Source organism: Mesorhizobium sp. LNHC232B00 (assembly GCF_000502435.1).
GTDB lineage: Bacteria > Pseudomonadota > Alphaproteobacteria > Rhizobiales > Rhizobiaceae > Mesorhizobium > Mesorhizobium opportunistum.
Map to the genome: position 1 here is coordinate 55,597 of NZ_AYWP01000011.1, position 55,280 is coordinate 110,876.

Annotated in this window: 60 protein-coding genes and 1 pseudogene (2 of these 61 only partly in view); 26 read left to right on the plus strand and 35 right to left on the minus strand. The window is 62.3% G+C overall.

Annotation, left to right across the window (positions count from 1 at the left end):
- From X743_RS153070 to X743_RS153050, 5 genes are all read right to left on the minus strand, one after another.
- A protein-coding gene (locus X743_RS153070) for an ABC transporter ATP-binding protein (RefSeq protein ID WP_031257793.1) crosses the window boundary here: on the minus strand, positions 1-346 show its 5' portion. The gene continues 392 nt to the left of window position 1, outside the view; 346 of the gene's 738 nt are visible here — the first part of the coding sequence; it begins with the start codon at positions 344-346; the stop codon falls past the left edge of the window.
- 78 nt (positions 347-424) lie between these two features.
- Positions 425-1,561, minus strand: coding sequence for an amino acid ABC transporter substrate-binding protein (locus X743_RS153065; RefSeq protein WP_198028443.1), 1,137 nt, complete (start codon positions 1,559-1,561; stop codon positions 425-427).
- A 221-nt stretch (positions 1,562-1,782) separates the two neighbouring features.
- On the minus strand, positions 1,783-2,172 hold the full coding sequence (locus X743_RS153060) for a nuclear transport factor 2 family protein (protein WP_023766213.1): 390 nt from the start codon (positions 2,170-2,172) through the stop codon (positions 1,783-1,785).
- A gap of 17 nt (positions 2,173-2,189) precedes the next feature.
- Positions 2,190-2,984 carry a MoaF C-terminal domain-containing protein gene (locus X743_RS153055; RefSeq protein WP_023766214.1) on the minus strand — a complete coding sequence of 265 codons (795 nt, stop codon included), beginning with the start codon at positions 2,982-2,984 and terminating at the stop codon, positions 2,190-2,192.
- A 13-nt stretch (positions 2,985-2,997) separates the two neighbouring features.
- Complete coding sequence (locus X743_RS153050) at positions 2,998-3,786, minus strand: SDR family oxidoreductase (RefSeq protein WP_023766215.1); 789 nt, start codon at positions 3,784-3,786, stop codon at positions 2,998-3,000.
- Positions 3,787-3,984: 198 nt separating this feature from the next.
- On the opposite strand from X743_RS153050, the gene X743_RS153045 reads away from it, so the two are divergent.
- The 4 genes from X743_RS153045 to X743_RS153035 all read left to right on the plus strand — a co-directional run bounded on the left by X743_RS153045 (position 3,985) and on the right by X743_RS153035 (position 8,665).
- Positions 3,985-5,487 (plus strand): aldehyde dehydrogenase family protein, encoded by a 1,503-nt coding sequence (locus tag X743_RS153045; protein WP_023766216.1) that lies wholly within the window; start codon positions 3,985-3,987, stop codon positions 5,485-5,487.
- Position 5,488: 1 nt separating this feature from the next.
- Positions 5,489-7,075: a GMC family oxidoreductase N-terminal domain-containing protein gene (locus X743_RS153040; protein WP_023766217.1), complete on the plus strand. Its 1,587-nt coding sequence runs from the start codon at positions 5,489-5,491 to the stop codon at positions 7,073-7,075.
- A 247-nt stretch (positions 7,076-7,322) separates the two neighbouring features.
- Complete coding sequence (locus tag X743_RS1000000172070) at positions 7,323-7,463, plus strand: hypothetical protein (protein ID WP_156934433.1); 141 nt, start codon at positions 7,323-7,325, stop codon at positions 7,461-7,463.
- Complete coding sequence (locus X743_RS153035) at positions 7,454-8,665, plus strand: alpha-D-ribose 1-methylphosphonate 5-triphosphate diphosphatase (protein WP_031257799.1); 1,212 nt, start codon at positions 7,454-7,456, stop codon at positions 8,663-8,665. The genes X743_RS1000000172070 and X743_RS153035 overlap by 10 nt, the downstream gene beginning before the upstream one ends.
- A gap of 290 nt (positions 8,666-8,955) precedes the next feature.
- Here X743_RS153035 and X743_RS153030 read toward each other — a convergent pair whose 3' ends face one another.
- The gene (locus tag X743_RS153030; RefSeq protein ID WP_023766220.1) at positions 8,956-9,156 is read right to left on the minus strand and encodes a hypothetical protein; all 201 of its coding nucleotides are present in this window, start codon (positions 9,154-9,156) and stop codon (positions 8,956-8,958) included.
- A 77-nt stretch (positions 9,157-9,233) separates the two neighbouring features.
- Complete coding sequence (locus tag X743_RS153025) at positions 9,234-9,413, minus strand: hypothetical protein (RefSeq protein WP_023766221.1); 180 nt, start codon at positions 9,411-9,413, stop codon at positions 9,234-9,236.
- Between the two features lie 33 nt (positions 9,414-9,446).
- On the opposite strand from X743_RS153025, the gene X743_RS153020 reads away from it, so the two are divergent.
- Positions 9,447-11,471, plus strand: coding sequence for an amidase (locus tag X743_RS153020; RefSeq protein ID WP_023766222.1), 2,025 nt, complete (start codon positions 9,447-9,449; stop codon positions 11,469-11,471).
- A 149-nt stretch (positions 11,472-11,620) separates the two neighbouring features.
- Here X743_RS153020 and X743_RS153015 read toward each other — a convergent pair whose 3' ends face one another.
- The 3 genes from X743_RS153015 to X743_RS153005 form a co-directional block, all read right to left on the minus strand.
- Positions 11,621-11,965 (minus strand): hypothetical protein, encoded by a 345-nt coding sequence (locus X743_RS153015; RefSeq protein ID WP_023766223.1) that lies wholly within the window; start codon positions 11,963-11,965, stop codon positions 11,621-11,623.
- A gap of 61 nt (positions 11,966-12,026) precedes the next feature.
- Positions 12,027-12,674: a ThuA domain-containing protein gene (locus X743_RS153010; RefSeq protein ID WP_031257800.1), complete on the minus strand. Its 648-nt coding sequence runs from the start codon at positions 12,672-12,674 to the stop codon at positions 12,027-12,029.
- Positions 12,675-12,717: 43 nt separating this feature from the next.
- A complete protein-coding gene (locus X743_RS153005; RefSeq protein WP_023766225.1) occupies positions 12,718-13,740 on the minus strand; it encodes an LLM class flavin-dependent oxidoreductase in 1,023 nt (340 codons plus the stop codon).
- 166 nt (positions 13,741-13,906) lie between these two features.
- Here X743_RS153005 and X743_RS153000 point away from each other — a divergent pair, with 166 nt between their 5' ends.
- Together X743_RS153000 and X743_RS152995 are read left to right on the plus strand one after the other, a co-directional pair.
- Positions 13,907-14,992, plus strand: a complete 1,086-nt coding sequence (locus X743_RS153000; RefSeq protein WP_023766226.1) for a CaiB/BaiF CoA-transferase family protein — start codon at positions 13,907-13,909, stop codon at positions 14,990-14,992.
- A gap of 14 nt (positions 14,993-15,006) precedes the next feature.
- Positions 15,007-15,519, plus strand: coding sequence for a peptide deformylase (locus tag X743_RS152995; protein ID WP_023766227.1), 513 nt, complete (start codon positions 15,007-15,009; stop codon positions 15,517-15,519).
- A gap of 355 nt (positions 15,520-15,874) precedes the next feature.
- On the opposite strand, the gene X743_RS152990 is transcribed toward X743_RS152995, so the two are convergent.
- Positions 15,875-16,150 carry a hypothetical protein gene (locus tag X743_RS152990; protein WP_023766229.1) on the minus strand — a complete coding sequence of 92 codons (276 nt, stop codon included), beginning with the start codon at positions 16,148-16,150 and terminating at the stop codon, positions 15,875-15,877.
- A gap of 201 nt (positions 16,151-16,351) precedes the next feature.
- A pseudogene (locus tag X743_RS01000000169000) lies at positions 16,352-16,788 on the minus strand (Lrp/AsnC family transcriptional regulator).
- A 130-nt stretch (positions 16,789-16,918) separates the two neighbouring features.
- On the opposite strand from X743_RS01000000169000, the gene rocF reads away from it, so the two are divergent.
- The 4 genes from rocF (at position 16,919) to X743_RS1000000170715 (ending at position 20,191) form a co-directional block, all read left to right on the plus strand.
- Positions 16,919-17,851 (plus strand): arginase, encoded by a 933-nt coding sequence (gene rocF, locus X743_RS152985; RefSeq protein WP_023766231.1) that lies wholly within the window; start codon positions 16,919-16,921, stop codon positions 17,849-17,851.
- A gap of 2 nt (positions 17,852-17,853) precedes the next feature.
- Positions 17,854-18,909 carry an ornithine cyclodeaminase gene (locus X743_RS152980; RefSeq protein WP_023766232.1) on the plus strand — a complete coding sequence of 352 codons (1,056 nt, stop codon included), beginning with the start codon at positions 17,854-17,856 and terminating at the stop codon, positions 18,907-18,909.
- A gap of 123 nt (positions 18,910-19,032) precedes the next feature.
- Positions 19,033-20,004: an SDR family oxidoreductase gene (locus X743_RS152975; protein ID WP_031257801.1), complete on the plus strand. Its 972-nt coding sequence runs from the start codon at positions 19,033-19,035 to the stop codon at positions 20,002-20,004.
- Between the two features lie 40 nt (positions 20,005-20,044).
- Positions 20,045-20,191, plus strand: coding sequence for a hypothetical protein (locus X743_RS1000000170715; protein WP_013894168.1), 147 nt, complete (start codon positions 20,045-20,047; stop codon positions 20,189-20,191).
- Between the two features lie 56 nt (positions 20,192-20,247).
- Here the strand turns inward: X743_RS1000000170715 and X743_RS152970 are convergent, their stop codons facing one another.
- The 4 genes from X743_RS152970 to X743_RS0136080 form a co-directional block, all read right to left on the minus strand.
- On the minus strand, positions 20,248-20,754 hold the full coding sequence (locus tag X743_RS152970) for a ferritin-like domain-containing protein (RefSeq protein WP_013531567.1): 507 nt from the start codon (positions 20,752-20,754) through the stop codon (positions 20,248-20,250).
- Between the two features lie 324 nt (positions 20,755-21,078).
- Positions 21,079-23,358: a xanthine dehydrogenase family protein molybdopterin-binding subunit gene (locus tag X743_RS152965; protein ID WP_023766235.1), complete on the minus strand. Its 2,280-nt coding sequence runs from the start codon at positions 23,356-23,358 to the stop codon at positions 21,079-21,081.
- Positions 23,359-23,361: 3 nt separating this feature from the next.
- Positions 23,362-24,384: a xanthine dehydrogenase family protein subunit M gene (locus tag X743_RS152960; RefSeq protein WP_023766236.1), complete on the minus strand. Its 1,023-nt coding sequence runs from the start codon at positions 24,382-24,384 to the stop codon at positions 23,362-23,364.
- Position 24,385: 1 nt separating this feature from the next.
- Positions 24,386-25,003 carry a (2Fe-2S)-binding protein gene (locus X743_RS0136080; RefSeq protein WP_031257802.1) on the minus strand — a complete coding sequence of 206 codons (618 nt, stop codon included), beginning with the start codon at positions 25,001-25,003 and terminating at the stop codon, positions 24,386-24,388.
- 195 nt (positions 25,004-25,198) lie between these two features.
- Between X743_RS0136080 and X743_RS152955 the strand changes: the two genes are divergently transcribed.
- On the plus strand, positions 25,199-25,516 hold the full coding sequence (locus X743_RS152955) for a hypothetical protein (RefSeq protein ID WP_013894164.1): 318 nt from the start codon (positions 25,199-25,201) through the stop codon (positions 25,514-25,516).
- Between the two features lie 31 nt (positions 25,517-25,547).
- Positions 25,548-25,991, plus strand: a complete 444-nt coding sequence (locus X743_RS152950) for a PPC domain-containing DNA-binding protein (RefSeq protein WP_023766239.1) — start codon at positions 25,548-25,550, stop codon at positions 25,989-25,991.
- Positions 25,992-26,006: 15 nt separating this feature from the next.
- On the opposite strand, the gene X743_RS152945 is transcribed toward X743_RS152950, so the two are convergent.
- Positions 26,007-26,615, minus strand: a complete 609-nt coding sequence (locus X743_RS152945) for a cysteine hydrolase (protein WP_023766240.1) — start codon at positions 26,613-26,615, stop codon at positions 26,007-26,009.
- A 729-nt stretch (positions 26,616-27,344) separates the two neighbouring features.
- On the opposite strand from X743_RS152945, the gene X743_RS152940 reads away from it, so the two are divergent.
- Positions 27,345-27,764 carry an HD domain-containing protein gene (locus X743_RS152940; protein WP_023766241.1) on the plus strand — a complete coding sequence of 140 codons (420 nt, stop codon included), beginning with the start codon at positions 27,345-27,347 and terminating at the stop codon, positions 27,762-27,764.
- Between the two features lie 47 nt (positions 27,765-27,811).
- Here the strand turns inward: X743_RS152940 and X743_RS0136085 are convergent, their stop codons facing one another.
- The 5 genes from X743_RS0136085 to X743_RS152920 all read right to left on the minus strand — a co-directional run bounded on the left by X743_RS0136085 (position 27,812) and on the right by X743_RS152920 (position 30,197).
- Entirely contained in the window at positions 27,812-28,240 is a 429-nt protein-coding gene (locus X743_RS0136085; protein WP_031257803.1) for a DUF427 domain-containing protein, read from the minus strand.
- 139 nt (positions 28,241-28,379) lie between these two features.
- Positions 28,380-29,276, minus strand: coding sequence for an alpha/beta hydrolase (locus X743_RS152935; protein ID WP_023766243.1), 897 nt, complete (start codon positions 29,274-29,276; stop codon positions 28,380-28,382).
- On the minus strand, positions 29,273-29,455 hold the full coding sequence (locus X743_RS152930; protein ID WP_031257804.1) for a hypothetical protein: 183 nt from the start codon (positions 29,453-29,455) through the stop codon (positions 29,273-29,275). Before X743_RS152930 ends, X743_RS152935 begins: the two co-directional genes overlap by 4 nt.
- Positions 29,456-29,551: 96 nt before the next feature.
- Positions 29,552-29,746: a DUF2934 domain-containing protein gene (locus X743_RS152925; RefSeq protein ID WP_023766245.1), complete on the minus strand. Its 195-nt coding sequence runs from the start codon at positions 29,744-29,746 to the stop codon at positions 29,552-29,554.
- Between the two features lie 211 nt (positions 29,747-29,957).
- On the minus strand, positions 29,958-30,197 hold the full coding sequence (locus X743_RS152920; RefSeq protein WP_023766246.1) for a hypothetical protein: 240 nt from the start codon (positions 30,195-30,197) through the stop codon (positions 29,958-29,960).
- Between the two features lie 186 nt (positions 30,198-30,383).
- On the opposite strand from X743_RS152920, the gene X743_RS152915 reads away from it, so the two are divergent.
- Complete coding sequence (locus tag X743_RS152915; protein ID WP_023766247.1) at positions 30,384-31,103, plus strand: Crp/Fnr family transcriptional regulator; 720 nt, start codon at positions 30,384-30,386, stop codon at positions 31,101-31,103.
- 115 nt (positions 31,104-31,218) lie between these two features.
- On the opposite strand, the gene X743_RS15375 is transcribed toward X743_RS152915, so the two are convergent.
- The gene (locus tag X743_RS15375) at positions 31,219-31,437 is read right to left on the minus strand and encodes a hypothetical protein (protein WP_023766248.1); all 219 of its coding nucleotides are present in this window, start codon (positions 31,435-31,437) and stop codon (positions 31,219-31,221) included.
- 755 nt (positions 31,438-32,192) lie between these two features.
- Between X743_RS15375 and X743_RS152910 the strand changes: the two genes are divergently transcribed.
- Positions 32,193-32,696 (plus strand): DUF1236 domain-containing protein, encoded by a 504-nt coding sequence (locus X743_RS152910; RefSeq protein WP_023766251.1) that lies wholly within the window; start codon positions 32,193-32,195, stop codon positions 32,694-32,696.
- 158 nt (positions 32,697-32,854) lie between these two features.
- Here the strand turns inward: X743_RS152910 and X743_RS152905 are convergent, their stop codons facing one another.
- The 4 genes from X743_RS152905 to X743_RS152890 all read right to left on the minus strand — a co-directional run bounded on the left by X743_RS152905 (position 32,855) and on the right by X743_RS152890 (position 36,067).
- On the minus strand, positions 32,855-33,472 hold the full coding sequence (locus X743_RS152905; RefSeq protein ID WP_023766252.1) for an NAD(P)H-dependent oxidoreductase: 618 nt from the start codon (positions 33,470-33,472) through the stop codon (positions 32,855-32,857).
- A 59-nt stretch (positions 33,473-33,531) separates the two neighbouring features.
- Positions 33,532-34,881 carry a sorbosone dehydrogenase family protein gene (locus X743_RS152900; RefSeq protein ID WP_023766253.1) on the minus strand — a complete coding sequence of 450 codons (1,350 nt, stop codon included), beginning with the start codon at positions 34,879-34,881 and terminating at the stop codon, positions 33,532-33,534.
- Entirely contained in the window at positions 34,878-35,324 is a 447-nt protein-coding gene (locus X743_RS152895) for a DUF2231 domain-containing protein (RefSeq protein ID WP_031257806.1), read from the minus strand. Before X743_RS152895 ends, X743_RS152900 begins: the two co-directional genes overlap by 4 nt.
- 131 nt (positions 35,325-35,455) lie before the next feature.
- Positions 35,456-36,067, minus strand: a complete 612-nt coding sequence (locus X743_RS152890; protein WP_051508548.1) for an alpha-ketoglutarate-dependent dioxygenase AlkB — start codon at positions 36,065-36,067, stop codon at positions 35,456-35,458.
- A gap of 288 nt (positions 36,068-36,355) precedes the next feature.
- On the opposite strand from X743_RS152890, the gene X743_RS152880 reads away from it, so the two are divergent.
- Positions 36,356-36,958: a hypothetical protein gene (locus tag X743_RS152880; RefSeq protein WP_031257808.1), complete on the plus strand. Its 603-nt coding sequence runs from the start codon at positions 36,356-36,358 to the stop codon at positions 36,956-36,958.
- 151 nt (positions 36,959-37,109) lie between these two features.
- Here the strand turns inward: X743_RS152880 and X743_RS152875 are convergent, their stop codons facing one another.
- The 6 genes from X743_RS152875 to X743_RS152850 all read right to left on the minus strand — a co-directional run bounded on the left by X743_RS152875 (position 37,110) and on the right by X743_RS152850 (position 45,130).
- Positions 37,110-38,351, minus strand: coding sequence for an NAD(P)/FAD-dependent oxidoreductase (locus X743_RS152875; RefSeq protein WP_023766258.1), 1,242 nt, complete (start codon positions 38,349-38,351; stop codon positions 37,110-37,112).
- Positions 38,348-39,073: a methyltransferase domain-containing protein gene (locus X743_RS152870; RefSeq protein WP_023766259.1), complete on the minus strand. Its 726-nt coding sequence runs from the start codon at positions 39,071-39,073 to the stop codon at positions 38,348-38,350. Before X743_RS152870 ends, X743_RS152875 begins: the two co-directional genes overlap by 4 nt.
- A complete protein-coding gene (locus X743_RS152865; protein WP_023766260.1) occupies positions 39,070-40,137 on the minus strand; it encodes a type III polyketide synthase in 1,068 nt (355 codons plus the stop codon). Before X743_RS152865 ends, X743_RS152870 begins: the two co-directional genes overlap by 4 nt.
- A gap of 232 nt (positions 40,138-40,369) precedes the next feature.
- Entirely contained in the window at positions 40,370-41,374 is a 1,005-nt protein-coding gene (locus tag X743_RS152860) for a L,D-transpeptidase (protein WP_023766261.1), read from the minus strand.
- A 163-nt stretch (positions 41,375-41,537) separates the two neighbouring features.
- The gene (locus X743_RS152855; RefSeq protein WP_031257810.1) at positions 41,538-42,716 is read right to left on the minus strand and encodes an acetate/propionate family kinase; all 1,179 of its coding nucleotides are present in this window, start codon (positions 42,714-42,716) and stop codon (positions 41,538-41,540) included.
- Positions 42,713-45,130, minus strand: coding sequence for a phosphoketolase family protein (locus tag X743_RS152850; RefSeq protein WP_023766263.1), 2,418 nt, complete (start codon positions 45,128-45,130; stop codon positions 42,713-42,715). Before X743_RS152850 ends, X743_RS152855 begins: the two co-directional genes overlap by 4 nt.
- 302 nt (positions 45,131-45,432) lie before the next feature.
- Between X743_RS152850 and X743_RS152845 the strand changes: the two genes are divergently transcribed.
- The 4 genes from X743_RS152845 to X743_RS1000000170725 all read left to right on the plus strand — a co-directional run bounded on the left by X743_RS152845 (position 45,433) and on the right by X743_RS1000000170725 (position 48,493).
- Positions 45,433-47,424, plus strand: coding sequence for a protein-L-isoaspartate(D-aspartate) O-methyltransferase (locus X743_RS152845; RefSeq protein WP_031257811.1), 1,992 nt, complete (start codon positions 45,433-45,435; stop codon positions 47,422-47,424).
- A 91-nt stretch (positions 47,425-47,515) separates the two neighbouring features.
- Positions 47,516-47,722, plus strand: a complete 207-nt coding sequence (locus X743_RS152840) for a hypothetical protein (RefSeq protein WP_023766266.1) — start codon at positions 47,516-47,518, stop codon at positions 47,720-47,722.
- A 42-nt stretch (positions 47,723-47,764) separates the two neighbouring features.
- Complete coding sequence (locus X743_RS152835) at positions 47,765-48,235, plus strand: YbhB/YbcL family Raf kinase inhibitor-like protein (RefSeq protein ID WP_023766267.1); 471 nt, start codon at positions 47,765-47,767, stop codon at positions 48,233-48,235.
- Between the two features lie 96 nt (positions 48,236-48,331).
- Positions 48,332-48,493, plus strand: coding sequence for a hypothetical protein (locus tag X743_RS1000000170725; protein WP_084555521.1), 162 nt, complete (start codon positions 48,332-48,334; stop codon positions 48,491-48,493).
- Between the two features lie 62 nt (positions 48,494-48,555).
- Here X743_RS1000000170725 and X743_RS0136105 read toward each other — a convergent pair whose 3' ends face one another.
- On the minus strand, positions 48,556-48,984 hold the full coding sequence (locus X743_RS0136105; RefSeq protein ID WP_031257813.1) for a hypothetical protein: 429 nt from the start codon (positions 48,982-48,984) through the stop codon (positions 48,556-48,558).
- A 227-nt stretch (positions 48,985-49,211) separates the two neighbouring features.
- Between X743_RS0136105 and X743_RS152830 the strand changes: the two genes are divergently transcribed.
- The 5 genes from X743_RS152830 (at position 49,212) to fabG (ending at position 55,078) form a co-directional block, all read left to right on the plus strand.
- Positions 49,212-51,482 carry a propanediol/glycerol family dehydratase large subunit gene (locus X743_RS152830; protein WP_023766271.1) on the plus strand — a complete coding sequence of 757 codons (2,271 nt, stop codon included), beginning with the start codon at positions 49,212-49,214 and terminating at the stop codon, positions 51,480-51,482.
- Entirely contained in the window at positions 51,479-51,898 is a 420-nt protein-coding gene (locus X743_RS152825; RefSeq protein ID WP_023766272.1) for a diol dehydratase small subunit, read from the plus strand. Before X743_RS152830 ends, X743_RS152825 begins: the two co-directional genes overlap by 4 nt.
- A 9-nt stretch (positions 51,899-51,907) precedes the next feature.
- On the plus strand, positions 51,908-52,606 hold the full coding sequence (locus X743_RS152820) for a cysteine hydrolase family protein (protein ID WP_023766273.1): 699 nt from the start codon (positions 51,908-51,910) through the stop codon (positions 52,604-52,606).
- Positions 52,607-52,704: 98 nt separating this feature from the next.
- Entirely contained in the window at positions 52,705-54,231 is a 1,527-nt protein-coding gene (locus X743_RS152815; RefSeq protein WP_023766274.1) for an APC family permease, read from the plus strand.
- Between the two features lie 82 nt (positions 54,232-54,313).
- Positions 54,314-55,078 carry a 3-oxoacyl-ACP reductase FabG gene (fabG, locus tag X743_RS152810; RefSeq protein WP_031257817.1) on the plus strand — a complete coding sequence of 255 codons (765 nt, stop codon included), beginning with the start codon at positions 54,314-54,316 and terminating at the stop codon, positions 55,076-55,078.
- Between the two features lie 81 nt (positions 55,079-55,159).
- Here fabG and X743_RS152805 read toward each other — a convergent pair whose 3' ends face one another.
- A protein-coding gene (locus tag X743_RS152805) for a phosphotransferase enzyme family protein (RefSeq protein ID WP_023766276.1) crosses the window boundary here: on the minus strand, positions 55,160-55,280 show its final stretch. 890 nt of this gene lie beyond the right edge of the window; only the last 121 of its 1,011 coding nucleotides appear in the window; its start codon lies off the right edge, out of view; the stop codon is at positions 55,160-55,162.

Consider the following 55,280-nt stretch of genomic DNA (forward strand, 5'->3'; position numbering starts at 1 on the left):
TGACGCGCCCGCCACCGCCATAGACCGCGCCGACCATGATGTTCTCGAATGCCGTCATGGTCAGGAAGGTGCGCACCAGCTGGAACGTACGCGCGATGCCGAGCCGGCAGATCCGATGCGGTGCCGTGCCGGTGATGTCGCGCCCACGAAACCGGATACGCCCTTGTGTCGGCGTGTAGAGGGCGGTGATGAGGTTGAACAGCGTCGACTTGCCGGCGCCATTGGGGCCGATCAGCCCAATCAGCTCCTTGGCGCCGATGGCGATGTCGATGTTGTTGAGCACGACGAGCCCGCCGAACCGCTTCTGTACCGCCTCGAGGCGAAGCAAGGTTTCGTCGGGCTGCATCGTGTTTTCCGTTTCTGTCATCAAGGACGCTGGGGCGGACACAGAAGCCGCGCCCGCCCCATTCGCCGCACCAATTGCTCAGCGCTTGTCCCAGGCCGGTGCCGGCTTGTAGGTCCAGTTGCCGTCCGGGTAGATCAGCTGGTGCTTGCCTTGCCACCATTGCGTGGCGACGCTGGGGATCAGGGCAAAGCCGGTCTGGTCGAATTTGAGATCGCCGACCACCGTGTCCTTGAATTCCTGGTTGAAGATCGCCTCGTGCAGCGCATCGGCGTCGGTGGAACCCGCCTTCTCGATCGCCTGCGCCAGCACCTGCGCGTTGGCATAGAAGGCGCCGACGGTGACGGAGTCCTTTTTGAACTCGGCCTCGTAGCGGTCGCCGAGCTCCTTGGCGCCCTTGTAAGGGTAGCTCGCCGACCAGAAGCCGTCGGTCAGGATGTAATCGGAATCCGGGCCGAGCGCTTCGTGGAACTCGCCCGTCCAGGTGCCCTTCCAGCCATGCAGATAAGGCACGGAGAAGCCGAGCTCCTTCATCTGGCGCAGCAGCGTCACCGTGTCGGCCGGCGAGCCGAACACCAGCATGGCGTCGACGTCTGCCGCCTTGAGCTTGGTGATCAGCGCCGAATAGTCGGTGGCGCCGATCGCCCAGGGATCGTCGACGGCGAAGGTGTAGCCATACTTCTTGGCCGCCGCCTCGAAGGCGCCGCCAAAGCCCTTGCCGTCGGGCGAATCCTCAGTGACCAGCGCCGGGTTCTTCGGCTTCTCATTGGCCGGCAGCTTGTTCCAGATCTCGAACGGCACTTCGGCGCCCGGAGCCGGGTGGAAGAAGAACAGCGCCGAATATTTGAGCTTCAACGGCTGCCATTCGAAAGGGAAGGCCGTCGTGATCATGTAGAACTTCTTGTATTTCTCCGCGACGATGGCGCCCGCGATGTTCATCGGGCCGGAATGGGTCGACAACAGCGCGTCGACCTTCTGCACCTTGATCAGGTTCTCCAGCGCCGATGCGACCTTGCCTTCCGAGCTTTCGTCGTCGGCGATGACGAGCCGCACCGGCAGTTTCTTGCCGGCCGACTTGACCATGATGCCGCCGGCCTTGTTGATGTCGGCCACCGCCTGCTCGTAGGCCCACTTCTGCTCCTTGCCGTCGCCAGCCAGCGGCCCGGTCAGGGAGATCGGCGCACCGATGACGATCTCGGTATCGCCGGCATTCGCCATACTGGTGCCGCCGGCCGCGAACACGGCCGACANTCGGCGCACCGATGACGATCTCGGTATCGCCGGCATTCGCCATACTGGTGCCGCCGGCCGCGAACACGGCCGACAGGGCCAGGCCCGCCAGCATTCTCTTCCCCGCCAGCATTGCCTTCAGACTGTTTCCCATTTCATCCTCCCAGGTTTTCATCGGGCGGGCGCGTCAGCGCGCCCGGCCGCATGTCTCAGGCTGTAGCTGCCGCGACCAGCCTGGTGTCGGTGAACTGCTCGAAACTCAGCACTTTGCCGTCCTCCATCTCCCAGACATGGACGACACGCGCCGACATCGGCTTGCCGGCCTTTTTGTAGACACCCGAATAGGTACCGATGCCGACGATGGTGGTGCCGCCGTCGACCAGCTTTTCGAGCTTCAGATTGTAGCCGTCCCACTCCTCGCCGATGCGCTTGAAGACGCCCGCTATGATGGCGTCGGGGCCGACATAGGTGCCGGCATAGGGAAAGCCAGCCATTTCGGTCCAGGCGGTGCGGCTGGTGATCGGCGCCATCATCGCGGCCAAATCCATGGCGTCGGAGCCGGCGTAATGCGCCTTGATCGCTTCGTAGTTCTTGTTCATGGCGTTCTCCCGCGCGGTCAGACCGGCGCCTTGCCTTCGTCGTAGACGGTTCTGGATTTCTTCTCGATGTGAGCGCCGGCCGGCTTGTTCTCGACCTTGCCCTGGCTGGTCACGCCAAGGAATTTGCCGGTCGAGCGCATCGTGTCCCAATTGTAGAAGAACAGCGACGCGACCGGGATGATGAACTCGCGGAAACCGAACACATACTGGTTCTCGGCGAACTTCCAGGTCGTCGCCAGATCGACGTCGCCATGGCCGCGCTGCACGCCGACGAGGTTCTGCCAGGCATAGCGCTCGGCGCTCAGATAAATATGCTCGTAGACGTGGTTGGGACTGTAGGTGTAGTGCGCGGTGAGCCCGATCAGGTCCCGGGTCGGTGCCGGCACGATGCCGGTCGGCGCCACGCTGGGGTCGCCGAGCACACCGGCCGACCAGGTCTGCGCCACGCGTGGCTCGCCGGGCGCCTCGCCTGCTTCACGCACCCGTTCGCGTACCGACAGCACGCGGTGCGTACTGGTGTTGACGATGAGCGCCTCGTCCTCCGTCGGCCGGGCGGCGAAACTCATGTTGATGAAGAACACGCTGGAGGCGACTTCGAGCGCCTCATACCAGTCCGCGCCAGCTTCCGTGCCCTCGCTCCAGGCCACCGTGTCGGCTGACGTGAAGGCAAGGTCGATGGTGCGGCCGGTGTCGAGCGTGATCTTGAAGGTCTGACCGCGCAACGCTGATGTCGTCGGCAGCCGGTTGGTGGCGATGCCGGCAGCGAAATCGTCGAAATGCTTCCAGTCGGCCGGCCTGTTCTGGTCGTTCATGGTGCTCTCCACATCAATCGACAAAAGCTAACGTGGGCAGGTCGACGACGGTGGCGCCGCCATCGACCGTCAGGATCGAACCGTTCATCATCGCCGCCTCGTCGGAGGCGACGAAGCAGATGACATTGGACACTTCCTGCGGCGTTGCCGGCCGGCCGAGCGGCACGTCCTTCGTCACCAGCCGATAGGCCTCTTCGATCGAGCCAAGCCCGTGCTTTTCGACGATCATCTCCATCTGCTCGTCGGCCATGTCGGTCGACACCCAGCCCGGGCAGATGATGTTGGTGCGCACGCCCTTGCGGCCATAGTCGCGCGCCAGCGATTTGCCGAAGCCGATGCAGGCATGTTTCATGGTGACATAGCCGGCCGCGTCCGGGCCAGCGAACAGGCCGGCGATCGAGGCGACGACGACGATGTTGCCTCTGCGCTCGATCAGGTCGGGCAAGCATTCGCGGGCGCAGACAAAAGCGGTGTCGAGATTGGTGCGTGTCGCCAGGCTCCAGGTTTCGTCACTCATCGAGATCGTCGGCCCGACACCATGGCCGCCGGCATTGGCGACGAGGATGTCAACGGGCCCGATCTTGTCATGTACTTCGGCCAGGGCCGCGCGCACCGCTTTCGGATCGGCGGCGTCGCCCTGAACCACCAGCCCGCCAATATCCCTGGTGACGACCTCCAGCGGCTCGCGCCGCCGGCCCATCAGCACCACCTTCGCCCCGTCGGCCGCCATGCGCCTGGCAACCGCCGCGCCGATGCCGGTGCCGCCGCCGGTAATGAAGGCCGTCTTTCCCGAAAATCGCATTGTTCCATCCCGATCGATGCTGTGCCGGCTGTGCGCCGATCTTCGCCAAGGATAGTGCGGCATCCGCCATTTCGCGTCTTGTCCGAGCGGGAACTTTGTTTTGACTGAGAGCGCACTGGTGCTTTGGGAGGCTTGAAGCCGGCCGATGCGCTCCATAATCCTCGGCCGGGATGTTCATCAGCAATCGAGGAGGATGGCGTGAACGAGAGAACCGTGCCGCCGATCAGCCCTGCCGCCGCCGCTTTCCTGGCGCGTCCGCACCGCCCCTTCATCAATGGCCGCTTCGTCGAGGGCCTCGCTGGTGACGGCCTCGCCGTCGACGATTCCGCCTCCGGCGAGATCGTCGCGCACGTGCCGGAAAGTGGCCCCGAACTGGTCGACCAGGCGGTGCGCGCGGCGCGAGCCGCGCTCGATGGACCATGGGCATCGATGCGACCGGTCGACCGTCAGAACTTGATGCTGAAGCTTGCCGACGCCGTCGAGGCCGATACCGACCTCCTGGCCGAAATCGAAAGCATCGAGAACGGCAAGTCGCTCGGCGTCGCCCGCATGCTGAGTGCGGCCGGCACTGTCGACTGGCTGCGCTATTATGCCGGATGGGCCACCAAGATCGAGGGTTCGACCTTCCAGGTCTCCATCCCCGTACCTCCTGGCGCCAAACATCAGGCGATGACCGTGATGGAGCCGGTCGGCGTCGTCGGCGCCATCGTGCCGTGGAATTTCCCGCTGCTGATCGGCATGTGGAAGATCGCGCCGGCGCTGGCCTGCGGCTGCACCGTGGTGCTGAAGCCGCCGCAGGAAACCCCGCTCGGCCTGCTCCGGCTCGCCGAGCTGATCGAGGCATCGGGTTTTCCGCCCGGTGTCGTCAACATCGTCACCGGCAGCGGCCCCGTCACCGGCGAAGCGCTGATCCGCCATCCCGGCATCGACAAGCTGACCTTCACCGGCTCGACGGAAGTGGGAAAACGCGTCGGCCACGCCGCCGTCGACCGCGTCGCCCGCTTCACGCTGGAGCTCGGTTCGAAATCGCCGATGATCCTGCTTGCCGACATGGAGGAAGGCATCGAGCCTTTGGTCGCGGGCCTCGGCATATTCTTCAACCAGGGCCAGGTCTGCACGTCGGCCTCACGGCTCCTGATCGAGAAGTCGATCTACGACCGCACGCTGGCGCGGCTGGCCGAGATCGCCGACGGCATGATGCTGGGCGCCGGCCGCGACGCCGAAGCGCAGATCAACCCGCTGGTCTCGGCCAAGCACAAAAGAAGCGTCGAGGGGTTTGTCGAGCGTGGGCTGGCTGCGGGCGTCGAACGGGTCAGCGGCGCGCGGCCGGTGCCGACGAAAGGCCATTACGTGGCGCCGACCATCCTGCACAATGTGCGGCCCGATATGGAGATCGTGCGTGAGGAAGTGTTTGGGCCGGTGGTGGCGGCGATGCCGGTCGCCGATCTCGACGAGGCGATCCGCATTGCCAACGACACGCGCTACGGCCTGTCGGCCTCGATCTGGACCCGCGACATGGGCAAGGCGATGACCGCCATCCATGGCCTCAAGGCCGGCACGGTGTGGGTCAATTCGCACAACACGCTCGACCCCAACGCACCCTTCGGCGGCTTCAAGCAGTCCGGCATAGGCCGCGAGCATGGCCGCGCCGCCATCGACGGCTATCTCGAGACCAAGACCGTCATCATGCGCTACGCCTGACATGCGCGGAGAGTACGACTACATCATCGCCGGCGCCGGCTCGGCCGGCTGCACGCTGGCCAACCGGCTGGTCAATGCGGGCAAGCGCGTGCTGATCGTCGAGGCCGGGCCTGCCGACAACACGCGGCTCATCGACATGCCCGCCACCTTCGCCAAGGTGATCGGCACGGCGCGCAGCTGGATCTACGAATCCGAGCCCGAGCCGAGCGTCGGCGGACGCCGGCTGCCGGTGCCGCAGGGCCGCACGCTGGGCGGCGGCTCTTCCATCAACGCCATGCTCTATGTCAGGGGCCAGCCGCAGGATTACGATGGCTGGCGGGACCTCCGCTGCACCGGCTGGGGCTGGGACCAGGTGTTGCCGGTGTTCCGGCGGCTGGAGCGCAACGAGCGGCTGGCCAGCGAGCACCACGGCATCGAGGGCCCATTGCCCGTCTCCGATCCCCGCCACCGCCATCCGCTGTCATTGGCCTATGTGCAAGCCGCGCAACAGGCCGGTTATCGCTACAATGACGACTTCAACGGAGCGCAACAGGAAGGCGTCGGCTTTTACCAGACGACGACCGCGAACGGCGAACGCCAGTCAGCGGCTAAAGTGTTCCTGAGGCCGTTGGCCGGCAACGCCAACCTCACCGTGGTCACCGATGCCCTGGTCACCGGCGTGACACTGGAAAACGGGGCGGCAAGCGGCCTCGCCTACACCACTTCGGACGGCCGCAACCATACAGCGACGGCAAGGGCCGAGGTGATCCTCACCGCCGGTGCGTTGGCGACGCCGAAGCTGATGATGCTGTCGGGACTGGGGCCAGCCGAGCATCTGGCCGGGCTGGGCATTCCCGTCATCCGCAACATGCCTTCGGTCGGCCGCGACCTGCAGGATCATGTCGCGGCCCCCGTCTATGCATTGACACGCCAACCGATCTCGCTGCTCGGGCAGGACCGCGGCCTGAAGGCGCTGCGCCACGGCATCCAGTACCTGATGTTTCGCAGCGGCCTGCTGACCTCCAACGTGGTCGAGAGCGGCGGCTTCTTCGACACCGATGGCGACGGCCGGCCCGATGTCCAGTTCCACGTCCTGCCGGTGATGATCGAAAGCGCCGAGCACGGTTCGATCGAGCGCCACGGCATGGAGCTCAACCCTTGTGTTCTCCGGCCAAAGTCGCGCGGCACGGTCGGCCTGCGCTCGCGTGACGCCGCCGACCCGATCCGCTTCACCACCGGCTTCCTGTCCGATCCCCATGATCTCGCTCTGCTGCTCGTCGGCATGAAGATTGCCCGCAATATCCTGCGCCAGCCTGCCCTGCAGGCCGTGATCGCCGAGGAACTGTCGCCGGGTAACGATGCGGATCTTTCCGACCAGACGATTACAGACCACATCCTCGAACACGCCAAGACCGTCTATCACCCCTGCGGTACCTGCCGGATGGGCACCGACGACGGCGCGGTGGTCGATCCGCAATTGCGCGTGCGCGGCGTATCGCGCCTGCGCATCTGCGACGCCTCGATCATGCCGCGCCTGATCAGCGGCAACACCAACGCGCCCGTGATCATGATCGCCGACCGCTGCGCCGATTTCATCCTTGGCGGGTAAGCAGCCGTGTCACCTTGGCTTTTGCCGCCTGCGGCAGCACGCTCGAAAGCTGCACGCGCTCGCTGATCCGTTGATGGCCGCCAGCCTGCTGTCCGCGGTGCCGGTCCTGCTATTCCTGGCCGCGCAGGTGAAAAGTAAGCTCCGGGCGCGCGCATCACCTATTCTGGCTTCATGTAAATGTCATAAAAATCAAATGGAAACCGGCATTCGGGTGAACTAGAAAACATAGGGTTGTCCTGGAGAGATCGTGATCGAAGCGGCGGCAACCGTCGCCATGATCGGCGTCTTCCATCACCCGAAAATGTCGCCGACCTTGTCATCAGCGAAATCCACCTTGAAACCACTTCCCACCCTGAAACCACTTGCAAGAGACATGACATGTGGCTGAGTGACTTCGAAATTGTCCTGCGTGACCGTGTCGTTGCCAATGGCGCTGTCAGGATCGAAAACGGCCGGATTGCCGAAATCCGTGACCAACCTGTCGAGAATGCCGACATCGAGGGCGGCGGCCGCCTGCTCCTGCCGGGCTTCATCGACATGCATGGCGACATGGTGGAGAAGGAAGTCGAGCCGCGCACCGGCGTCCATGTGCCGATGCAAATCGGCATTGCCGAACTCGACAAGAAGCTCGCCTCCTGCGGCGTGACGACGGCCTATGCCGCGCTCTCCTTCATCGGCGCCAGCGTCACCAGCGGCGTGCTGCGCTCGGAAGATCATACATCCGATATCATCGAGACCATTGCCGGGATGAAGGACGATCTGCTTGTCGACCACCGCATCCATGCCCGGTTCGAGGTCACCTTCACGCCCGCGATCGCCATGCTGCAGAGGTTGATGGATGCAGGCAAGCTGCACCTCATCTCCTTGATGGACCACACGCCTGGACAGGGGCAATACCGCGACGTCGAACTCTACATCGCCCGCATCGCCAAGGAGCGTGGCATGTCCGTTGCCATGGCCTCCGAGATCGTGGGACAGCGGATGGCCGGCCGCGAGGGCCAGGGCGATGTACTCAACGCGCTGCAGGATCTGTCGGCCCGCGCCCGCGCCTGCGGCATCGTGCTTGCCTCGCATGACGACGACACGCTGGAAAAAGTGGAACTGGTCCATGGCCTGGGCGCTGTGCTCAGCGAATTCCCGGTGACGCTCGAAGCGGCGCAGGAAGCCCGCCGGCTCGGCATGCACACCGCAATGGGCGCGCCCAACGCACTGCGCGGAGTTTCCTATTCCGGCAATCTTTCCGCCCGGCGGGCCTATGAGGCGGGATTGCTCGACATGCTGGCCAGCGACTACCATCCGGCCTCGATCCTGCCGGCCGTGCTTGGCCTGGCACAGGTGCGCGACGGCGGCCTGGCAGCGGCGGCCGCGCTGACAAGCGCCAACCCGGCCGCGGCGCTCGGGCTCACCGATCGCGGCGCCATCGAGCCGGGGCTTCTGGCCGACCTGGTGGTTGCCGACCGCCAGCCGGTGGCACGTGTCCGCGCCACCTTCCGCGCCGGCCGCATGATCTACGGCGACGGCACGCTGGCGCCAGTCCTCAAGGCAGAACGTTTCGAAGAGGCCGCCGCTGGCCGTTACCGGCTGGCCTGAGGCGCTTTTCTGGAATTGCCTCAGAGCAGTTCACAAACGGTGAACTGCTCTAACTCTTTGTTTTGACGCAATTCCGGACGGAAAACCGTTTCACACTTTTCCTGGAATTGCCTCAGAGCAGTTCACCGTTTAACGGAAACGGTGAACTGCTCTAACTCTTTGTTTTGACGCAATTCCGGACGGAAAACCGTTTCACACTTTTCCNTTAACGGAAACGGTGAACTGCTCTAACTCTTTGTTTTGACGCAATTCCGGACGGAAAACCGTTTCACACTTTTCCTGGAATTGCTCTAGAGATCGAGCACCACCATTATGCCGCGCACCTCTGCCATTTCCAGCAGCAGATCCTGCAGGCTCTCAACGGTCAGCGCGACACCGGTTATCGCCAGCAACTCCGCGATACTCTCCTTCATCGAAATGACGGCAACCCCGGTTTTTTTGGAAAGCATCCGTCCGATGGCTGCGCGGATATGGGCATTCTGTTCAGACATGATCTCCTCTCATGCTGTGAGATCGGCACGGTTTCCCCCGACAATATGCTTTTGACGCAACTTCCGCGAGCTTTTGCTTACGTCTGCAAGCCATCTTGTTGATGATCGTCCAAAATCATCTCGTTGACCGTCATCTGGGCAGAATTGGCATCGTCATGGCTCGACAGCCGCTCAGCGCGGACAGGTCGGCGGCAGGAACAACACCTTCCGACGAAGCCTGCGGATTGGCTCTTGCCGAAGCCGGCGGCCTCGCTCATCCATGGTATCGAAACGACAGTTTGGAACCAGTGATGACCGATGCCAGCCTTCATCTCGTCGAAGCGACGATCGAGCAATTGCGCCGTGCGCTCGATGACGGCACCGTCACCAGCGTCGAGCTGGTCGCGGCGTATCTGCGCCGAATCGCCCATTTCGACCGCCACGGCATCGGCCTCAACGCCGTCCCCGTGCTCAACCCCGACATGTTCGAGGAAGCCGCCGCTTCCGACCAGCGGCGGCGCAGCAAGGCCTTGCTTGGGCCGCTCGACGGCATCCCCTACACCGCCAAGGACAGCTACAAGGTCAAAGGCCTGACGGTCGCCGCCGGCTCGCCGGCCTTCGAGCATCTCGTCGCCAATGAGGACGCCTTCACCATCGCGAGGCTCAGGGCCGGCGGCGCGGTGCTGATCGGCCTGACCAACATGCCGCCAATGGCCAATGGCGGCATGCAGCGCGGCGTCTATGGCCGCGCCGAGAGCCCCTACAATGCCGACTATCTGACCGCCGCCTTCGCGTCGGGCTCGTCCAACGGTTCGGGCACGGCGACAGCAGCCAGCTTCTGCGCCTTCGGGCTCGGCGAGGAAACCTGGTCGTCCGGCCGCGCGCCGGCCACCAACAACGCGCTGGTCGCCTACACGCCCTCGCGCGGCGTCATCTCCGTGCGCGGCAACTGGCCGCTGGTGCCGACCATGGATGTCGTCGTGCCGCACACGCGGACCGTGTACGATATGCTGGAACTGCTCGACATCATCGTCGCCGACGATCCCGAGACGCGAGGCGATTTCTGGCGCGCGCAGCCCTGGATTAAGCTGCCGAATAGCTCCGAAATGCGGCCGCAACGCTACACCGAGCTGACGCTTGCAGGATCATTGAAAGGCAGACGGCTCGGCGTACCCCGAATGTATATCGGCCGCGACAGCGGCGCCGACCGGCCGATCGAAACCCGGGCCTCGGTGCTTGCCCTGTGGGAACAGGCGGCGGCCGATCTCAAACGGCTGGGCGCCGAAGTGGTGGAAGTCGATTTTCCCGTCGTCTCCAACTACGAGCGCGACCGTCCCGGCGCGCGCACCATGGTAGAGCGCGGGCTCGTGCCGAAGGAGTTCGCGAACCGCGAAATCTGGGACCTATGCATCTGGGGTTGGGACGATTTCCTGCGCGCCAATGCCGACCCTGATATTCCCGACCTCGCCTCGGTCGATGGCCCGAAAATCTTCCCGCAGCCGCCAGGCACGCTGCCCGACCGCTACGAAGGCAGCTTCGACCTCGCGGACTACGTCGAGCGGGCGAAAGCCGGCGTCACGCCTTTCAAGGATATCCCGACGATGGAGGATGGTCTCAAGGGCCTGGAAACGACGCGGCGGATCGATTTCGAGGACTGGCTCGATGCACAAGGCATCGACGCCGTGGTGCTGCCCGCCGCCGCCGATGTCGGCCCGGCCGATGCCGACATCAACGAGGCGTCCGCCGCCCTTGCCTGGCGCAACGGCACCTGGGTCGCCAACGGCAATCTCGTCTGGCGCCATTTCGGCATCCCGACCGTCACCGTGCCGATGGGCACGATGGCCGACATCGGCATGCCGGTCGGCCTGACCTTCGCCGGCAAGGCCTATGATGATGAAAGGCTCCTGTGCATGGCCGGCGACTACGAACGGTCGACCCAGCGCCGCACGAGCCCGCCACGCACACCTGAATTGGCCGATGATGTGTTTTCGGATCGGCCCGCCCGGTGTGGCGACGGCAAGGCGCCACCGCTTGTCATCGCGCTTGCCGCCGAGACGCGTTCTTCGGGCGATCAGGACGAGATATCCATCACAGTCGACCTGCCCGGCGACGCGGAGGCGGAGAATGCCAGCGTCAAGGTGCATATCAACGGCGAGCCTGTCGCATTGCAGCGAAGCGGCGCGCGCCTAGTCGGGCGTGCGCTCGTTCCAGCCGCCGAGCATCAGCGGTTCCACAGCGTCTGGCGCGTCTCGTATGGCTCGATCATCACGGCGGTGGTGCGGCTGGAGGATGGGCGAAGCGCTGGCGCCTATGTGGTTGTGGGCGGGATCAGGTGAGGGTCTCAGCGTCCCCTGACTTCGTCATCCTAGGGTCTCCGCGACGGAGCTTCGCTCCTGCTACGCCCTAGGATGACGAAGCCAGGGGCCTATGGATAGTCGCACAAGTGCCATCAATGACAATCGCGAACCCGGGAGCGCCGCCCCGGTCAGCCACTGGCCGAGCGTCTCGCCACAAAGGCCAGGTCCCGCTGAATGACATCCCGCTTGTCTTGCGACAGACCGGCAAGCAGCTTTTCATCGAGATACCCTGCTCGAATAAGCTGCGCGAACACGAAGAGAAGCTGCGAATAGCGATAGTCGAACGTGCGATCGATTTGCCGTCGCTGTTCACGCAAATAGTCTTCGAGCTCCCACATCTCGGAGGGCTGCGTCACCGCACTCGCCTTGCTTTTGAAGTCGGCCATCGTCTTTACGAGCGCCGCCTCAAGGGCGGTATCGAAGGCATGGCGCGCGAGCTTCTTTTCGGATCCGGACCACTCGAAATCACTCATTGGATATCTCCATGGATGCCCTGTGAATTCGGCCCAGATTTTCACGAAAACGCGCTCGCTGCTACCCCCGCGCCGCCCACACCAAACCGCGCTCCACAATCAGCGCCATTTCCGGCACCGCGAACTCATCCGCCGTGTGTCCAAGAGAACTGTAAAACACCCTGCCCGAACCATACCGGCGCTTCCAGACCACCGGCATGACGACGCCGCCAATACCCGGAAAATGCGTGTCAGTGAAAGTGGTCGTCGCCAGCACTTCGTTGCTTGGGTCGACATGCATGTAATACTGCTCCGACCGGTAGGCGAAATCGTTGATGCCTTTGGTGATCGGATCGTCCGGCCGGGTGATGGCGACTTGGTAGTCGATGATGTCGCCGGGGTGCGCGACCCATTGGCCGCCGGTCATGAACTGATAGTCGGGCTCGTTGCGAAAACTGTCGCCCATCGTGCCGTGAAAGCCGCCGAGCCCGGTCCCCTGGCGAACGGCCTGCGTCAGGTTCTGCAGCTCGGCCTTTTCGATCGTCGACATGGTGATGACAGGCACGATGAGATCGAATGACGACAACTCCGGATCTGCGAACATCGCCGTGCCCTGGCCCAGCGTGACGGCGAAACCGTTACGCTCGAGCAGCGCGCGGATGACATTGGCGCTGCGCTCCGGCGTATGGCCTTCCCAGCCGCCCCAGGCAATCAAGGCTTTCTTCGCCATGCCGTATCTCCTCTCCTCCGTTGTCGCTGTCTTGGCGCGCCTGTCAGCGCCAACCCAGCCCAGGCGCGACATGGGTCAGGATCGCCTCGATGACATGAGCGTTATAGTCGACGCCGAGTTGGTTGGGCACGGTGAGCAGCAGCGTGTCGGCCTCGGCGATCGCCTCGTCCTGCGCCAATTCCTTGATCAGCACATCCGGCTCGGCGGCGTAGCTGCGCCCGAAGATCGCCCTGGTATTCTCCTCGATGAAGCCGATCTGGTCGCGGCTCTCATTGCCGCGCCCGAAATAAGCGCGGTCGCGGTCGTCGACCAGCGCGAAAATGCTGCGGCTGACCGAGACGCGCGGCTCACGCTCGTGGCCGGCCGCTTTCCAGGCCTCGCGGTAAATCCGGATCTGCTCTGCCTGCTGGATGTGGAAAGGCTTGCCGGTCTCGTCGAATTTGAGCGTCGAGCTCTGCAAATTCATGCCCAGTTTCGCCGCCCATTCCGAGGTGGCGTTGGTGGCCGCCCCCCACCAGATGCGCTCGCGCAGGCCCTCCGAATGCGGTTCGAGCCTGAGCAGGCCGGGCGGGTTGGGGAACATCGGCCGCGGATTGGGCTGGGCAAAGCCCTCGCCGCGCAGCGTGTCGAGAAAAACCTCGGCGTGGTGCCGCGCCATGTCGGCGTCGCTTTTGCCTTCCTGCGGCTGATAGCCGAAATAGCGCCAGCCATCGATCACCTGCTCGGGCGAACCACGGCTGATGCCGAGCTGCAGCCGCCCGCCGGCGATGATGTCGGCCGCGCCCGCATCCTCGGCCATGTAGAGCGGATTCTCATAGCGCATGTCGATGACCGCGGTGCCGATCTCGATGCGGCTGGTCTTGGCGCCGACCGCCGCCAGCAGCGGAAATGGCGAGGCGAGCTGGCGCGCGAAATGATGCACGCGGAAATAGGCGCCGTCGGCGCCCAGCTGCTCGGCCGCAACCGCGAGATCGATGGATTGCAGCAGCGCGTCCGAAGCCGAGCGCACCTGCGACTGCGACGAGGGCGTCCAGTGCCCGAAGGAGAGAAAACCGATTTTTTTCATGACCCTGAAGTATATGCGAGCGGCACGTGCTTCAATGCTGAAAGAGCAGGGTTACACACCGTCGCCCACGACGATATCAAAAAGTGGGCGATACCAAAGTGGGCGATACCAAAAGTGGGCGATGCCAGAAGTGCGCCATACAAGGTTGAACGCCGTGGAGGGTGGAATGCTGAAGGGAACCCGAATCGTCGAGATCGAGGCGCTCGGGCCAGCCCCCTTCGCCGGCATGCTCTTCGCCGATCTCGGCGCCGATGTCATCGTCGTCCATCGCAAGCAGCCCTCGATGCCCGGCGTCCCCGAGCGCTCGCTGCTCGATCGCGGCAAGCGCTCCATCGCGCTCGACCTCAAGGATGCCGCCGACGCCGCCGTGCTGATGCGCCTGATCGCCACCGCCGATGGCCTGATCGAGGGTTTCCGGCCCGGCGTCATGGAACGTCTCGGGCTTGGCCCCGATGTCTGCCTGGCGGCCAACAAGCGCCTAGTCTACGGCCGCATGACGGGCTGGGGCCAGGACGGTCCGCTCGCCCATACCGCAGGCCACGACATGAACTATATCGGCGTGTCCGGCGCGCTCTGGTACGGCTCTTTGCCGGAAGAGGTGCCAATGGCGCCGCCGACGCTGGTCGGCGACATAGGCGGCGGCGCGCTCTATCTGGTGGTCGGCATGCTCGCGGCCATGATGAACGCCCGGGCCGGCGGGAAAGGCACCGTGGTCGACGCGGCGATCGTCGACGGCTCGGCCCACATGATGAACCTGTTGATGTCGCTCGCCCAGTCCGGCGGCCTTGCCGCAGAACGGGGCAACAGCCTTCTCGACGGACCGCACTGGTGCCGCGTCTACCGAGCGTCCGATGGTGGCTTCATCAGCGTCCAGTGCATCGAGCCGAAATTCTACGCGCTGTTCCTCGACCGGCTTGGCCTCGCCGCCGATCCGCAATTCGCCAACCAATTCGACCGCGGTCTATGGCCGGAGCTCGGCAACCGGCTGGCGGCGATCTTTGCTGCCAGACCGCGTGACGAATGGGTCAAGCTGTTCGAAGGATCGGACGCCTGCGTCGGTCCGGTACTTGGCCCGCGGGAGGCAGCACAGCATCCGCACATGGCCGCCCGCGGCACATGGCTGACGGTGGACGGTACTGTTCAAGCGGCGGCGGCACCGCGTTTTTCGGCAAGGGCGCGGTGCTCGCCTGCCGGAAGCCCGGCGCGTGGCGAACACGATGCGGAAATCCGTGCTTGCCTGGCCGAATCGTGACGTAGGAGGAGTCCATGGCGGTTCGGCCGATCATAAGGTTCCCCAATCCCCTTCTCCGCGCGGTGGCGGAACCCGTAAAACTGTTCGACAGCGACTTGCAGGGTTTGGCCGGTGATCTCGTCGACACCATGCATGCGGCGCCCGGGATCGGCATCACCGCCCCGCATATCGGCATTTTGAGACGCCTGGTCGTGATCCAGCTGCCTTCCGCCGCAAAGCCGGGCATCTACGTCAATCCATCTGTTATCCAGGCCTCGACCGAAATGATCCATCATGCGGAAGGCAGTGTTTCGATGCCCGGTGTTACCGAGGATATCGAGCGACACGCGCGCATTATCGTTCGCTATCAGGATCTGGATGGCAATGAGCAGTTCGAGAACGCCGAAGGCCTGCTGGCGGTTTGCCACCAGCATGAGATCGACCAGCTCGACGGGCTCTTCTGGACGCACAGGCTGACGCGCCTGAAGCGCGACCGGCTGGTCAAGCGCTACGGCAAACTCATGCGAACCTCCCAGACGCCACGATAGATCGTAGAGGACGGGTTCGGCCGGCAAGAAATTGCGCCGCCCGATCGCGATGCGGTGCATGCCGGGGCCGGCAATCCACGCCGGGTTGGGGAACGGCCTGAGGCAGCACCAAGCAGGATCAGCGAATGCGCAACCCCTGGGTGTCGAAGATGCGGGTGCGGCTGGGCAGGAAGCGCAGCGTGATCGTCTCGCCGAAACGCGGCTGATCCTCGCGCCGTTCGGCGACCACGGTCTCGCCGGCGGAATGAGTGGGACGATGTTTTATCGTTCAGACGACGTCATGCCGGCCCCGTGTCGGCACCGGTAACCGGGGCGGCGTTCGCGACGTCCTCGCCGGATTCCCGGCGAAGGCCGTTCATTTCCCGCAATGATGATCGTTGATCTTGTTCGTCGCATTCGCGTCCGGCCCTACCCGGTGATAGGAACATGCGCCGGCGGCGGTGGTGAACAACTGCTGGTCATAATAGCGCGGGCCGCCGAACAGGAAGTCGATGAGATCGTCTTCGGCCGGAACGTAGCGTTCCCGTTCAGCCTGATAATGGCGATGCCTGGCGCCGGCCAATGCCGATGGGGACATGCCGCAGGTCATCGCCAGGGCAAGAGCGCAGATCGCAAACCGTTTCGTCGTCATCGCCAACACCCCTCCTGGTCGTTCCGATTCCATCTTACATCCAAAATCGCCACCGCCACAAAAGTTCCGTGCTGGCGGTTTGCCTCGCCGCGATTTGCGGCCAGGGACCGAACCGCACGGCGCATCAGAAGATCGAAACTGCCCCGGCCTGTTAGGCGACGGCAGGAGCAGCAACTGCTCCACGCAACGAGCGCGGTGTCGCTAAAGCCGGGCCTTGGTGCTGCGGGGCGTGGCAAGCAGCAGGCTCGTCTCGCTGCCGGTAATGCCGGGAACGAGCCGGATGCGTCGCAGGATCGCATCGAAATCGGTAAGGGTGGCCGTATTGAGTTCGACCACAAGGTCCCAGCGACCGTTGGTGGTATGAATGGTCGCGACCTCCGCAAAGCCGCCAAGCGCACGGATGACGCGATCGGCGGCATGGCCTTCGATCTCGATCATCATGATGCCCCTGACCGCCGAACTGATCGCTTCGGCCCGCAGGATCACGGTGTAGCCGATGATCTGTCCCGACTGTTCCAGCCGCTCCATCCGCGCCCTTGCCGTGGCGCGGAAACGCCGAGATCGCTTGCCAGGTCTGAGATGCTCCGCCGCGCGCTATGGCGCAGCAGCGTGATCAGCTTTTGGTCGAGTGAATCCATTTTTGTCCAATATGGCAGTCTGATTGATCAGAACGATAAGTCTTTTCGGTGGTTTTGCCAATCAGGCCTATTCATTCTGCCGGCCGCATGGGTTTCAACTGGCCTCAGCTTCATTGAGGAGAATGGTCGAGTGGATTGCAAGATCTTGGGTGCGCCGGTGCAGGACGGTGCCGGCCGCATGGGCTGTGAGATGGGGCCGAGCGCCCTGCGGACCGCCGGGCTTGCCGGTGCGCTCCGGGAGCTTGGCCATCAGGTTGCCGACCTCGGCACCATCCTGCCGGCAACCGTGCGGCCGCTCGCCCATGGCAATCTGGCGCTGAAGGCGCTGCCCGAGATTTCGGCCTGGACGGCCGGTATCGCCGAGGCCGCCTATGACGTCAGTGCCGACGCCATGCCGATCTTTCTCGGCGGCGACCATTCGATCTCGGCAGGAACTGTTTCCGGTCTCGCTCGCCGCGCCGCCGAAGCCGGCCGGCCGCTCTTCGTGCTGTGGCTCGACGCGCATCCCGATTTCCATACGCTGGACACCACGGCCAGTGGCAATCTGCACGGTGTTCCGCTCGCCTACGCCAGCGGCCAGCCTGGTTTCGGCGGCTATTTTCCGGACCTGCCGGCGGCGGTCGATCCCAAGCGGATCTGCGCCATGGGCCTGCGCAGCGTCGACCCGGCCGAACGCGAAGCGCTCAACCAGGCAGGCGTGACCGTGCACGACATGCGGGCCATCGACGAACACGGCATCGCGCCGCTGCTGCGTGCGTTCCTGGCGCGTGTGGCGGCGCAAGACGGGCTGCTGCATGTCAGCCTTGATGTCGACTTCCTCGATCCCTCGATCGCTCCTGCGGTCGGCACCACGGTTCCGGGCGGCGCGACCTTGCGCGAGGCGCATCTGGTGATGGAAATGCTGTCCGACAGCGGCCTCGTCTCCAGCCTGGATCTGGTCGAACTGAACCCCTTCCTGGACGAACGCGGCCGCACCGCGACGCTGATGGTCGACCTCACGGCAAGCCTGATGGGCCGCCGCATCATGGACCGCCCCACCCTCAGCCATTCCGGGAGTTTCTGATCATGACCGCCGCAAAGCTGAACATCGTCCCCTTCGTCAGCGTCGACCGCATGATGAAACTGGTGAATGCTATCGGTGTCGAGCGCTTTCTGACCGAGCTCGCCGGCTACATTGAGGAGGACTTCCGCCGCTGGGACCTGTTCGACAAGACGCCGCGCATCGCCTCGCACAGCCATGACGGCGTCATCGAGCTGATGCCGACGAGCGATGGACGCCTCTACGGCTTCAAATATGTCAACGGACATCCGAAGAACATGCGCCAGGGTTTGCAGACGGTCACCGCCTTCGGCGTGCTCGCCGATGTCGGCAGCGGTTACCCGATGCTGCTTACCGAAATGACCATCCTGACCGCACTGCGCACCGCCGCCACATCCGCCGTCGCGGCCAAGTATCTGGCGCCGCAGGGCACCCGCATCATGGCCATCATCGGCAACGGCGCCCAGTCGGAATTCCAGGCGATTGCCTTCAAGGCGCTGGCCGGCATCGACCGGCTGAGGCTCTACGACATCGACCGGTCGGCTTCGCTGAAATGCGCGAAGAACCTTGCCGGCATGGGGTTCGACATCACCATCTGCGAGACCGGGCAGGAAGCGGTTGAAGGTGCCGGCATCATCACGACGGTTACCGCCGACAAGCAGTGCGCCACCATTCTCACCGACAACATGGTCGGCTCCGGCGTCCACATCAACGCCGTCGGCGGCGACTGCCCCGGCAAGACGGAACTGCACAGGGACATCCTGCTGCGCTCCGAGATTTTCGTCGAATTCCCGCCGCAGACGCGTATCGAGGGCGAAATACAGCAGCTTGATCCCGACCATCCGGTGACCGAGCTCTGGCAGGTGATCGCCGCCAGGACCCAAGGCCGCCGCGATGCCAAACAGATCACGCTGTTCGATTCGGTCGGCTTCGCAATCGAGGATTTTTCGGCGCTGCGCTATGTGCGCGACCAGCTGCAGGCGACCGGCCTCTACGAGGAGCTTGACCTGCTCGCCGACCCCGACGAACCGCGCGACCTGTTCGGCATGCTGCTGAGGGCGGCGATGCAGCCGGCGGCCTGAGGGCAGACACCCCAAGATCGTCGGGTTGCAAACGCCGAGGTGTTTGAAGGAATGATACGTCAGCCATAAACCTTTTCGTCCGCCATGCGTTGTTTCTTCTCCAAGCTAGCCAAGGAGACAATGATGCAGATGAAGTCGGAAATAGTCGGCGAAGCGGCAAAGCAGCGCCATATCCAACGTGGCATCGATGCCAAGGACAAGTCGAAGGGCAATGGCAAGCAGCAAGGGGCCATGCAGGCTGGCGCCCGCGAATATCCCGAGCCGCCCTTCCCCGAACAGCACCAGCCGAAACCGGGACATGAATGGGCGATAGAGCCGGCGCCGCTGTACGATGCGCCGTACTATCTCGGATCGAAAAAACTCGACGGCAAAGTAGCGCTCATCACGGGCGGCGATTCCGGCATTGGCCGTTCGGTGGCGGTGTTGTTCGCCCGCGAGGGCGCCGACGTCGCGATCGTCTATCTGGCCGAGGACAAGGATGCAAAAGAGACCAAATCCGCAGTGGAGAAGGAAGGCGGACGCTGCGTTCTGGTCAAGGCCGACGTCAGCGATCGCGATCACTGCCGCAACGCGGTGGCCCAGATCGTGAAGGAATTTGGCCGCATCGACGTGCTGGTCAACAATGCAGCTTTCCAAATCCACTCCAGCGATTTCGGCGAGCTGACCGAGGAACATTTCGACACGACACTAAAGACAAATCTCTATGGCTATTTTCATATGGCACAGGAAGCCGTGCCGCACATGAAGCCCGGTTCGGCGATCATCAACACCGGATCGGTAACCGGCATCGACGGCTCAAAGCAGCTGGTCGACTATTCGATGACCAAGGGCGGCATCCATGCCTTCACAAGGGCGCTTTCGGGCAATCTCATCGGCAAGGGCATTAGGGTGAACGCGGTAGCACCGGGTCCGGTGTGGACGCCGCTTAATCCCTCGGACAAAGAGGCGGAAGATGTCTCCAAATTCGGCGCGGACACGCCAATGAGACGACCCGCGCAACCGGAAGAACTCGCGCCGGCCTATGTCTTCCTCGCTTCGCCGCAATGCTCCAGCTACATCACCGGCGAGATTTTGCCGGTGGTCGGAGGTTACTGAGGCTGGTTGAAGCGAAACGTATGAGCTAGGAGCAGGATGAATGGCCCGTCTGCTTTTCACAGTGGCGCTAGCTTATGTGGCGTACCGCATCTACGCGGAAACCACGGCAGCCCGACATGTGCCGCAGGATGAACGCGAGGCATTGCGCAAGCAATCAGCGGCCTTGGGTGTCGACCCGTCCCGCTGAGATTGCTCAACTGTCGGCTGGCCGGCGCATCTGCCGGCCAGTCGACAGGAGCAGCCTTATTCCGCCGCCTGCAAGTTGATCTTGCTTTCCGCCATTTCGGTGAGCTTGCGGTCGGTCGCCTGTTCTTCCTTGAGGTTCTTGGCCAGCACGTTGGCGCAGTCAGTGCGGCCGAGTTGCTTTGCCCAGGCGATGAGCGTGCCATAGCGTGTCATCTCGTAGTGCTCGACGGCCTGTGCCGAAGCAATCAGCGCCGCATCGAGGACTTCCTTGTCGTCGACGTCGCCACTGACATCGTCGGCTTCCTCGAGAATGCCGTCGATTGCCGGGCAGTTGACCTCCTTGGCCTTGACGCCATGCAATTCGAACACCTGTTCGACACGCTCGACATGGCCTCTTGTCTGGTCGAGGTGTTTTTCAAATCCGGCTTTCAACTGCGGATCGGTCGCCTTGTCGATCATCTTCGGCAGCGCTTTCTCAATCTGCTTTTCGGCGTAGTAGATGTCGCGCAGCGTGTGCACGAAGAGATCGTCGAGTGTCTTGATGTCCTTCGAAAAGAAGCCCATGGCCTTGCCTTTCATTGTACTCGAGTTGAGATTTCAGTGGCGGGTCACCCGCCACCTATTAAGGCCGGGATCGAGTCCCGGCTTGTCTGGTCAACGTACCGGTACGGGAGGAGTTCCTGATTTTCGGGGGCAAACCGCAACCCTTTCCGACGGCCTGGGACCCCATCGACGGGGAGCTTGGCGTCGACCACGCGTCCTGAAAGAGTGCAAAAACCCCAAAGGGAAAGACTGTCGACGGGGTGAGCCGTGCGCCGGTGTTCGACGCCATGCGCCGCAGTGACACGCCCGTCACTGAAGCAGAAGAACGGCGTGAAACGGTAGGCGTCAGACGATCAGATGTTCGACCCTGATCGGCAGATCGCAGATACGCTTGCCGGTGGCATGGTAGACCGCATTTGCCACGGCGGCAGCCGTCCCAACATTACCGAGTTCGCCCAACCCCTTGACGCCGGCAGGATTGACTTCACGGTCGACTTCCGGGACCAGGATCACGTCGACCTGTTTGATGTCGGCGTTGACCGGCACCAGATAGTCCTGCAGGTCGCGGTTGACGTAGCGCGCCGTGCGTTGGTCGATCTCGGTTGCCTCGTGCAGGGCCTGACCAATTCCCCAGATCATGCCGCCCATCAGCTGGCTGCGCGCGGTACGCGTGTTCATGATCCGCCCGGCGGCGAAGGCACCGACCATGCGCGGCACTCTGATTTCATGGGTATGGCGGTTGATGCGCACTTCGACGAATTCGGCGCCGAAGGCATATTTCACCGAATCCTCATCGCCTTCTCCTCCATGGAATTCCGGCTGTCCGGCATAGAGCTTGTTCAATGCTTCCGGTGAGGCGCCCTTGGGTGCAAACTCGGCATATTCCTCGATGGCGCCGACCTGCATGGCCTTGAAGACATCGGCGAGCTTCGCCGATTTGCCGGTTTCGGCGACGATCTTTCCATCGGCCATATCCAGCTTCGCGTTGCCTGAGCCGGCCAGAGGCCCATCCTTGCCAGCTGCCGCCGTGAACAGTTTCTCGCGAACGGCATCGCAAGCCTTCATGACCGCCGAGCAGACACTGGCCGTCGAAATCGATCCGCCTGACACGGGAGCCGGCGGCAAGGCACTGTCGCCCATCTCGACGCTGATCTTGTCCATGCCGACCCCCAGCCTTTCGGCCGCCATCTGGCCGGCGACGGTGCGAACGCCGGTGCCGATTTCATGCGAGCCGCACTGGACCCGAACCTCGCCATCGGCGGTGAGACGAACCCTGGCCGCGCAGGGTGCGGCGGCTGTCGGATAGATCGCCGTCGCGCAGCCCATGCCGACCAGCCAGTCGCCGTCACGCATCGAGCCGGCCTTGGGCTCGCGTTTCGCCCAGCCGAAGGCCTCCGCGGCCTGATCGTAGCACTTGATGAGCGAACGGCTGGAAAATGGCTTGCCGCCGATCGGTTCCTTCTGCGGCTCGTTGATGCGGCGGAACTCGACGGGATCCATGCCGAGCGCAACGGCCATTTCGTCCATGGCATTCTCTAGCGCATAAACGTAAGGCGTCTCCGGCGGCGACCGCATGTATCCAGGCGTATTGCGGTCGGCGTGGACCAATGAAACCTGAGTCAGGACGGAGCCGTAGTCGTACATGCGGGCGGTGGCGGATGTGCCGCCGACGACATAAGGGTCAGGGCGTGACGTCACCTCCCAGCCCTCATGTCCGAACGCCGTGATGTGGCCGTCCTTGCCGGCGCCGATGCGGATTCGATGCCGCGTCTCGGCGCGGTAGGTTTGTGTGCCGAAGGCTTGCATGCGGCTGACGACGCAGCGGACGGGACGGCCGATCCGCTGCGCGGCAATGGCAACGATCGCCGTGCGCGCCGTCATCGGTCCCTTCGAGCCGAAGGCCCCGCCGATATAGGGGCTGATGATCCGCACATTGGCCGGATCGAGCTTCAGTTGGCGCGCCAGCTCCACCTTCCATCCGGTCACGTTCTGGGAGGGTTCGTGTATGGTCAGTTGGTCGCCTTGCCACATGGCCGTGGTCGAAAACAGTTCGATCGGGTTGTGATGCTGGGTCGGTGTTGAGTATTTCTGGTCGATCTTCACAGCCGCATCTGCCCAAGCGGCGTCGAAGTCGCCGGCCTTGGCATCTTCCTTGAACATCGGGTTTTTGCCTGCCGCAGGCTCCATCTTCGTGCCCTTCGAATCGAAGCTGGCGCTGGGCGGTTCGTCCTCATAGTCGGCGCGGATCAACATCGCTGCTTCCTCGGCCGCCTCGAATGTCTCGGCAACGACCAGAGCGATGATTTGGCCGTCGTGGAAAATCGTCTTGTCGTGCAAAGGCCCGATCGAACTCGCGCCGGTGTTGCCGAACTTCGGCGTCTCGGTCTTGTCCATGTCGCCGTAGGTGACGATGTCCAGCACACCGGGCACCGCCCTGGCGTCTTTCGTGTGGAGCGCGGAAACCTTGCCCCGGGCGACGGTGCTGGTGGCAAGGGCGCCATAAGCGACGTTGGCCGTGGCGATGTCGGCCGGATAGCTTGCCTGTCCGGTAACCTTCAGACGGGCGTCGATACGGACAACCGGATCGCCCTGATTTTCCTTGGGAGCGGGTGCAGCTTGGTTCATGGCTCAGACCTTCATGTCCCGGGTTTCGAGCAGCGCTCGCACCAGCGTGCGCTTGCCGAGCGGTATCTTGAAAGCGTTGTGTTCTCGCGGCCTGGCGTCGGCGAAAGCGACGTCGGCAGCCTTCTGCGCCGCGGCTTCATCGAGCACCTTGCCTTGCAGCGCGTTTTCCGCCGCGCTTGCACGCCACGGCACGGTCGCGACACCGCCGAGTGCGATACGCGCGCCTCTTACCGTGTCGCCATCCATGTCGAGGGCAACCGCGGCCGATGCCAGCGCAAACGCGTAGGATTCGCGATCGCGTATCTTCAGATAGCGCGATCGGCTGCTCCACGGTGCGAGCGGTACTTCGATGGCAGTGATGAGTTCGTCGGCGGCAAGATCCGTCTCGATGTTGGGCGTCTCTCCCGGCGGCCGATGCAGCTTGGCAAAGGCAAGGGTACGCTTGCCGCGCTCGCCTTCGATATCGACAGAAGCATCGAGCGCTATCAGCGCCTGTGCGAAATCGCCATGGTAGGTGGCAATGCAGGCATCACCGGTGCCGAGAACGGCATGCTGGCGGTTGAACCCTTCCATCGCGGCACAGCCGGAGCCGGGTTCACGCTTGTTGCAGGGCCATGACGTCTCGCGAAAATACTCACAGCGCGTGCGTTGCAGCACATTGCCGGCAAGGCTCGCCATGTTGCGAAGCTGGCCACTGGCGGCCAGCTTCAGGCTGTCGGCAAGCAGCGGGCAACGACGCCTGACGTCTTTGTTGTCGGCAGCTTCCCCCATCCGGACCAACGCCCCGAAGCGGATGGCGTCACCGCCGATCCTGACCTGCCGCAAGACCGGCTCGGCAAGCGTGTTGAGGTCGAGCAATCGCTCTGGCCGCGCAACCCCAAGCTTCATGTAATCGGCCAGGTTGGTGCCGCCGGCAATAAACTGCGCGTCGGCTTCGGTCGGCGGAATATGTCGTGCATCGCGACGAGACGCCATGGTGACCGCTGCGGAGACGCTGCTTGGTCTTTCATAAACGAAGGGGTGCATCCTAGGCCCTCCTGATCTCGTCGCGCGCCTGGACGATCGCCGCAACGATGTTCGGGTAGGCAGCGCAGCGGCAGAGATTGCCGCTCATGTATTCGCGAATATCATCTTCCGACCCGGCATGACCCTCGTTGATGCAGCCGATGGCGGACATGATCTGACCCGGTGTGCAGTATCCGCACTGAAAGGCGTCATGGTCGACAAAGGCCTGCTGCACCGGATGGAGTTCTCCATCCGTCGAAGCCAGGCCTTCCACCGTGGTGATCTCGCGGCCGTGGTTCATCACGGCGAAGCTCAGGCAGGAGAGCACCCGCTTTCCGTCGACGAGAACGGTGCAGGCGCCGCACTGGCCGTGGTCGCAGCCTTTCTTGGTGCCGGTCAGGCCAACGTGATCGCGAAGAGCGTCCAGCAGGCTCGTCCGATTGTCGAGGGCGAGGCTGTAGGCCTGTTTGTTGATACGCATGGAAACCGCCGACAGGTCGCGGGGCTCCGCCGGTTTTGCGGACGCTGGCTGGGCTGCTCTTGTCGGGGAGGTCGCGAGCGGCATCGCCGCTGCCGCCGAAACAGAGGCTGTCATGAACATGCGTCTGCTCAGGCCATTGGAAGTCTTGGCGTCGGACATGGCTGGCTCCGGGCTGGCTGGGTCTCAAGCGCACCAAACCACCCGTAGAGCACAAAGTTCCCTCTTCACGTGGCTGTGACCCATTTTCTGTCGTGCCGCATCAGGCCTCATAATGCCGGCTTAAATGTCCCCGCGCTGGAACTCACCCACCGTCTTTTCGTTCAGGCTTAATCCCATCAGACAGGAGAAACCGTCATGCCACGCGGCGAGAAATCGAAATACACCGACAAGCAGGAGCGCAAGGCCGATCACATAGCCGAAGGCTATGAGAAGCGCGGGGTTTCCGAAAAGGAAGCCGAGCGGCGTGCGTGGGCGACCGTCAACAAGGACGATGGCGGCGGCAAGAAGGAAGGCGGCTCCGGCCGCGGCAAGCATACGGGTAACCCGGCAGCGCATAAGGGCGGCAGGACCGGCGGCAAGGCGTCGGCGTCGCGGTCCGCCGCAAGCCGATCGGAATCGGCGAAGAAGGCTGCGGCAACCCGCAAGCGGAACGCCGAACACCACGCTCATTGAAGGAGAGCAGACTGATGTCCGGAGAACAACCATGAAATCACGGCTCGTCAACGAAATCAGTGGCCAACGGACATTTGTCGTCGTGCTCGATCCCGGCGAGGAAGCATTCATGGCGCTTACGGATTTCGCGGCTGACCAGAAAGTCGACGGCGCTTCCCTGACCGCGATCGGCGCTTTCGAAACAGCCACCGTGGGCTGGTTTGATCCGGATGCAAAAACCTACCGCAAGATTCCGATCGACGAACAATGCGAAGTGTTGAGCGCGATCGGCGATGTTGCGCTTGGCGACGACGGCAAGCCCAGCCTCCACGTTCATGCGGTGCTCGGATTGAGCGACGGCACCACCCGGGGCGGACATTTGCTTGACGGCATCGTTCGGCCGACGCTTGAAGTCACGTTGGTGGAAGCGCCCGGCCATCTGCGCCGCAGCAAGCGCCCCGGACTGGGCGTTGCCTTGATCGATCTGGATGCTTGAGCCTCAAACCCGGCTTCAAATCCAGCTGGAGAGAAGCGTCTCCATCTCGATCGTCTCGACCTGCTGCGCGAAGCGTTGGTGATAGACGGTCAGCAGCGCGTCATGAGTTGCGTCTGAAGAACTGCATAGCGCGTCCGTGACGAGGACGACGCGATAGCCGAAATCGATGGCCCCCAAAACAGTGGCCAGAACGCACACATCTGTTTCGCCACCCGTGATAACCAGCGTGTCGATCTCACGCTCCACCAGAAGGGCCCTGAGCCGCCCTTCGAACCAGGGCGAGTAGATGTGCTTGTCGATGATTGCCGCCGGCGGGCAATAACCGGCCAATGTCGGCAACAGTTCAGTCATTTCGGGCCCGATGGACTCGATCGTCATCGAAGCCCAGCGCTCGTAATAGCGCCTCCAGGTACCGACGCCCTGCCCCGGCTTCCGGGCTGGCAGGAACCGCGTAAAGACCGTCTGTGGCGCGCGTCTTTCGACCAGCCTCTCGATCTGCGGGAGAACCCGGGTGATCCAGGGTGTTGCCCATGGAGACGGCTCGGCAAACAGCCGCTGCATATCCACGCAGATATGCATGCATCTATCGCCAAGGGGACCGTATGCCAGGCCCGGCATCGACATCAGCGCGCCTCCAAGAGGCAATAGTATGTGTCCACGACACCTCTCCCATTGCCAGCAAGACACGCAACGCCACGCGCCACGACTGGTTCCTGAGACGGCACAGGAACCGGCGCAAATGACTGGCGTTTCCGCTGATACGGATGGAGATGCTCGCATGAGACCACGCGACACGTTGGGAGGCAGTAAATCAGGCGGGACGCCAAGATGGAGCTAAGCGGAGGATGTCTGTGCGGCACGATTCGCTTCTGCGTTGGAAGCGAACCGAGAGTGCATTACTGCCATTGTGATATGTGTCGGCGGGCGACCGGCAGTGCTTTCGCGGTTCTGGCCTGGGTGCCTTCTCAAAGCGTGAGCTGGATCAATGAGGCGCCAACCTATCGCTGGTCTTCACCGATTGCCCGGCGGGGGTTTTGCTCCGCCTGCGGATCTCCGCTCAGCCTCGCCTATGATGCATCGCCTGGCGAGATCGCACTGCATGTCGGAACGTTCGACGATCCGGCTCGACTGGAGCCGCGCTACAACTATGGGTCGAGGCAGCGACTTGGCTGGGTCTGCTGTGGAATAGACCTGCCGCACCACGATGCCGAGGAACGATGGTAAGGACGCAGTGGAGGTGCACTCTAAAGAAAATCGGCTCGCCCCTGGAACAACAACCTCGGCAACCAATTTGAAACTGAGTTGCAATGCCGCTGTCGCTGGACATGCCCGCGAGCGGCCGGGACAGGCAAGATGAGCATTTTCTACCGTGCCGCCAAGATTGCGGAAGAGGTCCATGCATCGCAGAGTGACAAGACTGGGCAGCCCTATATCGAACACTGCCGGCGTGTCGTCGATGCTGTCGAAACGATGGACCAGAAGGTCGTCGCCTATCTTCATGACGTCGTGGAAAAGGGCGAGGGCTGGAGCCGGACCAGGCTGGAAGAGGCTGGCTTTGGCCCGACCATTGCTTCTGCTGTCGATGCCATGTCGCGCAGGGACGGCGAGGACTATTTCGCCTTCGTGCGGCGAGCTGCCTCGAACCCGTTGGCGCTGCCGGTGAAGCGCGCCGATCTGGAGGACAATATCTGGCAGTCGCGGCAGGTTGGGGCACCGGCTGCCAAATATGAAGAGGCCCTGCGCATCCTCGATGAGGAGTTCTCAAGGCCTTAGCGTGGTTCCGGTGTCTCGCCTCGCCCAACTTCAGGTGTCCGCGGCATTTATTCGGTGACATGGGGCGTGTGCCGCTTGTCCTCCGCGGGTTCGACATCGATCCGTGCCTTTTGCGGATCGAACGTGCCATGACGCGCAATGGCCCGCGCGGCGGTATCCGGCGTTTCGTATGCCCACATGAAATCGTCGGCCGAGCTGCCCACGGCATGGACGCGCCAATAACTTGCAGTTCCCTTAGGCGGGCTCTCGCTTGTCGTATTCGTCTTTTCGAACAGGTCGAAATAAATGTCCTCGAAAGGGATATAGAACACGGGCTCATGTCCTTCTTCCCGCAGTACTTTCGCCCGTTCTGTCGCAGCGACTATGGCGTCGGAAAATCGTACCGTCACCGTTCCGGCAAACGACTCTATGACCAATTGGCCAGCATGGTGTGTTGGATCAGCATGGTGTCCTGAAATTGCACCCGAAGCTTGCATCTGAATTCTCCTGACTACCGGTTGATGACGGGCGGATTGATGGCGGGATGGCGTTCCGGTTTCGCGATCCGTGAAAACGAAATGCACGCCGGTGGAGTGAGGTTCCGCTCCGCCAAGAAAGGCTGAGCAGCGGCGGTGCCTATCGCTTGCCGTGGCTGTCGAGGAAATTCGCCAACAGCCGCGAAACCTCTTGCGGAGCTTCACGCATGGGGAAATGCCCGACGGCATCCAGCACCAACCGCTTGTAGGACGCGGTGAAATGCCCCTCCAACCCGTCGGAAGATCGAGGCAACACCACGCGGTCATCGCCGCCATGAAGCGTCAGGGTTGGCACGGTGATGATCTTGACCGATGTCGCCTGGCGGGCGAGTTCGGCATAGCGAGGATCGGGCTCGGCTTCTTCCCACCGGACCCGATAGGAATGCAGCGTGACTTCAGCCCAATCCGGGTTTTCGAAGGATTTAGCCACTTCATCGAAGATGGCATCGTCGAACCAGCCCAACGGGCTCCAGGTATCCCACTGGAATCTGGCGAATTCCTTGCGGTTCTTTCGCACGAACTCGGCGCCGCGCTTCGTCGCCATGAACCACTGATACCAGAATGCTTTCGCTTGTTCGGGCGATGGCGTCACCAGCTTGCCCGGTTGCCAGCCGAGCGACAACGCGGCGCAGCATTTGATGCGGTCCGGGAAAACCGACGCCAGCAGGTAGGCGATACGGGCGCCCCAATCGTGGCCGACAATTGCAAAGCGGCTGAGGCCGAGCGCATCGGCGAAGTCCAGCACATCCTGCGCCATCGCCGTGATCTCGCCCGAGCGCATGGTTTCCTTCGACAGAAACGATGTCGATCCACAGCCTCGCAGCCAGGGCGAAAATGTCCGAAAGCCGGCCTCATGAAGGGCCGGCGAAATGCGCGCATAAGTGGTCGCGTCGTCGGGCCAGCCATGCAGCAGGACGACTGGAGCACCGTCCGTCGGTCCACCGCTGAGATACGCGATGCGCAGCAGAGGGGTATCGCAATACGAGATGGAGTTCATTGGTTCGGCACTGTCGCCGGCTGGTCGCCGCCAGTCGTGGACTTGGGCCTGGCGTCCTGATCGACCTGCGGGTTCTTGTTGACGGCGTCGGTGTTGGCTTTCATCGGTTCGGTGTTGTTGTCGCATGCGCCGAGCGCAAGCGCGGTGGCCAACACCAGAAATGACAGGGGACTCCTCATGGCAATCTCCTCGGCTGATACTGGACAAACAAGGCTGCCCGACTTTGGTTGCCAACCCGACTTTGGTTGCCAGGCTGATGATGGGATGGCGAGACTTTACGCCTTCGAGCTTTTGGAGCGGTCGTCGACTGTCGGGTCGGCCTCGACCGGACCGCGTTCGGTCTCCGGGTCCTCCGCTTCTATCTCCTGCACAGCCTGGTCCCAGTGTTCCTGCTCACGTCCGGTGGGCCGGCCTTCGCGTTCCCAGATTTCGTAGGCCCGCCGTTTGATGCGCTCTTCCCTGCTGTCCATGGATCCGATCCTCCAATCCACAGGTTCCAATCCCGAACGGTATTTTTTGTTCCTCCATCGCCGTGTGGAGGCTTGCTGTCGGTGCTGCGATCCCGGGCAAGGCGTATGTGGATATGGGATGAACCCGGTTGGTTATTTTCGTACCAAGTTTTTCGATAACAGCCCGCCACAAGATTCGATGCTGCCGCGAGCCCATGCATTGATGACGCTGTCAGGCGGTCCAGGCGGCGTTGAGGGTAAGAGACGCCTCGAGTACCTGCGTCCCACCCTTGTCGCGCATTTTAAGGGTTATCTTGACGAGATCGCGGTCCGGCATTTCATCGCGAGCAATGTCATGCAAGATGCGAATTGCTTCCGCTCTTGCCTGCTCTGGGGATTCAAACAGCTGCCCGTTCTCGTCCGAGACCAGGCCATCGCCATTATAGAGATCGAAATAGTAGCGTTTCATCATGTCACGCTGAAAGCCTCAGCGTTCTAAATCCGTCGACGTGCGAATGGTTCCCCGTGCGCACTGGCGTTTGCGCGAAAACTGGCGCAGCCTGTCAAATGATAGCGTTCGTCATCTTCCGAAGGCCTAGGGTTCGGCTTCCCGACACACAGGCGATCGGCTTCCCACTTCGATCGCCCCGAGGCCGCCATGCTGGAACCACTTTATCTGCAACTTAGTCAGCATGACGATCTATCCAACGAAGAGAAGGCTCTGCTCGCCGAGACGGTCGCTTTTGGACGAGATTTTGAAAAGGGCCAGGATCTCGTCTCGACAGGATCGCGGCCAGCCTACAGCACCATGCTGCTCGACGGCCTGGCGGCACGCTACAAAGTGCTCGAGGATGGTGGCCGGCAGTTCACTTCCTTGCAAGTGCCTGGCGACTTCGTCGACCTCCATGCCTTCCTGCTCCGGAAGATGGACCACGGCATCGTCGCACTTTCGCCTTGCCGTGTCATGTTCGCGGACCACAGCAAATTGAAGGCAATCACCGAGCAGGCTCCGCACCTGGCTCGGTTGCTGTGGCTCGACACACTGGTCGATGGCGCTATTCACCGCGAATGGATCGTGGCAATGGGCAGGCGCTCAAAGACTTCGCATCTCGCCCATCTCATATGCGAACTCTTTGTTCGCCTGCAGGTGGTCAAGCGCACCAGCGGCATGAGCTTCAACCTGCCCCTTTCGCAAGCGGAGATGGCCGATGTGCTGGGGCTTTCGGTTGTGCATATGAACCGGGTGATCGGATCCCTGAAAAAGATCAAGGTCATCACCTGGGTGAATCACACAGTCACCATTCTGGATTGGGATCAGCTTGCAGAGCTTGCCGAGTTCGATCCTACGTATCTGAGCATGAACAACGAACCCAGGTGAGCGCCTTGCTTCAAGTCGCAGTGTTGCCTACCCCGTCATATGATATCCACTGACGGGCAACGTGCGGACGTATCGTCATGCCCTTCCAAGCTAACGCACACGTGGAACCGGTCTGCTAAAGGCGCACGATGGTCGCAAGTTTCAAACGCCTGCGCTGGCCCTCTGCATAGGCAAGGGCAACGGACTCGAGCTCGAACTGACGACTGTCTTGCTGGTCGCCTCCGATCACACGGACGAACCATTCGCCACACGCTTCGACGACCTCAATTCGCGGCTCGACGTCGGTCCCGCTGCATTCGAACTCCTCGTCGTTTTCGCGTTGGAGATGAGCCATCTCCTTCCTCCTGATTTGGCGAAAACATCAGCGTCCCATCGCACCAAGGTCCGGTCATTTAAATTTGATTGTGCCGATGAGTTTTGGCAGTCCCTCGGCTTTATCCCGGAACCAACCCTTTTTTGTGAAGTTTTATCCGGTGAAGGGACGATTTTTTCAGGGAGATTTTCCTATGAAACATGTTCTCATCACCAGCATGCTGGCGATCGGGCTTGGCTGTGGAACGGCGATGGCTCAACAACAGTCGGAAAGCCAGCAGGGAGCAGATACAAACTGCGCCGCCGGGGCGGCTAACTGCAAGACCGGAACGAAGACCGATGAGCAGGTCCAGGGCAAGGCCAAGATGAAGACCGATGAGCAAGCCCAGGGCAAGGCCGGCGCCACCACGGACCAGCAGGCCCAGGGCAAGACCAAGATGAAGACCGATGAGCAGGCNCCAAGATGAAGACCGATGAGCAGGCCCAGGGCAAGGCCGGCGCCACCACGGACCAGCAGGCCCAGGGCAAGACCAAGATGAAGACCGATGAGCAGGCCCAGGGCAAGGCCGGCACTACCACGGACCAGCAGGCCCAGGGCAAGACCAAGATGAAGACCGATGAGCAGGCCCAGGGTAAGGCCGGCACTAGCACGGACCAGCAGGCCCAGGGCAAGACCAAGATGAAGACCGATGAGCAGGCTCAGGGCAAGGCCGGCGCCACCACGGACCAGCAGGCCCAGGGCAAGACCAAGATGAAGACCGATGAGCAGGCNCCAAGATGAAGACCGATGAGCAGGCCCAGGGCAAGGCCGGCGCCACCACGGACCAGCAGGCCCAGGGCAAGACCAAGATGAAGACCGATGAGCAGGCTCAGGGCAAGGCCGGTGCCACCACGGACCAGCAGGCCCAGGGCAAGGCCAAGGTCCAGACCGATGAGCAGGCCCAGGGCAACGCCGGCACTACCACGGACCAGCAGGCCCAGGGCAAGACCTCTACGCAGGATAAGACTTCAACCGCTTCGATCAACAATGTGACGGTCGAACAGAAAACCCAGATCACCCAGGTGATCAAGGAAACGAAGGTCGAGCCCGTAGCCAATGTCGACTTCGACGTTTCGGTGGGCATCGAGGTGCCGCGTCACAAGGTCAGGCTGCATCGCTTGCCGGCTCGCATCGTCAAGATTGTCCCGGCTTATGAGTCATATGAGTATTTCGTACTCGCCGACGGCCGGATCGTGATCGTCGACCCGGATACGTACAAGATCGTGCTCATTCTGACCTAGCAGGATACCCCGCAGCCCGTCTTGCCCGCGGCACGACGGGCTGCGTTATTGCCATCCGGCGATCACGGGCAATTAGAAAGGCGAACCGGCGTGGCGTTCGGCTGGAGCATTCAGGCGCTTGGGACACCGAGTGCCAACACCCCACCGCAAAACGACCTTCACCGCAAGACGCCAGGATAGGCTTCGCCTTTCAACAAGCTGGCGAGATGGGCAGCGTTGGAAGCAGCCATTTCGATCGCGGCGGCAACCTTTTCCGGCGTTTCAGGCAGGTCGACATAGTTGACATCGTTCATGGCCTCGCCGACCCAGTAGATTCCGCTATTGGCGGGAATGGTGAAGCCGACATCGTTCAAGGCTTGAAAGCATGCGGCATGGCAGTGATGCGCCCCATCCTCATTGCCGACAATGGCCACCAGAGCTACCTTTCCGGCTGCCGGCATGCGCCCCCGATCATCGGTTTCGTCCAAGAACGCGTCCATGCGCTCCAGCACGCGCTTGGCAACGCTCGAGGGCTGACCGAGCCAGATCGGCAACCCAAGCACGAAAATATCGGCTGCCAGAATCTTCTGTCTGAGTTTTGGCCAGTCGTCGCCCTTGCCCATGTCTGAAAGCACACCCGGCTTGATGTCGTGATCGAGCGAACGCACGATCTCGCCCTTGACCCCATGCGGCACCAACGCCGCCAGAAGATCGGCAAGCAGGCGGTCGGTGGAGGATTTCTCCTTGTCGGCGGAGGCCTTGAGAGAGCAATTGAGGGCGAAGGCTATCAGTTGCATTTGAACGTCCTTGACTGCTGCGAGAGCTACCCAATCACTCGGCATTGTTGCGGAAATATCTATGGGGATGCGGACGTCACGCGCCAGACCGTGTTTCCGACATCGTCCGCTATCAACAACGCACCCGCCTTGTCGACGGCAACTCCGACCGGCCGCCCATGCGCCTTGTTGTCGTTCTCGAGAAAACCGGTGACGACGTCTTGCGGCTTGCCTTCCGGATGACCGTCCTTGAACGCTACGAAGACGACTTTGTAGCCATTGAAGTGCTTGCGGTTCCAGCTGCCATGCTCGCCGACAAAGGCGCCGTTGCGATAGGAGTCCGGCAGGTTGGTTCCGGTGTAGAACACCAGACCCAAAGGTGCGACGTGGGAACTCAGGGCATAGTCCGGAGGGATGGCTTTCGCCACCAGGTCCGGCCGCCGCGGCATCACGCGCGGATCGACATGCTGGCCATAATAGCTGTACGGCCAGCCATAGAAGGCGCCATCCTTGACCGATGTCATGTAATCGGGAACCAGATTGGGCCCGAGCTCGTCACGCTCGTTGATGACCGCCCACAGCGCCCCGCTCTGCGGCTCCCAGCTCAGCCCGTTGGGATTGCGCAGCCCGCTCGCGAAAATGCGATAGCGCCCGGTGGCCCGGTCGACCTCCCAGATCGCGGCCCGGTCCTTCTCGGCTTGGATGCCGTTCTCCGTGATGTTGCTGTTGGAGCCGATGCCGACATAAAGCAGCGACCCGTCAGGACTGGCGACGAGCGACTTGGTCCAGTGGTGATCGATCGGCCCCCCGGGCAACGGTGTTAGTATGGTGCCGGGCGCGGTGATCTTGGTATCGCCGGTGGTGTAGGGGTAGCGCACGATGGCATCGGTGTTGGCGACGTAGAGATCGTTGCCGACCAGGGCCACGCCGAAGGGCGAATTGAGATGATCGAGGAATATGTCCTGGACATCGGGCATGCCATCGCCGTTCGTGTCGCGCAGCAAGGTGATCCGGTTGCTTCCCTCAGTTCCTCCGCCCGAGGTCGCCATGGACTCGATCCAGCCCATGACCAGGTCTTTCGGACGCTTGATTGCAGCACCGGGCGGCGCCACGGATTCGACCACGAGAATGTCGCCGTTCGGCAAAGTGTAGAGCGAGCGCGGGTGCTTCAGTCCTTTCGCGAAGGCCTTGATTTGCAGGCCCTTGGCGACTGTCGGCGTCTCATCCTGTTTCCATCCGACGACCGAAGCGACGTGCATCGGCGGAACAAGATACTGAGTCAGTTCTGGCAGTGTCGGGTTCGCTCCGACCTGATCGCCTGGGTCCGGCTCATCATTGCTGCACGCCGGCAGTGTGAGGAGCGAACCGCACAACAGACCGAGACCAGCCGCGCGCTGGATATATCGGCTGGAAAACATCATGGCGCTCATTCGACCACCTCCACTCGATTGCGGCCGAAACTCCATTCCAGCAGACAGAGGAGGAGCAGGACGATCACCGCCGCGACTGACAGGGTGAGCCCTGTCGGCACGACCGAGGTCCAGGCATCGCGGCTGTGCACCAGCGCGTTGAAGAACGATATGACCAGCACGACGAGATTGCCGAGAAGCGAGGGCCACGCAGACCTTGCCGCACCGGAAAGTCGACCGGTGAACAAATCGACAAGCGCCAGCAGAACCGCGAGCACGCCCACGACCAGGCCGGCGAAGAGTAGCCAGGCGGAAAAATCGGCCCACATCATTTCCGCGCTTTGCCAGTAGGTTACGTCGGTCAGCAACGTGCCGATGAAACACGCATTGGCCACCGCCATCGGTGTTTTATGAAGCGGACGCCGGGAGATCACCAACTTGGATTGCGCACGGGCCACGGACATTCTCCACCTGTGAAAGTTGGACCTGTCTTCCAAACCAACTTGTGGTTGGGAGGTTCCCGGAACAGTTTGCGCTCAACAACTCGTGATGGCATCGCAAGGCGATCTCAAAGCTCAGCAGGAGCGCATGCGATTCAAGAATTTTGAGACCGCAAAGTCCGCAAGGTGATCGAGTATCGATGCAGGTCAACCGGCGGAATGCTGTGCTCCCATTCCGTGCGCGATGGTCCGGTCATCAGATAGGCCGACCTTGGCTCGACGACGATGGTCCGGCGATCCCATTTGGTGCCGTTCTTTCGCCGGAGCCGGAAGCTGCAGGGCGCCAGCAGCGAGACGCCCGCCACGTCCTCGAAATGAGGCTTGTCACGGTGCCAGCCAATGCCGGCGCCAGGCCGATATTCATTTATCAGCACCTGTGCGAAGGCTTCGGCCGGCCGTCGCGCAAGGGCTGCAACCTTTTCGCGCAGAGGCAACAGAAAGTCAGGTATAGCCGGCGCCTGCACGACTTCGCGCCGATCATAGTCGTAACGCAAGCCAAAACCGACGACCCGCCGGTTGGCCAAATGGCCATGGAAATCGAACGCCTGGAAAGGCAAAGCGCCCAGTTGCCTGGCGAGTTCGGTTTCTTCCCGTGGGGTGATCAATCCAGGCTGGTAGCGAAAACCTTCCGGCAGATCGTCGACAGCACCAAAGAGATCCTGCTGAAGCGAGGATGAGCCGGGTGTTTTCGATTTGAACATCGCCATCATGGCTAGATGGTGAAGGCCGGCCCGCCTGGCAATATGGCAACGAAACCACCAATCCCACGGATCGCCCTGCGGAGGACCGTGGGACTCTTGTTTCAGCGCCAGGAGGCGATCGCTGATCGTGATCTCTTCGCGATGAGTCCGGAACCTGCCCGGCACCGCACCGTTGAAGTCTCGTCGAAGCGGCAAAACACCGTCGTTCTTTACCGCTTGGCATGGTCGGGGTTTCCCCTGATCTAACCAATTGAACAGTGGCGCGAGCGCTCCGCCCAGCCACCGGGGACTGAGATGCTGTCCGATCCGACTGTCCTTATTTTGATGTACTTCATCCTGCCGCTCTGGCTCCTGGCCGGGTTCGCAGATTGGCTATGTCATCGCGCCTCGCATATCGAGACGACGACTGGCGCCAAGGAATCCCTTATTCATCTCCTGATGTTCGTTGAGGTCGGCATTCCGCTATTGGCGGCCATGTTCCTCGATATCAACGCCTTGATCATCGCCGGCATGCTTGTGGCATTCCTCGTCCACGAAGCCACGGCCATGTGGGATGTGCGCTACGCCACGACAGCACGAACCGTGACGCCGGTCGAGCAGCACGTTCACAGCTTTCTGGAGATGATCCCGCTGATGGGCATCATCATCGTGATCTCCCTGCACTGGGGTCAATTCCTCGCACTCTTCGGCTTGGGATCAGAGTCGGCACGATTCAATCTTGTCTGGAAATCGGAACCTCTGCCCGTCACCTACATCGTGACGATGCTTGTCATCATTCTGCTGTTCGAATTCCTGCCTTACATCGAGGAATTCGTCCGGGGACTTCGCGCCAATGCCGGAAAACTCGTCCCTGAGAAGGCGCGGAAGGGAGACCCGGGACAGACCGCTCGTCGCTGACGGGCCGACGCCATCATGCGGAGACCCCATAACGCGGTTCTCTATCCCGGCCCATTCAGACATGCGCACACCGGAAGATCTTGAGGATCTGCCGAACGCACTTGCCGGTGGCGGTTTGCATCTGTTCCAGATCGCCATCAGATAGCGCCGGTCATGCAAGACCGGGAACTGGCCTCGTCTTGCCGCTCATTTGCGCGCCAAGTGTCAGTGTTTGCGGGAAGTTCCGGACAGCCGCCGCCATCAATGCGGGACCGCCGGGGCCGAGCGCTATTCGGGCGATAGCCGCGGCAGCGTGGACGCGCGTCGAAAACAATCCTCGCCAGGCCGCTTGATAGCGCCTGCCGGCAGCTTCGCGCCCTGCCCGACCGCTTGGCGCGCCAGCAAGTTCCCTGGCTAGCAGCCAACCGGACTGAAGCGCCATCGAGATGCCTTCGGCGATGATCGGATGAGACTCCCCGGCGGCATTGCCGACGCGGAAGATATCCTTTTCATAACAGGCCCGGATACCGGGACGGATGGGGCCGGCTGCAAGCCATCGCCCATCGAGGCGGGCTCCATCCAGAGCATCGCTGACACCCCGGCAAGAAGCCATGAGATGATGGAAGACCACGTCAGCGGCCGACACAGGGTTTTCGACGCCATCACGTCCGGACCCATGCTTCCAGCGCAGTCGCGCGAGCATCTCGCGCCTTATGCAGCACGAGATCGACAGACGGCCATGATCGGCCATGACCATGCCGCCATAGCCGCCGGGAAGCGCCAGCAGAGGCATCAGATCGGGCGCGAGCGTCGAACCGGTGAAGTGCGCCTTGAAACCGAGCAGGTCCGACGGACGGTTGGTCTTTTCGAGCTGGCTTGGCAGCGGTCCCGGTTCCCAGGAACCATGCGCGGCGACAATCACCGGCGCCCGCAAGGTCGTCGTCTCGTCGCCCGAATTCTCGCCCCTTGCCTGAATGCGCACCCTTTGCATGTCCCCATCCCGATCGATGGCAACGGCCCGGCAAGGCTGGAAGATTTCGGCGCCCGCCGATCGCGCCGCCTGCAACAGCAGCGCGTCGAGAACGTCACGGCCCAGCGCGCGGCCGAAACCGTCTTTTGCAGGACTATATTTTGCGTCCGGCATCGGCGCCTCGACGCAGGTCTCGCCGGAAAAGAAGCCTACGCGGCGGATTTCGGGGCCAGCATCAGCGCGCCAGGCATCGCCGATCTCCAATCGATCGAGAAGCACGAGATTGCTCGCCGAAATGTATTCGCCACAGACCTTGCGGCGCGGGAACGCGCTCTTTTCCACGATCGCCACGGACCACCCATGTCGGGCCAGTGTGAGTGCGGCGGAAGTGCCCGCCGGGCCGGCGCCGATGACGATCGCATCATGGGTCGATAAGTTGCTCACGGGTTCAACTCAAAAGCGGCATTGTCGCTGACACCGACGAAGACATGGGAAAAAAGACCGGCGCGCCGTTCCTCGAGCGGCTTGCGACCGGCCGCGAGCCAGAGACCGGACAGTTCGCTGCCGCGAAAGCCGGCACGCACGCTCTGGGCCGCATCATGTCGGGTCACGTCATTCACGCCGATCACCGGCAGAAGGCGAGCCGCTGCCAGCGCCGGCATCGATCTCAGCGGTTCCGTCGCAAGCAGCAGCGGCGCCTTCGTCGGCAGCAGGGAAAACAGACGCACCAGACCGGCATCGTCGAAATGATGCAGGAACAGATTGACGGTGATCGCGTCGAACCGCTTGCCCTCGGCACCTTCCGCCCAGTCGAATACGTCGGCGGTGATGCCTTCGATGGTCCACCCCAGCCTGCCGAAATCGGCGGAGAGCTCAGCGGTGAGGAGACCGGCGCGATCGAGCATTGTCAATTCCACCTCGGGCCAATGCCTGGCCATGTGCCGCGCCACCGCCAGCATGAAGGTACCGTCGCCGGCGCCTATCTCCAGAATGCGCCGTGGCGGCTTCGGCACGAATTTCCGCAGCAATGACGCCATGATCCGCGCCTGGAACATCAGCGCGTTGATGCGGCGGAGATCGCGGCGCGAGGCGAGCGCACGCGGATCGTCGGCCGCCAATCCGTCCAGGATTTCCGGGACAAGGCGACGTTGGTGCAGTTCGCTCATGATACTGTTCGAAAGAGCATGGTTTCAGCCGTCAGGCCGGGTCCGAACGACATGCCGCAGCCGAGCAGGCCCGGCGCCGCCTTCAGCATCTCTTGCAGCGCGAACATAACGGTGGCCGACGACATGTTTCCGTATCGGCGCAACACCTCGCGCGACGGCTTGAGCGCGGCCGGCGTGAGGTTCAGCGCCCTTTCAACAGCGTCGAGGATAGAGCGCCCGCCGGGGTGAACGGCCCACAGATCGATCGCTTCGGTAGGCCGACCGCCGAGGAAGGCGTCCTGGTTGCTCAGCAACGCGTCGTGGATCGCCGCAGGAACCTGGCCAGAAAGAACCATGTCGAAGCCATGATCGCGAATGTCCCACCTCATCAGGTCTCGTCGCTCGTCCGCGACAACGCAGTGGAAACTGTCGAGCTTGATGCCGGGCGGTTCGGCGGTGACGAGGGCGACCGCGCAGCCGTCGCCCCAAAGACAGAAGGACAGCAGCTTTTCCAGTTCGGTGGTTTCATTGAGATGCAAGGTGCAGAGCTCGATATTGACCAGCAAGACTCTCGATTGCGGGTCGGAGCGAACGATGTGGCGGGCCAGCTTGAGGCCATTTATCGCAGCGTAGCAGCCCATGAAGCCGATCATCGTGCGCTCGACCCTGTCCGACAGGCCGCAGCTCTGAACCAGGTCCAGATCGATACCTGGCGCGGAAAACCCGGTGCAGGTGGTGACGATCAGATGGGTGATGCGCGACGCTTCGTCGCCAAGCTGCAATCCGTCGACGCCTTTTTTTGCCAGGACAGGAGCAGCTTCACAAAACATCGCCATTCTCGCGGCCGTTCCGGGGAATGCGCCGCGGACAAAGGTTCCGGCACGGTCGACATACGCTCCTTCGGGGTCGATGGCGGGCGCAAAGCAGGAATAGCGGCTTTCGATGCCGGCAAGGCCGGCCATGCGTTCAAAGATCCTCCTGCGATTGGCAGCAAGCATCGAAGCCGCAAACCGCAGATAGAATTGATGAACTTCATGCTCCGGGACCGCTGTCGCGATCCGGTTGATATAGGCGTCGGCAGACATTTCCGGTCTCCTTGGGCGTCGTGCGCGGTGTCGCCGCTGCCGAAGGGTCTTTGCTCTACGGCACCAATGTCGGGGCGCCGGCTTTGAGCGTTGCCTGTCCCACAAACGTTTCCCAAAACGAGTTTCGTCCCGCCGTGCCAGATTCACCCGCCGGGCCAAATTCCAGGGGCAGCCTCCAACGACAGGAAGTTTTGGCGGCCGCCGTCACGGACACCGCTTTCGGCCTGATGTGCTACTGCGGCGGCTCGTTGCCGACGTCCGCCATCTCGTCCTTGAAGTTGACCGTGGTGCCTTCTTGCACCACGGAGGCGAGGTCTTCGGCATCCCAGTTGGTCAGCCGGATACAGCCGTGCGAGAAGGTCGTGCCGATCTTGCCGGGTTCGGGCGTGCCATGAATGCCGTAGCTTTCGATGGAGAGGTCGATCCAGACCGATCCCACCGGATTGTTCGGCCCGGCTGCGATAGTGAAGGGCCGCTTGGTCCTGACGCCCTTGAAAGCGAACTTCGGATCGTAGTGATAGGTGGGGTTGTGCACCACGCGCTTGACCTCTGCCGTGCCGCTCGGCGCCGGCTTCTCGTCGCTACCGATCGAGGCGGGGTAGACTGCGAGCCATTTGCCGGATGCATCGAGCACGCGCACCACGCGAGCGCCTTTGTCGACCTCGACGCTGGCAATGGCGGCTGGAGGATCGCCTCGGCCAACATCGGGCACCATCAACATCGTGCCTGCCTTCCGGAAGGTGGCGCCTGGATTGAGCATTTTCAGCAATTTTTCGCTGACATGGAAGCGCTCAGCCAGCCTCTCCATCGCGTTGCGATAGCCGAGCCGCCTTAGATGGGCCATCTTCTCCATGCGAGCCGGAATACGCTTGGTGAAAGGTCCGCGCACATCCTTGGTCGCCAGTTCGTAGGCAATCAAGGCCGGACGGGTGGAGGCTGCCACCAGCTTGTCCCAGGTCTCGCGTGTCAGCTTGCCGTCCGCCTGGAGACCGTTCGCAGTCTGATAGGCACCGACCGCCTTGGCGAAGTTCTCCGACAGGCGGCCATCGATCAGGCCCGGCGAGAAGCGGGCGCGATCCAAAAGGATCTGCGCCCTCAGAACGGTCGGATCGACGCCTTTCGGCTCGCCGGCGGCGAATTGGGCCTGGTTGACGGCGTTAGGGTCCAGCTTGGCTGCGTCCGTCGCACCGCATGCAAGGGCGAGCGCAGCGGCGACGACAAGAAGGAGCCTGATCATCGATGTCACTTTCCTTGGCTGCAACCAACCTGCTTCTATGACGCGGTACGGCCCGACTGGTTCCCCTGGCTGTCAGATGCACCGTCGGCGTTAGGCGCAGCATTGGCGTTGACAGGAGTTGGCGGCCTTCTCCTGCTCGGGCCGGAACTGGATCGCATTTCCTTCAGGCTTGCATCGCCACGCGGCTATGACGCGCAACGATTTTTTCCTCGTCAGTCGCAACCACGCGGATTTCCACCTTGCTGTCTGGACAACTGATGATCTCGGCGTGGGCGTCATTGGCATGTTGGTCAAGCGCCACGCCAAGCCACGTCAATTTCCCGCATATCGCCTTGCGGATGGGGGATGACCGTTCACCGATGCCGGCGGTGAACACCAGGCATTCGAGCCCACCCATCGTGTTCGCGAGTGCCGCCGCCTCCCTCGCCGCGCGGAAGGCGAAAAGCTCCATCGCCTCATCGGCGTGAGGGTCATCGCTCGCTTCCAGCGTCCGCATGTCGCCCGAAATACCGGATACACCGAGCAGTCCGGATCGCTCGTAGAGCATCGTCTGCAATTCGTCCGCCGCGATGCCTCTTTCCAACAAGAGATACAACAGCGCGCCGGGATCGATGGCGCCGCAGCGCGTACCCATGACAAGGCCGTCGAGGGCGGAAAACCCCATCGTGGTATCGACGCTTTTGCCCCCGCGCAGGGCGCAAAGGCTCGCCCCGTTGCCGAGATGGGCGATGATGGTGCGTTTCGCCACGAGAGATGGCGATATCTCGCCGAGCCGCCCGGCGATATATTCGTAGGAAAGGCCGTGGAAACCGTAGCGGCGCAGGCCCTCTCCTTCATATTCGCGGGGAAGCGCAAAGCGCCGCACGAGCGGCTCGATCGTCCGATGGAAGGCAGTGTCGAAACACCCGACCTGTGGCAGGTCCGGTTGCAAGGCGGCTATGGCGCGGACCGGCGCGAGGCTGCGGGGCTGGTGCAGCGGAGCGAGCGGCGTCAGCCTGTCGATGGCCTCGATGATGGCTGGGGTCAACCGGACGGGTTCGATGAACTCGCTCCCGCCATGCACGATGCGATGGCCGGCGCAGATAAGTTTTCTTGCACCAAGTTCGCCCCGCACCCAATTCAGCATCTCGCCTATGGCTGTGTCACGCGGCTTGTCGGCGGTGAGTTGCCGGTCGCACAGCGCAGTTCCGTCGGCCGCTGTCGCGCGCAGTGTGGGTACGTCGCCCAGATCCAGCGTGCCGCGCGAAACGAGTTGTAGATCTTGCGGCGAAGCAAGATCGTAAAGCGCGAACTTGATACTGGACGAGCCGGCATTCAATGCCAGGATCGATTGGCGCATCATTGGCGGACCTTTGCCGCGTTCGCGGGCCAGCTCCATTTCTGGATTTCGGGCATGTCTTCGCCATGCTCGCGGACATAGGCCTTGTGCTTCACCAGCCGGTCGTGGAGTTCGCCGGCAAGGCGTTTGGTCCTTTCGGCCAGCCCCGGCACGCGCTCGATGGCGGCAAGCGCGAGGTGGTAGCGATCGAGTTCGTTGAGCACCACCATATCGAACGGCGTAGTTGTGGTGCCCTCCTCGCGGAAGCCGTGCACATGCATGTTGTCATGGTTGGCGCGGCGATAGGTCAGGCGATGGATGAGATAGGGATAGCCATGATAGGCGAAAATGACCGGCTGTGTTTTCGTGAACAACGCGTCGAAGGCCTGGTCGGCGAGACCGTGCGGATGCTCGGTGTTCGACTGCAACGTCATCAGGTCGACGACGTTGACGACGCGGATTTTCAGGTCGGGGATTGCGGAGCGCAGAATGTCCGTCGCGGCCAGCGTTTCCAGCGTCGGCACGTCTCCGGCGCAGGCCATGACCACATCCGGCTCCTCGCTCTTGGCCACGGTGCCGGCCCATTCCCAGATCCCCGCGCCCGCCTTGCAATGGGCTTCGGCTTCCTCGACGGACAGCCATTGCGGCGTCGGCTGCTTGCCGGCAGTGACGACGTTGATGCGGTTATAGGTCCTCAGGCAATGGTCGGTAATCCACAGCAGGGTGTTGGCATCCGGCGGGAAGTAGAGCCTGACCGTATCGGCCTTCTTGTTGGCGACCAGGTCGGCAAAACCCGGATCCTGATGACTGAAGCCATTGTGGTCCTGGCGCCAGACATGAGAGGTCAAGAGATAGTTGAGCGAGGCGATCGGCTTGCGCCAGGCGAGTTCGCCGGAGGTCTTCAGCCATTTGGCATGCTGGTTGACCATGGAATCGACGATATGGATGAAGGCCTCGTAGCACGAGAACAGGCCGTGACGGCCGGTGAGCAGATAACCTTCGAGCCAGCCCTGGCAGAGATGCTCGCTCAGCACTTCCATGACGCGGCCGTCGCGGGAAAGATGGACGTCGTAGGGCTCGATGCCCTCCATCCAGACCCGATCCGTGACTTCGAACACATCGTCGAGGCGATTGGACGATGTCTCATCCGGTCCCATCAGCCGGAAGTTTTGCGCTTTGGCGTTAAGGCGGAACACTTCGCGAAGGTAGCTTCCACAAATCCGCGTCGCTTCGGCAACGACCCCTCCCGGCCGGGGCACTTCCAGCGCCAGGCTTTTCCAGTCCGGAAGCACAAGGTCGCGCTTCAACAGCCCGCCATTCGCGTATGGGCTCGCGCCCATGCGCTTTGATCCAGTCGGAGCCAGCGCAGCGAGTTCCGGCAGAAGGTGTCCGTTTTTGTCGAACAGTTTCTCCGGCTCATAGCTTCGCATCCAGGTTTCGAGTATCTTGCGGTGTTCCTCATTTCCCCGCGCGTTCGACACCGGCACTTGATGCGCACGCCAGAAGCCTTCGACCTTCTCGCCATCGACCTCCTTTGGTCCGGTCCAGCCCTTGGGGCTGCGCAGCACGATCATCGGCCACAGCGGACGCCCGCCACGCCATCCCGGAGACCGGGCCTGTTCCTGAACGGACCGGATGCGATCGAGCACCGTGTCGAGCGTCCCGGCCATGGATTGGTGCATGGCAAGCGGCTCGTGGCCTTCCACGAAGAATGGTTCGTAGCCATAGCCGGCGAAAAGGTTTCGCAACTCCTGGTCGTCCATGCGGCCAAGGATTGTTGGATTGGCGATCTTGTAGCCGTTAAGATGCAGGATCGGCAGGACGGCACCATCCGACCCCGGGTTCAGGAACTTGTTGGAATGCCATGACGCCGCGAGCGGACCGGTCTCNCCGGTCTCGGCTTCGCCGTCGCCAACGACGCAGGCAACCACCAGATCCGGGTTGTCGAAGGCCGCACCAAAGGCATGGACCAACGCATATCCGAGTTCGCCGCCCTCATGGATGGAGCCGGGCGTTTCGGGCGCGGCGTGGCTTGGCACGCCGCCGGGGAAGGAAAACTGCCGGAACAGTTTCCTCAGGCCGTCTTCGCCCTGCCCGATATCAGGATAGATTTCGCTGTAGGTGCCCTCGAGCCAGGTGTTGGCGACCATCGCGGGACCGCCATGGCCCGGACCGCAGATGAACAGGACATCGAGTTCGCGTTCGCGGATAACGCGGTTCAGATGCAGGTAGAGAAAATTCAGGCCCGGCGTCGTGCCCCAATGGCCAAGCAGCCGCGGCTTGACGTGCTCGGCCTTCAAGGGTTCGCGCAACAGCGGATTGTCGAGCAGGTAGATCTGGCCGACCGAGATGTAGTTCGCGGCACGCCAGTAGCGGTCCATGAGATCGATCCGTTCGAGGCCGATCGTCCGCGGCGTTGCACCAGCCTTGTCGTTCATTGCCCAACCTCCGGTACCGGTTCTCCAGCAGCGCTTCGCTGCAGGTAACTGGAGCGGCTGCGCGCCCGAGCAAGCTCTGATCCGCCATCAGGGCCGGCTTCGAACCGCGCACTGCCTAGCAAGAAAGGGCCGTTCGCGATTCACAATGAGCTGGGGGCCTGTGCGGGGAATTGTGGGAACCTTGAAGTCCTCCAGCGGTTAGACAGCCGAGCTCAAGGCGATCGCTAAGGTGCCGCGAAGGATATCCTCCAGGCGTCGCGGACAAGCGATCACCAAAGGGCGGCCACCAAACGGAGCTGGAAATGCTCGATCTCTCCCGTGCCCGCGATCGAATGGTCAAAGTACATGTCGGCCGGCGTGGCATCCGCAGTCGCGAGATTCTGCAGGCCATGCGCGAAGTTCCGCGCGAGGCTTTCGTCGATCCTGGCTTCGAAGAGTTCGCTTATGAAGACGGACCGCTGCCGATTGCGGACGGACAGACGATATCCCAACCTTATATCGTTGCACTCATGATCGAGATGGCGGATGTCAAAGCCGGTGATCACGTGCTCGAAGTTGGTACCGGTTCGGGCTATGCGGCCGCCGTGATGAGCCGGATCGTCGAACATGTCTACACGATCGAGCGTCATCCCGGTTTGGCCAAGTCGGCAAAACAACGTTTTGAGAAGCTGGGCTATCGCAACATCGAGGTCCGCACAGGCGACGGCACCAAGGGCTGGCCGGAGGCCGCACCATTCGATGCCATCGTGGTGGCGGCCAGCGGACCGGGTGCGCCGCTGGCTCTTCAGGAACAACTCGATGTCGGAGGCGTCCTTGTCGTTCCAGTCGGCGACGATCCGGATTTGCAGCGTCTGCTAAAGGTCACGCGCACAGGCGCTTCGACCTACAGCGAAGAGGATTACGGCCGTGTGCGGTTCGTCCCGCTCATCGGCGAACAAGGTTGGCCGGAGGGCGACAAGCTGGCCGAGGTCGGTCGGCCGCTCCGACATCCGCCTCCCGTCAGCCTGCCCGATATGATCGCGAGGGCGGCTGAACCGCTTCCGGATTTCGACGACCCGACCTTTGGCGAATTGTTCGATCGGTTTGCCGACCGGCGCGTCGTCCTGCTTGGCGAGGCAAGCCATGGCACGTCCGAATTCTATAAGGCGCGCGCGGCGATCACCCGCAGGCTCGTCGAACGGCACGGTTTCACCATTGTCGCGGTCGAGGCGGATTGGCCCGATGCCGCCGCGATCGACCGCTACGTTCGCCGTCGTCAGCCGCAAGCCGGCGCCATTGCGCCATTTCAGCGGTTTCCGACATGGATGTGGCGAAACACCGATTTTGCGGCTTTCGTCGAGTGGATGCGCCACCACAACGAGAAGCTTGAGCCATCAGGGCAACCGGGGTTCTACGGCCTCGACATCTACAATATGAGCGGGTCCATCGCCGCGGTTCTCGACTATCTCGACCGGGTCGACCCGCAGGCGGCGAAGGTCGCGCGCGAGCGCTATGGCTGCCTGACACCTTGGCAGAACGAGCCATCCACCTACGGCCGCGCGGTGCTCACCGCCGGCTATCAAAAATGCGAGAAAGCGGTGCTTGAGCAATGCCGGGACCTGCTCGCCAGACAACTCGAATATGCAAGGCAGGACGGTGTGGATTTCCTCGACGCCAGCCAGAATGCCCGGCTGATTGCCGCCGCCGAGCGGTATTACCGGATCATGTACTATGGCGGCGCTGAATCCTGGAACCTGCGCGACACCCATATGTTCGACACGCTGGAACATTTGCTGGATGCTGGTGGCCCGAACTCCAAGGCTATCGTGTGGGCGCACAATTCGCACATCGGCGATGCCCGCTACACCGAGATGGGTGTCGTCAGGGACGAACTGAATATCGGCCAACTCTGCCGGCAACGTTTCGGCGATGAGGCCGCGCTGATCGGCCTTGGCACCCATTCCGGCACCGTGGCTGCCGCCAGCGACTGGGACGGGGAAATGGAGGTGAAGCAGGTTCGCGCCTCCCACCCCGACAGCTACGAGCGGCTTTGCCACGATAGCCGCGTGCCGCGTTTCCTGCTCGACTTGAGGCGCGACGACGCGCTGCGCGAGCGCCTCCTGGAACGCAGGCTGGAGCGCTTCATTGGTGTGATCTACCGGCCGGAAACCGAGTTGCGTAGTCACTATGCCGACGTCTCCTTGCCCCGGCAATTCGACGCGTTCGTATGGTTCGACAAAACCGCGGCGGTGATGCCGCTTGGCCCGGAACACGCAGGAACCGGTGTTCCCGACACTTATCCGTTTGGGCTTTAGCCGAGGCGGATAGCGAGCCCATGAAAGAGGCCGGAACAATTCATCCGGCTTGCGGTTTTGAAACCGAAAACCTCTTCGAAGGAGTTTCCTGATGACCGGAACCAAGCATCCAAAGTGGAAGAAACCGAGCGATGCCGACTTGGCGAACAACCCTGGTATCGGCAGCTCGAAGGGAACGATCAAGGAAGGCGAAGAGTTCGAGCTTGAAGGCGAGAACACGGTTGAAGGCGACGTCGAAAACGACACCAACGCCGCCGGCGGGATCAATCCGAGACAGAAGATGCGGACCAACAAATAGCGTGCCGATGCACGCGATCAACTGTCGCCGTAGGAGTGAAGCATGCCCCTCACACTCAGCAGTACCGCCTTTGCCGAAGGCCGACAGATTCCCGAAAAATACACCCGAGACGGCAAGAACGTGTCTCCGCCGCTGAAGTGGGCCGGTGTGCCGGCCGAGACGAAGAGCCTCGTTCTCGTCGTCCAGGACCCTGATGCCCCAAGCGGCATGTTCGGCCATTGGGCAGTGTTCAACATCTCCCCCGACACCCGCGAACTTCCCGAGGCGGAAAGCGGCAAGCCGGGTCCGCAGGCCCTCAGGCAAGCCACGAACGATTTCGGAAACGCCTATTATGATGGCCCTCAACCACCCGTCGGGCATGGCGTTCATCACTACCATTTCCGGCTGGCTGCGCTCGACACGCCGAGCCTTGCCATCCCGGCGAGCGCGGGCGTCGAACGGATCTGGCAGGAGGCGCAAAAACACGCGCTTGAGCAAGCCGAACTTGTCGGAACATACGAACGCAGCCGGTAGTTCGAGCGCCGTCAAACGAGTCCAATCGCGTCACCCATGTCGTCATGAGCGGAACGGTTCTTCTCCTTGCCGATTGTCTTGGAAAGGAGATGTGCCATGTTTGAAAGTGTCATGTGGTTGCTTGTCGTCGCCGGTGGGCCATTGTTGCTGGTCATATTGATGGCCTATGTTGTTGCGAGGCGTCGCCGTCCTGGCCCCGCCGAACGCAGGGAAAGCGACCGGGCGACCGACAGGCTGTATCACGAGGACAAGCGTTGATCCCCGCGTCGGGTAACGAAGACCTTATATCGGCTCAACCAGGCGACGATCCCCGCCTCCGGTCAGCCCATTAACCTTTGCCTCAACCACGTAAAGAACCTGCCGCTAATCGCTGAGCGGACCCGGCTGGCGGCCCAACGCGCTCTCATGGTTGAGCCGACGTGACAATCGCAGACGATGTCGTGCAGCTGCCAGTCGTTCAGCTCGAAAAAGCGCTTTGCCTCACCATACGTATCGTCTTTCAAACCCGACGCGCGCAGCACCGGATCTTCGAAGGCAACCGAAATTGCCGATCCCTCGCCCCGCATCGCTGCACGTGCTCCAGGGTGAAGATGTTCGGTGCCTGCAAACGCACCAAGGCATCGCTCGGGATTACGCTCCAGCAGTTCAGCCCAGCGCTCTATGCGCTGATTTCGTGTCATTGCGGAATATGCAGCCGAGGATTCAATCTTGGCGACGGCATGCAGTTGGTCGAGTGTCTGATGTTTCATGGCCGGCTCCTTTCAGGAGTGAAAAACCCACCCCTTCAGGAGAATTATCGCGCTGTGATGCCTCGACAAGAGCGGGAGATCGAAGCGGTCGAGATCGTAAATGGCCAGAAAGCGTTCAATGGCGCGGGTCGATGGCATCGGCCAGGGGATCCAGGGCTGTTCGATCCGGGCCATTGTGTGACGAGCGGGCATTCAATAGTCTTTCCGCTGGGTCGAGGAACGCACGCATGACGCCGAAACTGAACCGTTGGAAGCGCTTCGCCGACTGGGACGAGCGGCCGTTGCGGCTGGACAAATTCGCGGCTGAAGACCCCGCCAATGGCTTCTCCGCCTTCTCCAGCCCGGCCGATCCCAAACCCGGCATCGGCATCCAGGGCGGGCGCGTCGTGTCCCTTGATGGCGTGCTCGAGCACGATTACGACATGATCGACCGGTTCATAGCCCGCCATCACATCGACCCGGAGGTGGCGCCTGAAGCGATGGCGCTGGACTCGGCGACCGTCGCACGCTGGCTGGTCGACATGAATGTGCCGCGCGAAACACTGGTGCGGCTAGCGCATGGCATGACACCCGCCAAACTCGCCGAGGTCGTGTCGCAGCTCAACGCGTTGGAGATCGCCTTCGCCTATTCGAAGATGCGGGCACGCAAGACGCCGGGTAACCAGGCGCATGTGACCAACGCCAAGGACGACCCGCTGCAGCTCGCCGCCGATGCCGCAACCGCCGTCGCCTTCGGTTTCGACGAGATAGAGACCACGATGCGCGTGTCGCGCAACGCCTGGTCCAACGCGGTGGCGTGTGCGGTGGGCGGCGCCGTCGGCCGCTGGGGAACGTTGTTCCAATGCTCCAGCGAGGAGGCGGAGGAGCTGCGCATCGCCATGGCCGGCTTCACGTCCTATGCCGAAACCGTTTCCGTCTACGGTACCGAAAAATCGTTCACCGATGGCGACGACACGCCGTGGTCCAAGGCATTTCTCGCCGCCGCCTATGCATCGCGCGGCGTGAAGATGCGCTGCACGTCGGGTGCCGGCTCCGAATTGCTGATGGGCTTCCACGAGGCAAAGTCGCTGCTTTACCTGGAGGCACGCTGTCTCTGCCTGCAGCGCGGCATGGGGGTGCAGGGTACGCAAAATGGCGGCATCGACGGGGCGCCTTTGACCGCCACCATACCTGGTGGCGTCCGCGAGCTGATGGCAGAGAACCTCATCGCCGTCTGGCTCGACCTCGAATGCGCATCCGGGAATGACGCGCGCTCCACCGAATCGGAGATTCGCGTCGGCGCCAAGATCCTTCCCTACCTGATTGCCGGCTCGGACCTGATCTGCTCGGGGATGGGATCGATCCTGAAATACGACAATTCATTCAACCCGTCGCTGATCAACGGCGAGGAGTTGGAAGACTATCTGGTGCTGCAGCGCGATTTCGAGGCCGATGGCGGATTGACGCCACTGCCTGAGTCACGCGCGATCGAGTTGCGCGAGCGGGCGGTGGAGGCGATCGCCGCAGTGTTCGAGGAACTCGGCCTGTCGACGCCGACCGAGGATATGAAGACCAGTGTGGTCTACGCCTCCGGCTCCGACGATACGCGCAGCCTGATGCCGCGCGACGTGAGCTTCATCAGCGAGGCCATCAAGGAGCGTGGCATCACCGTGATCGACGTGGTCAAGGCGCTGGCCAACCGGGGTTTCCGCGAAGAGGCCGAGAACCTGCTGAACGTGGTGAAGCTGCGCCTTTCAGGCGACTATCTCCAGACCTCGGCCATGATCCGCAATGGGCGCATCGTCAGCGCGGTCAACGATCCGAACGACTATCTCGGTCCAGGCTCCGGCTATCGCGTGTCTGAAGAACGGCGGCTCCAGCTCAACGACATTCGCGATGTGCTGGACCAGAAGGAAGTGTTGCGTTCGGAAGCGCTGCACGAGAAAGACGAGGCGAGACATATCCGCTATCGCAACGTTGGGCCGGCGGCCAACGGATCGGCGAAGGACGACGTGGTTATCGGCATCAGCCCGGCCTTCGGACTGAAGCTTTACCGGACGACGGCCGGGCATCGGCTTTCCGAGGTCCTTGGCGCCATGCTGGATGCAATTCGCGGGCGCGGGCTCAAGGCGCGCGTCGTTCGCTTCCGCCACACGGCCGATACCTCCTTCCTCGGCCTGTCCGCCGCTCGGCTTGCCGGCAGCGGCATCGGCATCGGCATCCAGGCCAAGGGCACGGCTGTCATCCATCAGCGCGACCGCCAGCCGCATAACAACCTCGAACTGTTTTCCAATGCGCCGATCACCAGGCTCGAACATTATCGCGCGTTGGGTGCCAATGCGGCCGCCTATGCGCTGGGCGAAATGCCGGAGCCCATCGTGGTGCCGCAGCGGGGCGAGGCCATGGGTTCGCGCTACCACGCCCGCGTCGCCCTCATCTATGCCATCGAAACCGGGCTGACCGAGGCTGGTGCGGCTCCCGAAGAGGTCGATGTCATACTGACGGGAACGAAATCATGACCCATACCCGCGCCGACTATCCACTTGCCGAAACACAGCCCGGAGAGGTGACCGGCAAGCACGGCAAGGCGCTTTCGGAGATAACGCTGGATGCGGTGCTTGCCGGCGAGGTGACGATGGAAGACCTTCGCATCACGCCGCAAGCGCTGCAGGCTCAGGCCGATGTGGCGCGCGATGTCGGACGGCCGACACTGGCCCTCAACTTCGAGCGCGGGGCGGAGCTCGTCGAGGTGCCGCAGGATTTTATCATGCAGGTCTACGAACTGCTGCGCCCCGGCCGTGCCAAGTCCAAGGAAGAATTGCTCGAGGCCGCCGCCACGATGCGCGATACCTACCAGGCCGAACGCATCGCCCGTTTCATCGAAGAAGCCGCCGAGACCTATGCGGCGCGCGGCCTTTTCACATTCCGCTTCTGAAAGGATCGCATGAGCTGGAAAACCGGATACCGTTCGCTCTATTACCTCGGTGCACCCGAGCCGGATGATCCGGTGCTGGTGCCGGCGCAAACCGCCATCCTGGTCATCGACGTTCAGAACACATACCTGGAACGGCCGGATCGCGCGTCGCTTCCGCCAGAAGAACAGCATCGGTACGATCTGTGGACGCCGTTCCACGAGCGCATGCACGGCACGGTCATACCGAACACGGCAAGACTGCTCGATCTGGCACGGCAAAATGGCATCGAATGCCTTTTTGCCCGTATCGCCAGCCACACCAAGGACGGCCGCGACCGTTCGCTCTCCCAGAAAATGCCGGGCTGGAACAATTTGCTGCTGCCAAAGAATGACGCGCCGTCGCAGCTGGTTGCCGAGCTTCAGCCGGCCGGCGACGAAATCGTGGTCACCAAGACCACCGATTCAGCGCTGACAGGAACAAATCTGCGCCTGATTCTGCACAATCTCGGCATCAGGAATGTCATCTGCTGCGGCATCTTCACGGACCAGTGTGTGTCCTCGACCGTGCGCAGCCTGGCGGATGAGAGCTATGCCGTCATCGTGATCGAGGATTGCTGCGCGGCGGCGACCGAGGAGCTTCATCGCAAAGAAATCGAAATCATCAACATGATCTACTGCCACGTCATGTCGAGCGGCGAGCTATGCAAAATCATGGCCTTGGCAAAGTGACGCAGCGTCCGTAGTGTGATGGCTGCACACGCAGGCTGGGACACATCGGCCGCCACGTGCGGGGACCAAATACAGCTGTCACGAATGGAGAGGGCTTCATGGCCATAGAAACTGCACGCGGGACGATCGACGTCTCGAAGAGTAACAGCATCAATCTTTTGCACTCCAAGGCCGTGGGGCTCGCGGGAGTGCTCTTTCTGGCCGTCACCGGCGCGGCGCCAATGTCGGCGATGCTGGGCAACGTGCCGTTCGCGGCAGGCTATGGCATCGGCAAATACACGCCAGCCGCCTTCTTGATGGCGACGATCGTGCTGACCATCTTCTCGGTCGGCTATGCCGCGATGGCATCGCGCGTCTCGTCCGTCGGCGGCTTCTACTCCTTCATCAGCCAAGGGCTCGGCCGCGAGGTCGGCATGTCGGCGGGCATTGGCTCGCTCGCCTGCTACTCACTGTTCGAAGCCTCTCTCACTGGTCTGTTTGCATTTTTCGGCAATCTTTGGATTTCCCAGCATTTCGGCATCAACGTGCCGTGGATCGTGCTCGCGCTCGCCATGATCGTGGTCATCGCGGCGCTTGCCTATCGTGATGTGAAGGTGTCGGCAAGGCTGCTCGGGATCGCACTCATTCTTGAAGTGATCATGCTGGTGATCTTCTCGCTGGGCGTGCTTTTCGCTCATGGCCCGACGAATTTTTCCGGCGATTCACTAAATGTGTTCAAGGTGTTCACGCCTGTCGCCGAGCAGAAAGTCGGCGATGTGGCCATACCCGCCGGCGAGGCCGCCGTCGGTATCTTCATGGCGTTCTGGTCGTGGGTCGGCTTCGAGATGGCGCCGAACTACGCCGAGGAATCCCGTGATCCCAAGCGCATCATTCCACAGTCGCTGTTGATTTCGGTGATTGGCCTTGGCCTGTTCTATACCTTTGTCAGCTGGTGCGCGGTGGCGGCCTATCCCACCGAGGCCGACATGGTGGCCAAGGCCTTCTCGGACGGGGTGAACTTCTTCCTGACACCGGTTCAGAATTATGTCGGCGGCTGGGGCTACCAGCTGATGTCGCTGCTCATCCTGACCAGTTCCTTCGCTTGCGGCATGGCCTTCCACAACACCGCTTCCCGCTATCTGTACTCGCTGGCGCGCGAAGGCGTCCTGCCGCAGGTGATCGCGGAGACGCATGACCACCACAAGAGCCCGCACAAGGCCTCGGCGCTGCAGTCGGTGCTGGCGGCGATATGGGTCCTGCTCTACGGTCTGGCCTACGGCTTCGACGATCCGTCGGGACAGGCCTGGCTCGGTGTCTATACGCTGTTCGCGGTGCTGGGCACCGGATTGCTGCTCGTGCTGCAGGCCGTCGTCTCGCTGGCGATCTACATGTGGTTCAAGAAGAACGGCGGCGGCAGCCTGCTGACGACAGTCATTGCGCCGTTGATCTCGCTGGTTGTCCAGCTGCTCCTCGTCTACACGCTGGTGGCCAATCTCGCGACGCTCGGCGGCACCAATGGCTTTGCCAGAAGCATCCCCTATGTCGGGCTTGCGATCCTTGTCGTCGGCCTGATCTGGGGCTTCGTGCTGAAATCCGCCAACCCCAAGGCGTACGAGAACATCGGTCACATGGTGAACGAAGGCTAGGGGCGGACGCCGCCCTGGCATCCTTTTCGGCGACGGGGACAGAGTATCGCTCTGTCCCCGTCTCATTTTGGAGCTCCAGATCATGACCCAGTCTTTGAAGGGTCGGTCCGTCGTTGTTACCGGCGGATCGAAAGGCATCGGCAAGGGCATAGCGCGGGTGTTTGCGCTATCTGGCGCCAAGGTCGCCATCATCGCCCGCCATCTCGACCAGGCCGAAGCAGCTGCCGTTGAGATCGGCCACGGTGCCTTCGGCGTGGTTGGCGACGTCACCTCGCTCGCCAGCATCGAGAGCGCCTTTGCGACAGTGGCCGCGAAAAACGGGGGCATCGACGTGTTGTGCGCCAATGCCGGAATTTTCCCGCAGGCCCGGCTCGAGGAGATGACTTCGGAACAATGGGACGAGGTCGTCGACACCAACCTCAAAGGCACCTTCCACGCGGTCAAGGCGGCGGTTGCCTATCTCAAGAAATCCGACCAGGGCCGGGTCGTGCTGACGTCATCGATCACCGGCCCGGTCACCGGTTTTCCCGGCTGGTCGCATTACGGCGCCACCAAGGCCGGGCAACTCGGTTTCATGCGCACCGCCTGCATCGAGCTGGCGAAATATGGCATCACCGTCAACGCCGTCATGCCGGGCAACATCATCACCGAGGGCCTTGCCGGCCTTGGCGAGGACTACCAGAAGACCATGGCCGCCTCTGTCCCGCTCAAGCGGCTCGGAACCGTGGAGGACATCGGCTACGCCGCACTCTACTTTGCGTCGAAGGAAGCCGGATACGTGACGGGGCAGACGATCGTCGTCGATGGCGGCCAGATCCTGCCGGAGAGCTTGGAGGCCCTGGCATAAAGCTGTTCATCGCGAACCGATCTATCTTCTTGTTTTGATGCTATTCCCAAGCGAAAGCGCTCATACTTTTCCTGAATTGCTCTAGGAAAATTTGCTCAGATAGGCTTCGCACAGCCCCTCCGTTCCCTCGGAGTATGGCAGGCCCATGGACCTGGCGAGGTCCGTTTCAGCGTGCGAGCCGATCCATGCAACCAGCAACAGG

Coding starts and splice junctions, on each gene's coding strand:
- X743_RS153065 (WP_198028443.1), bottom strand. CDS start 1,561: ATGGCGAATGCCGGCGATACCGAGATCGTCATCGGTGCGCCGATCTCC.
- X743_RS0136080 (WP_031257802.1), bottom strand. CDS start 25,003: ATGTCCGACGCCAAGACTTCCAATGGCCTGAGCAGACGCATGTTCATG.
- X743_RS152940 (WP_023766241.1), top strand. CDS start 27,345: ATGAGCATTTTCTACCGTGCCGCCAAGATTGCGGAAGAGGTCCATGCA.
- X743_RS153030 (WP_023766220.1), bottom strand. CDS start 9,156: ATGTCTGAACAGAATGCCCATATCCGCGCAGCCATCGGACGGATGCTT.
- X743_RS152880 (WP_031257808.1), top strand. CDS start 36,356: ATGCTGTCCGATCCGACTGTCCTTATTTTGATGTACTTCATCCTGCCG.
- X743_RS153010 (WP_031257800.1), bottom strand. CDS start 12,674: ATGGCGAAGAAAGCCTTGATTGCCTGGGGCGGCTGGGAAGGCCATACG.
- X743_RS152920 (WP_023766246.1), bottom strand. CDS start 30,197: ATGATGAAACGCTACTATTTCGATCTCTATAATGGCGATGGCCTGGTC.
- X743_RS152895 (WP_031257806.1), bottom strand. CDS start 35,324: ATGTCCGTGGCCCGTGCGCAATCCAAGTTGGTGATCTCCCGGCGTCCG.
- X743_RS152980 (WP_023766232.1), top strand. CDS start 17,854: ATGACCGCCGCAAAGCTGAACATCGTCCCCTTCGTCAGCGTCGACCGC.
- X743_RS1000000170715 (WP_013894168.1), top strand. CDS start 20,045: ATGGCCCGTCTGCTTTTCACAGTGGCGCTAGCTTATGTGGCGTACCGC.
- X743_RS152905 (WP_023766252.1), bottom strand. CDS start 33,472: ATGCAACTGATAGCCTTCGCCCTCAATTGCTCTCTCAAGGCCTCCGCC.
- X743_RS152900 (WP_023766253.1), bottom strand. CDS start 34,881: ATGAGCGCCATGATGTTTTCCAGCCGATATATCCAGCGCGCGGCTGGT.
- X743_RS0136085 (WP_031257803.1), bottom strand. CDS start 28,240: ATGCAAGCTTCGGGTGCAATTTCAGGACACCATGCTGATCCAACACAC.
- X743_RS153055 (WP_023766214.1), bottom strand. CDS start 2,984: ATGAACGACCAGAACAGGCCGGCCGACTGGAAGCATTTCGACGATTTC.
- X743_RS152910 (WP_023766251.1), top strand. CDS start 32,193: ATGAAGACCGATGAGCAGGCCCAGGGCAAGGCCGGCGCCACCACGGAC.
- X743_RS152870 (WP_023766259.1), bottom strand. CDS start 39,073: ATGAGCGAACTGCACCAACGTCGCCTTGTCCCGGAAATCCTGGACGGA.
- X743_RS1000000170725 (WP_084555521.1), top strand. CDS start 48,332: ATGTTTGAAAGTGTCATGTGGTTGCTTGTCGTCGCCGGTGGGCCATTG.
- X743_RS152825 (WP_023766272.1), top strand. CDS start 51,479: ATGACCCATACCCGCGCCGACTATCCACTTGCCGAAACACAGCCCGGA.
- X743_RS153000 (WP_023766226.1), top strand. CDS start 13,907: ATGCTGAAGGGAACCCGAATCGTCGAGATCGAGGCGCTCGGGCCAGCC.
- X743_RS152845 (WP_031257811.1), top strand. CDS start 45,433: ATGCTCGATCTCTCCCGTGCCCGCGATCGAATGGTCAAAGTACATGTC.
- fabG (WP_031257817.1), top strand. CDS start 54,314: ATGACCCAGTCTTTGAAGGGTCGGTCCGTCGTTGTTACCGGCGGATCG.
- X743_RS15375 (WP_023766248.1), bottom strand. CDS start 31,437: ATGGCTCATCTCCAACGCGAAAACGACGAGGAGTTCGAATGCAGCGGG.
- X743_RS152935 (WP_023766243.1), bottom strand. CDS start 29,276: ATGAACTCCATCTCGTATTGCGATACCCCTCTGCTGCGCATCGCGTAT.
- X743_RS153050 (WP_023766215.1), bottom strand. CDS start 3,786: ATGCGATTTTCGGGAAAGACGGCCTTCATTACCGGCGGCGGCACCGGC.
- X743_RS153025 (WP_023766221.1), bottom strand. CDS start 9,413: ATGAGCGAGGCCGCCGGCTTCGGCAAGAGCCAATCCGCAGGCTTCGTC.
- X743_RS152860 (WP_023766261.1), bottom strand. CDS start 41,374: ATGATCAGGCTCCTTCTTGTCGTCGCCGCTGCGCTCGCCCTTGCATGC.
- X743_RS152975 (WP_031257801.1), top strand. CDS start 19,033: ATGCAGATGAAGTCGGAAATAGTCGGCGAAGCGGCAAAGCAGCGCCAT.
- X743_RS152840 (WP_023766266.1), top strand. CDS start 47,516: ATGACCGGAACCAAGCATCCAAAGTGGAAGAAACCGAGCGATGCCGAC.
- X743_RS152820 (WP_023766273.1), top strand. CDS start 51,908: ATGAGCTGGAAAACCGGATACCGTTCGCTCTATTACCTCGGTGCACCC.
- X743_RS152965 (WP_023766235.1), bottom strand. CDS start 23,358: ATGAACCAAGCTGCACCCGCTCCCAAGGAAAATCAGGGCGATCCGGTT.
- X743_RS152865 (WP_023766260.1), bottom strand. CDS start 40,137: ATGTCTGCCGACGCCTATATCAACCGGATCGCGACAGCGGTCCCGGAG.
- X743_RS152855 (WP_031257810.1), bottom strand. CDS start 42,716: ATGATGCGCCAATCGATCCTGGCATTGAATGCCGGCTCGTCCAGTATC.
- X743_RS153040 (WP_023766217.1), top strand. CDS start 5,489: ATGCGCGGAGAGTACGACTACATCATCGCCGGCGCCGGCTCGGCCGGC.
- X743_RS152960 (WP_023766236.1), bottom strand. CDS start 24,384: ATGCACCCCTTCGTTTATGAAAGACCAAGCAGCGTCTCCGCAGCGGTC.
- X743_RS152835 (WP_023766267.1), top strand. CDS start 47,765: ATGCCCCTCACACTCAGCAGTACCGCCTTTGCCGAAGGCCGACAGATT.
- X743_RS152890 (WP_051508548.1), bottom strand. CDS start 36,067: ATGGCGATGTTCAAATCGAAAACACCCGGCTCATCCTCGCTTCAGCAG.
- X743_RS152945 (WP_023766240.1), bottom strand. CDS start 26,615: ATGTCGATGCCGGGCCTGGCATACGGTCCCCTTGGCGATAGATGCATG.
- X743_RS152970 (WP_013531567.1), bottom strand. CDS start 20,754: ATGGGCTTCTTTTCGAAGGACATCAAGACACTCGACGATCTCTTCGTG.
- X743_RS152955 (WP_013894164.1), top strand. CDS start 25,199: ATGCCACGCGGCGAGAAATCGAAATACACCGACAAGCAGGAGCGCAAG.
- X743_RS152915 (WP_023766247.1), top strand. CDS start 30,384: ATGCTGGAACCACTTTATCTGCAACTTAGTCAGCATGACGATCTATCC.
- X743_RS152930 (WP_031257804.1), bottom strand. CDS start 29,455: ATGAGGAGTCCCCTGTCATTTCTGGTGTTGGCCACCGCGCTTGCGCTC.
- X743_RS152830 (WP_023766271.1), top strand. CDS start 49,212: ATGACGCCGAAACTGAACCGTTGGAAGCGCTTCGCCGACTGGGACGAG.
- X743_RS0136105 (WP_031257813.1), bottom strand. CDS start 48,984: ATGAAACATCAGACACTCGACCAACTGCATGCCGTCGCCAAGATTGAA.
- X743_RS153020 (WP_023766222.1), top strand. CDS start 9,447: ATGACCGATGCCAGCCTTCATCTCGTCGAAGCGACGATCGAGCAATTG.
- X743_RS152990 (WP_023766229.1), bottom strand. CDS start 16,150: ATGACGACGAAACGGTTTGCGATCTGCGCTCTTGCCCTGGCGATGACC.
- X743_RS153015 (WP_023766223.1), bottom strand. CDS start 11,965: ATGAGTGATTTCGAGTGGTCCGGATCCGAAAAGAAGCTCGCGCGCCAT.
- X743_RS153060 (WP_023766213.1), bottom strand. CDS start 2,172: ATGAACAAGAACTACGAAGCGATCAAGGCGCATTACGCCGGCTCCGAC.
- X743_RS152950 (WP_023766239.1), top strand. CDS start 25,548: ATGAAATCACGGCTCGTCAACGAAATCAGTGGCCAACGGACATTTGTC.
- X743_RS152925 (WP_023766245.1), bottom strand. CDS start 29,746: ATGGACAGCAGGGAAGAGCGCATCAAACGGCGGGCCTACGAAATCTGG.
- X743_RS152995 (WP_023766227.1), top strand. CDS start 15,007: ATGGCGGTTCGGCCGATCATAAGGTTCCCCAATCCCCTTCTCCGCGCG.
- X743_RS152815 (WP_023766274.1), top strand. CDS start 52,705: ATGGCCATAGAAACTGCACGCGGGACGATCGACGTCTCGAAGAGTAAC.
- X743_RS153035 (WP_031257799.1), top strand. CDS start 7,454: ATGTGGCTGAGTGACTTCGAAATTGTCCTGCGTGACCGTGTCGTTGCC.
- X743_RS153005 (WP_023766225.1), bottom strand. CDS start 13,740: ATGAAAAAAATCGGTTTTCTCTCCTTCGGGCACTGGACGCCCTCGTCG.